This is a genomic window from Parafilimonas sp. (assembly GCF_051953455.1).
In the GTDB taxonomy this organism is placed as follows: Bacteria; Bacteroidota; Bacteroidia; order Chitinophagales; family Chitinophagaceae; genus Parafilimonas.
In genome coordinates this window covers 115,343-173,013 of the sequence record NZ_JBQCIT010000008.1, presented here as the reverse complement: position 1 = coordinate 173,013, position 57,671 = coordinate 115,343, and the positions used below count along the sequence as shown (strand labels likewise).

The window sequence follows — 57,671 nt, the reverse complement described above, 5'->3', positions numbered from 1 at the left end:
CTTCACGAAACATTTGATCCTGGTTATTGCCGGTTCTTGATTTTTCATTTTGCATCGCATGGTCAACTTCAGGTTGCTGTTCGCCGGGGCTTACAAAATCAACGGTACGTTTTTCTAAATCGAGTTTCTCTTTTTCAGAGGCCGCAATCGAATCAATATATTTTTGATAACCCGCATTGCTCAATGCCATCCAATACATCATATACCTTGCATCATAAATTTGATAGAAAGGTTGCAACTCTATCTTAACCGGATTAACCACTTTTACATCCTTCACCTTAAAATGAAGCGGTTCATTTTTTACGGGAATTAAATTATGGGTGAGAGATGATATATTATCAGCAACAAAAATTGGCGCTTTATCTACCGGTAATTTTTTCCCGCCGGGAATATGCCCCCAGCGGCTGTCGTCTGCTACCAGTCCTTTCATATCTTCTGTTCCTGTTTTTGCACCGAGCAAAATGGGCCCGTGCATAACAGCAATGTATTGCGGAACATCCGGTAAATGCGAGATGGTATTATGCATCGGCAAAGTAATTTCTATCACATCACCTTTCTTCCATTCGCGGTTGATAGACACATAAGAAGAAGGATGATTTTGAATGGAGATATCTCTACCATTCACTTTAATTTTTAGTGCGCCATCAGCCACCCACCACGGATAACGAATCATCAAATTGAATAATAAATTCCCTTCGGTGATAAGCAACTTCGTTTTTTCTTCGTAAGGAAATTTGGTTTGCTGCGTGAAGTGAATTCCTTTTTCTTTCCAGTTTAATTCAGACGCGACAAACAGGTTTACAAACAATGAATCGCCGGAATGCGTATATATAAATTCATTGTATTTTCCATGATTTTCCATGCCTGTGCCCACACAGCACCACATGGCTTCATTGGGTGCAGAATACACTTTATAGCTTCTTGGGCGAACCGGCGTAAAATAAACGTAACCGCCGGTTTCAGGATTTTGGGTAGAAAGAATATGATTGTAGATGGTGCGCTCATAATAATCTGCATATTTTGCCGAAGGATTTCTTCTGAATAAATCTTCAGTAAGCTTCAGCATATTGTTGGAATTACAACTTTCCGGCCCTTCAACATCATTAATAAAATCAATGCAGGAGGCAGCGCTTGGAAAAAATTCACGACGGCTGTTTCCCCCAAACGCTAATGTGCGATTCGTGGTAACCGTTTGCCAGAAAAAACTTCCTGCATCGGCATATTTTTTATCGCCGCTCAATTCGCCAATCCTTGCAAAGCCAATCGCCTTCGGCACTTGCGTGTTGGCATGTTTGTTATCAAGGTTATCAATGCCTTCAGACATTGGATTTAAAAGCATGTGATGCGAAAATCTTTCTGCAGCAATCAAATATTTTTTATCACCTGAAATGGCGTAAGCATCCGCCAGCACTTCATTCATGCCGCCTTGTTCCGTATCAAGCATCGATTGCATTTGGGCATCCGTTAAATTAGAAGTAATGTTAATCGCCCAATCGCAAAAAAGTAAAAACATGTTTTTTGCCTGTTCACTGCCGGCGTATATCCACGCATCGCGTAAACCTGCATACATTTTATGAACATTATACCACGGAACCCAGGCCGCGTGAAAGGCTTTGAAATCGCCATTTTGTACAGACTTCCAAACAGCGGCGCTATTGGGAACACCACCTACATAACCAATGCCCCAGCTTTTATTATTCTTTGCATTGGCATCCTGGCATTTTTGCAATTCAGCAATCATGTACAACATTCTTTTTTTGCATTCCGCATTGCCGGTAGCCGCATTAATGGCCATTGCCGTTAAATAATGGCCGCCAATATGCCCGTCTAATCCTTCCCAGTTGGTATAGCTTGAGTCTCTTGGTTTTAATCCCGCTTCTTTTAAATAAGGGGACAGCAAACGGTCAACATTATATTTTAAAAGTGTTTGAATATTGAGGTCGCGTGCATGTTTAAAAGGCCCATCCAATAATTTCACTTCACTTAAATCAAATTCGTTGGGATATAATTTTTCCTGGGCATAAACCGCATTAAAAGCAAGGCTGTTTATGCCCAGGGCTGCTGAAAAAATGAATACCTTATTTAGTTGAATCCGTTTTAAAAAACGTTTAATCATTGTCTTTCCTTTTAGGTTGTCCGTGTACCGGTCTTCATACACTTTTACGGCGTTTAATTCAAATAGTAAGCTATTCCTTCACCCTTGTCAACTTGGTTTCGCCTCTTTCATTTTTGGTAATGATCTGGTCATCACTTACCAGCTCACCGGTGAAATCAATACTGTTGCCGTTAAAACTAATGCTGTAAGAAAAGTTCTTTCCATCTACTTTTCCATTCTCTAATGACACTTCACCAAATTGTGATTTGATAATGCCCGTTAATGTATCTCCCTCCACTTTAAAAGTGTAATTAAATTCCATGGTGCCGTTTGGCGTTTCGCGGCTGCCTTTCCAGTTACCGTCAATGGTATTTTGTGCTTTGGTTATCATAAACCCAAGCAGGAGTAATGCTGTGAGTAAATACTTCATAATGATTGTTTTTATTATGTTTAAAAATTGAGAGGCTATTTTATTTTCACCGGTGAATGGTTATCATTTGCTTGTTTTAATTTCAAAAATGTTTACAGAATAAGGAGCCAGTTTCGGTGAAAATGACTTCTTGATTCCTTTGATCGTTTCAGTAACCGGAATAATTTTTTCGCGGTCCGTAATGGAATTCGTTTCCTCAGGATGATCGCCTTTTACCATTACCAAATTTGCTTCGGGAGCTACAGTTGAAATTCCATCAAGATTTATTTTTACCGCTTGTTTGTTTGCGGTTGTATTTACGATTTTCAAATAGATCGTTCCCGTTGCATCATTCATCGTGGCCGAATAAAATATAGTTGGAACCAATTTAGGCGCTTTGCCTTCCGCGCTGTCTTTTTTCGAAAGCGGGGCTTTTTGTGTTGGTATGTTCGTAGCCGTTGCCGGCACAATTTTATTTCCCAGATAATGACTGAATAATTTCTGTACATAATAGGATGGCGAGCCGTAACTGTTCAACGCATCATATCCTATTAAATCTGAATCCCATTGCCACGCCCTTTTTCCGTTTGCATCTGTGCTTACGTTTACCAATAAAGGTGCATAGCAAGACATGATTATCAAATCTGCATTGCGTTCCATGCCGGTCATCCAGGCGGCATCGCCAAGTGCCGCATTTAAATTAGTGGTTGGCTTGCCTTCCCTTGTGGCCCATTCGCCCACAAAAATTTTAGGCCCGTTGCGGTCGTAGGAATCATATTGTGAAGCATTTTCCCACATATCCCATGAGTTGCGGTAATAATGTTCGTCCACCACATCTGCGTCTTTTCCCTTCACGCTCATAGCAGGATATTGTGTTTTTGGGATAGTAGAAATGCAGGTGATATTAGGATATTTTGCTTCAATGGCTTCCCTGAATTGTTTAAACCTGCCATCGTAACTATTGCTCCTGTCAAACCAGTCTTCATTACCAATTTCAACATACTGCAGTTTGAACGGATCCGGATGCCCGTCCCTGGCGCGTTTGGCGCCCCAGTAAGTGGATGTATCGCCAATAACATATTCTATCTCATCGAGCGCATCATCCACATAAGGTTTTAAAAGCGGCCCGGCATCAATATGGTCACCGTCCAATGAATAACCGGCATAAACGCCTAAAACCGGCTCTGCGCCCATGTTTTCTGCCCATAATAAAAATTCAAGCAGCCCCATGCCATCAGAAGCGCGATAACCCCACGAACCATTATGGCCGGGCCTGTTGGCAATGGGGCCCAGCGTTTCTTTCCAGGGAAAAGCATCCGTAATCTTCGGTCCTTCCAAAAAATTCCCGCCGGGGAAACGCAGGAACTTTGGTTTCATATCTACCAGCATTTGCATCAGGTCTGGCCGGAAACCATTGGATTGATCCTTATAGGTTGGCGGAAATAATGAAACGAGGTTGAAATAATACACACCAACTCTATCCGTAGAAATCACAAAACGTGCTTCTTTCGTAGGCTTCACATCAGCGGCCGTTGTCAGGTTCACTTCGTATTGTTTCCAGTAAATACTTTTCTCAAGATTAATAGTGCCTTTTGCATAAACCGTTTTGCCGTCATTACTTTCAATAGAAACCGTTATTGGGCCCGGTGTGTTATTTTCAATTACAGGCAGCGGCGGCTTAGTTGGCTTTGGTTCCCAGGGCCAGCGTGGCGGTTCCCTGCGGTCGGTTCCTTTTATATAAAATGAGGCTTTATAGGTAGTAGAAGGTTTTACCGGAATACCCCAATAACCTTCATTGGCAACGCCCACTCTTCCATCCGCTTTTTCAACAGTGAGTCTCAAACAAGCCTGCAAAGCGCCATTGAGGGCATTTCTGCGTTCATCATTGGGCACATGTTCTTCAGCCGCTATCAGTTTTATAACTGCTTCTGATGAAGCATTTTCTTTTACAAGGCTCCAGCCTTCGGGTTCTGTTTTGCTGTCTTTAAAAACCCTGTTACGAATCAGCTCGGCATACAATCCGCCATCATAAGAATGGTTAATTTCTTCCGTCATCAACCCATATAACATCGGGCTGACATCTTTGTTTGCCTGCGCAATATTCAGATTAATTACAGGTGTTTGGGAAAAAGCAGGATTGATTATGAAGCCGGCTGCAATCAGCAACAGTAAAGGAAGTTTTTTCATTGTGACAAATCTTATGTTTAACATTTTGCTCATGATTGATATTTTTATTTGTTCATCCAGTTATTGTTTTGCATCCATTCAAATAATGGCTCCATCCACCCCGGGTGCCTGAATACAAAACCGTGATCGCCTTTTTGATAGATATGCATTTCCACGGGCACTTTGTTGTGCCTTAATTTTTCAAAATAAATAATGCTGTTGTCCACATCTACCACTTTATCATCAGCAGCCACCGTGATATAGGCAGGCGGTGCATTTTTATCTACCTGCAATTCATTAGAATAAAGATCAATGGTTTCTTTTGAAGGATTATTTCCCAACAATTGTGTGCGCGAGCCTTTGTGAGCAAGACTATCCTGCATGCTGATGACGGGATACACCAAAATCTGAAAATCAGGCCGCAGGCTGGCGTTGCTTTTATTTTCTATCAGCGCCTTATTAAAATGCGTTGCTTCCGTGGAAGCCACATGGCCGCCGGCAGAAAAACCCATAATGCCAACCTTATCCGGGTTGATGCCCCAGGCGGCTGCGCTGTCCCGCACCATTTTAATCGCCTGCTGCGCATCCTGTAATGGTGCAATGGTTTTATTTACCTGGAAAGAATCGTTGGGCAAACGGTATTGCAACACAAATGCCGCAACACCTTTTTCGGTAAATTCTTTGGCAACATTTATTCCTTCACCACCATAAACAATTACGCTGTAGCCGCCGCCGGGACAAATCACTATTGCCGTACCATTCGTCTTATCTTTTTCCGGCAAAAACATTTGCAATGTTGGTGTAATAACCCGCCGAATCAACCCTTCTGAAGGATTTTCAGGAATATTTTTTAGCACCGTTTTTTTTGAATCCGGAATATGGCCCGGATAAAGGTTCACGATCCGCTGCGCCTGGACAGCAAATGGAAATAAACAGAATCCAATAAAAAGAATTTTTAGCATTTTCATTTGCTTTTAATATTTGCTAGGTTTAATAATTCAATAAAAACAGGCATAAAACTGAAAATGATGATTTATTTTTTAAAAAGCAATTGTGCAAACTGCTCCAAATCCCTTCTCCATGTAAGCCATTCATGGGCAGTTCCCGGCGATTGGTAAAACACGTATTTAATTCCCTGCTTGTCTAACATATTCCTGAATGCCCCAACAGATCCGGGAAATGGATTGGGCTCCTTTGTTCCCAATCCAAGAAACAGCACTTTAAATTGCTTATTGACTGCGGCGCCATCATTAAATTTTCCATCCAAAAATGTAGCAGAATCAATCACATCCGTGCTGGGATAATTGGAAGTGCCACTGAAAGCCCCAAGCGCAGAAAACTTGTCCAAATTATTCATGATAATGCGCATGGTTTGATTGGCGCCCATTGAGAGGCCTGCAATCGCCCTGTGTTCGCGATTGGCCATGGTTCTGAATTTTCCATCAATCATCGGCACAATTTCGTTTATCATCACTTCTTCAAAAACAGGCTGGGGACGGGTCTTACTATCGGCAGGATTATCGGACAGTTTAGATGCGTATCCATTATCCATCACAATAATCATCGGCACGGCTTTGCCGGCGGCAATTAAATTGTCAAGGATCAGGTTAGCATGCCCCTGCCGCGACCAGCCGGTCTCATCTTCAAAACTTCCATGTTGCAAATACAAAACGGGGTAACGTGTTTTTGTATCTTTTTCATAGCCCGGAGGCGTATAAACAAAGCAACGCCTCCATGCATTAGTCAATTTTGAAAAATATAGATTTTCACTTACCAGCCCGTGTGGCACATCTTTCAGCGCAAAGAAATCCTGGTCCGGGGCTGGAACTTCAACTCCGCTTCCCCAGCGCCCGGCCCCATAGAAATAAAGCGTGCCGGGGTCTGGAACAGAAACGCCATCTATGTTCAGTTGATAATAATGAAAGCCTTCATCCTGCGGCAGCGATTCGCCTGTCCACACGCCTTTCTCATCTTTCACCATATCATATTTTTTCCCGCCAATATCAAGCTGCACTTTATTGGCATTAGGCGCAGCAATACTGGCACGAACCCGGCCATCGGCGCTTACCTGCGGATATTGCTTTCCAGGCGCGTTGGTAGCGGAAGGTTTAAAACCATCTGATTGTGCAAAACAGGAGATGCCTAATAAAAATATAACTGTAAAAAAGATGAAACGTTTGTAATTCATCATAAAAAAGTTTTAGTGAGTAGTACGGTTCCTATTTACTTGAACAACAGCGGTGCCAGCTCATGCAGGCTGCGTCTCCACGTCAGGAATTCGTGAGCGGTATTTTCAGACACATAAGAAACTGCATTATACCCCGCGCCTTTCAATGTTGTCACCGCATTCTTAACTGCTTCGGGCCTTTCTTTGCTGCCGCAACTTATAAAGATGAGCTTAGGCTTTGATTTGTCTTTCAATTCATCGGGTGTATAAATGCCCCCGCTCAGCAAAGCATAATAAGAAAATACATCAGGCTTATTCAGCGTGATGGTGTGTGTTTCCATGCCGCCCATTGAAAGCCCGGCCATAGCACGATGTTCTTTATCAGCAATCGTGCGAAAATGTGCATCAACATAAGGAATCAATTCATCAATGAGCACCGTTTGAAAAGGGTCAATTTTAAATTCTTTCATGTGGCCCCATTTTAATTCATTGGTCATTCCGTAAGTCATTACGATGATGAATGGTTTTGTTTTGCCTTCGGCAATCAGGTTATCCATGATAAGATTGGCGTGACCCTGGTTGCTCCATGCAGTTTCATCTTCGCCCCAGCCATGCTGCAGATACAAAACAGGATATTTTTCAGATTTGTTTTTTTCATATCCCGGCGGTGTATATACGAAAGCGCGCCTTGATGTATTGGTGCTTTTTGAAGGGAAAAGAATTTGCTGTACATGGCCGTGCGGAACATCTTTCAGTGCATAAAAATCCTGGTCGTGAGCAGGTATTTCAATACCGCTTTCCCAACGCGTAGAGCCATAAAAATTCAAGGTGCCCGGGTCATTGAAAGTGCCGCCATCTACTGTGAGATGATAATAATGAAAACCTTCATCCATCGGCCCTTCGGTGGTGCCGGTAAAAAATCCATCCGCTCCTTTTGTGAGCAATGTGCCGCCTCTTCCACCTAAGCCGAGGCTTACACGAACGCTATCCGCTTCGGGTGCTTTAATTTTAAATCTTGCATATCGCTGGGAATTTACCTGCGGATATTCCTGCCCCGGCTGGTTTAAAGTGGAAGGCTTAAAATCTTCCGTAACATCTTGCGCCATACAGGCGTGGCCGGCTACAACAGCCACCGACAAAAAGAGTGCTTGTTTTAATTTCATTTGGCAATTTTTTAAATGATTAATTTTTTTATAGTAATGATTGATTCATGTATGAACAGGCGCCTGCTGCGTAGGCTTAATTTATTGAAACAGCAACGGCGCAAAATGATACAGCGCATTCCTCCACACCGGCCAGGTATGCCCGCCGGGATATTCATAATAAGTATGTTTAATTTTCAGATCATCTAATTTGCCTAACATGATTTTGCCGTTCTTATAAGCAATGTCTTCCGGGCCGCCTTCTGAAATCCAGAATGTTTTCAGGTTGCTGTTTATTTTATCCGCATTTTCTTTCAAAAAAGCATATTGTGCCTCTGCGGTTTTATCCATCATCGGCACTATCCATCCGGAGCTGAATACACCGAGATAGGAAAACACGTCCGTGTTATTGATACCGGTATAAAGCGTATGCAAACCACCCATTGATAAACCTGCAAGCGCACGGCTGCCGGCATCAGTTTTAGCACGGTAATTTTTTTCAACAAAAGGAATAACGGATTGCTTCATTTCGCTTTCAAACATTTTCATTGAACCTTCTATACCGTTAGCATTAAAACCACCCATTCCAATATTAGCATCAGGCATTACAATCATCATAGGTTTAGCTTTGCCTTCAGCAATAAGGTTATCTAAAATGAGGCTGGTTTTTCCCTGTGCGGTCCAGCCGCGTTCATCTTCCCCGCCGCCATGCAGTATGTATAAAACAGGATATTTATCAGATGTATTCTCATCATATCCCGGCGGCGTATAAATATACATTTGGCGCCAGGAGCGGGTAACCGGGGAAAAGTAATCTTTGATACGAATATCGCCGTGCGGTACATCTTTTAAAGCATAATAATCGCCATTGGCAAAAGGAATTTCAATGCCGCTTGCCATGCGCCCCATACCATAAAATGTTTCACTGGCGGGATCGGCAACGGCAAGGCCATCAACGATCAAAGAATAATAATGAAAGCCTTCACCGATGGAATCGGTGGTTACCTGCCAGTATCCACCGGTATCTTTCAGCATATCATATTTCTTACCCAAATCAATTTGTACTGTTTTTGCATCCGGCGCTTTTATGCGGAAAATCACGCGGCTATCGGGTAATATCTGTGGATATTTTGCATTGTATACATTGGTTTCGGCGGGCGTTCCCAAGACTGTGTACTGCGAAAATGTAGACGGGTCCACAGGTTTAAACAACAACTGCGAAAACATATACAAACTATTCTTCCACACCTTAAAATCGTGCGCGCCCGGCTCTATGTAATATATGTGCGGCACATTGTTTTTAACCAGGTAATCGTGTGTGCGTTTACTGAACATTATTAAGCCATCTGCATCGCCGCAGGAAATCCAAAGCAACTGCAGCATTTGTTTTGCTTTTTCCGGATCGGGCACCAATTGTTCAGGTGTTTTGGTATTTGGCGCCGAAGAAAACCCGCCCACCCAGGCAAATTTATCGAGGTTGCCCAGGCCAAAATTGAGCGACTGGCCGCCCCCCATTGACAAACCGGCTATAGCACGGTGTTCACGATCTGTATAAACCGGGAATTTCTTTTCGATGTACGGAATAAGGTCATTTAACAGATCCTGTTCGAATGTAGCAAAAGCCTGCACTTTATCGGGCGCCATAATATTGCCGGTTGCGCGGTCGTCTTTCATGGCACGGCCATTGGGCATCACAACAATCATGGGAACTAGTTTTCCTTCGGCATATAAGTTATCCAGTATTACCTGCGGGCTGCCGCCGTTGAGCCATTCTTTTTCATCACCGCCAATGCCATGCAGCAAATACAACACAGGGTATTTGTTTCCGCCCTGGCGGACAGGCTTTTTTGAATAGCCCGGCGGTTTATAAATTAACGCCCTTCGCGCATTGCCAACCGTTTTTGAGTTATAGGTGATGGTATCAATTTTTCCATGCGGGATATTTGCCTGCATCGAATCAAAACCCCGTGGCGCATGTTTGGTGACAGGCTGTGCATTTGTTTGCGGATAAATAAATGCCGCAAAAGCAATAAGCAAAATGTATTTTATCATGTTTGTCTGTTTGATGGTATGATCAGGTATTTGTTATATTATTTTTAAAGCCTTTAATTTTCCGTCTTCATTTTATAACCCAATAAAGGCAGCATAACAGCGGCATAGCGTTTTCCAAATTCCCTGTAACCGGCAGCATTAAAATGCAGGTTGTCTTTTGCCACACCGCAGCCTTTTGATGAAACCACATGCGCTGTGGGAATAGTTTGCGGGAGTTTATCAATAATAGTATTCATTTTGGCGCAAATACCATTTTGTTCTTCGTGCACCACTTCGCCTGCCAGTAAAGGCACTGCGGTGGCTTTAAGATTAAGATCTTTTAAAAGATTTTTGTACACAACGTTTACCTGTGCAGGCCAGGTAGTATCGCCGGTATTAGATTCACCCTGGTGCAGCAGGATGCCTTTTATCACCCCATCTTTTTGTGCAAGCTTTGCCATTTCCACCAGCCTGTCGTAAGGGCTGCCATCATATTCTTTTATCATCGGCTTCATCCAAACGGGTGCGGTATCGGCATAACCTTTATAATTGTCTTTATTGAAGAGCACGATCTTGCAGCCGCCAACGGCTACATTTATCACACCTACAGTAACATCTTTTGGAAGATTTTCCAATAAGGTTCTGCCAAAATAATCGGCAGGTGTTAAACCCGTATGGCAGCGGCACAGCGGCGGAACAGCCGTATACCACTGCCCTTTTACACGGCCCAATGCAGAGCAATCAACAGCTTCCATCACTTTAAACCGGGTGTCAACATTGATTGTATCCTGCGGTTCAAACCTGGCATTGCCTTCCATGTTCGATTGTCCAAAGCAGAGAAAGATGTAGAACTTTTTATTCTGTGAAAAAGAACACAGTGTTATGCAAAAACAGGCGAGCAATAAAGCAACCTTTTTCAATTGTATATTCATAAGACAAATTGTGTTGGTTAATTAGCTTGTTAATGAGTTTGAGGTTTTATGACCTGGTATTTTCCGCTTAAATGCATCAGGCTGAATAAATACAATAAGCCATCATAATAAGGATCAAAATAACCATCCGCATAAGGCGCCAGTTTATTGTTCCAAAGCGCATGTACAAAATCAAATTTTTTATTGCTGTTATAAATTATTTCAGTAGAAGCCACCGTGGAAACCAGGCCCAGCGAATGACGCAGTTTTTTAAAGCCGCCTGCCTGTAAAATAGAGTCAGGCTTTGAACCATCGGGATTAAACTGGTCTTCGAATGTGTCAATGCCTTTTGAGCGGAAAAAGGTTTGCAGGCGTTTTGCATAATCCTGTTGCCACTCTTTATCTGTTCCAAACCAGTAATAATCCATGGCAATATTCATGGGTACGCGCCAGGAATCATAACGAAATCCTGCAGGCATCCAACGGGCAACATGTGCTTCACCGCTGAATTCAGCATAGTCATAATTTAAGCCGGTAACGGGGTGGCAGGCCCTGTGCAAAAATGCCCGGGAAGTATCGGCGCAATCTTTATAAAACTGTTCGTGGCCGTCTTTGGCATACATTGCCCAAACCTCAAAGAATGCCGGCAAATGATAAGAAGGATCCGTCCATTTATAATTGTTGTATTCGGGTGTAAAGGTTATTTGCTTGTGCTCGGTATTGATAATATTGTAAATGCCGCCCGTTCCATCTTTCTTCCACATAGCATCCAAGATATGCCTTGCTTCGCCGTAATAATCAATACCGGTTTTATTGCCCCATTTATTGGAGGCAAATAAAAGCGCTGTTACATAATATAACTCACCATCAGAAGCCGTGCCCGGTGAATTTTGCTTCATCGTTTGAGGATTGAAGCTCCAGGCGAAATAACCTTCCCGTGGCCCTTCTTTATGCTGCAGGTATTTTTTACTAAAGCGCCAGATACGATCAAACACATCTTTTTTATTGAGTTGAACGGCAACCATCATTCCATATGACATGCCTTCAGTACGAACATCTTTATTCTTTATGTCTGATACATAGCCCAGCGAATCTTCCACCTCAAAATATATTTTGTTGGGGCCTTCAAATAAATCTTCATAAGCTTTATTAACTTTTGCATCAATATCTGCCTGGCTATACCCTGCCTGCCTGAAAATATTTGGGTAAACACCGGTATAAAAAGCGCCTTTCTCAGTGTTTGATTTTTGAGCAAATAAAAAATTCGTAAACAAAACAAAGACGCATAGCATATAGAAGCCAGCTTTTAGGTTGTTTCTGAATTTTTTCAAGTAGTTTACCTGTATCATGAATACGTATATTAACCTGTTTATTAAAAATTGTCAGTATTACAATTATTCAACTTTTTAAAACTTATCCTCTACATGTTCTTTATGATTTACATGTAATGACCTCTTGCTATTTTTATTTATGGAATTATTTCCTGTTTATTTTTTAATCTTACTAATCCAGATCCAGACAATTCACTTCACAATCAGCGTATATATTTTTCCTGCCTGCGTTGGTATATCATACACAAAAGTCTGCTTCAAATCGGGTGGTGTTATAACCGCTTTATCCGAAATAATTGGTGGCGGTGTTTTTTCAATGCTATAAAACGGATTCGCATTGTCTCCCGATGCGTTTTTCAATATACCGCTCTCCTGCTTCATTTCGTTCGGCATCCTTAAGCGAAGGTTTCCACCCAACCTTGATTTAATAACGGCTTTCACCACTTTCCCATCTTTCCATTCCATGCTTATCAGTTCAAAACCACCTCTTGCACGAAGGCCGCTGATGCTGCCTGCTGATTGCCATACATCGGGTAATGCCGGTAATAATTGCAAATCGCCGTCTTCGCTTTGCATCAGCATTTCTGTAATACCGGAAGTACAACCGAAATTGCCGTCAATCTGGAATGGCGGGTGCGCATCGAATAAATTATTATAAGTGCCACCACCACCTTCGTTCGTGCCTACAGGTGTCAGCTGGTTTTGAATGAGTTTATATGCATGATTTCCATCAAGCATTTTGGCCCACCAGTTTACTTTCCAGCCCATGCTCCAGCCGGTAGAAACATCACCCCGCTGCAAAAGTGTATTCTTTGCTGCGCTATATAATTCGGGCGTACGGTAAGGCGAGATTTGATTGGAAGGAAATAACCCATACAAATGGGAAATATGGCGGTGTTTATCATTTGGATCGTCTACATCATCCAGCCATTCCTGCAACTGGCTGTATTGGCCAATATGCATAGGCGCCAGGCGGCTGCGTTTGTGTTGTAACGTATCGGCAAAAGCCTGATCCCTGTTCAGAATTTTTGCAGCTTCTATAGCATTGGAAAAAACATCGAAAACTATCTGGTTCGTCATGGTTACGCCGGCGTCAATGGAAGAACCATCATGAGCGGCGGGTGCATTTTCAGGCGATTCATCGGGACAAACAACCAGCCAGTGATATTTGGGATGTTCTATTAAATAATCTGCATAGAACATGGCCGCGCCTTTCAAAGCAGGGTAAACAGATTCAAGGTATTTTTTATCGCCGTTATATAAATAATGCTCCCATAAATGCTGGCTGAGCCATCCGCCGCCATTTGGCCATAACCCCCAGAAAGCGCCGTCAACACCGCCGTTTATCCGCCAGATATCCGTATTGTGATGCGCCATCCAGCCGCGGGTACTATACATATTCCTGGCAGTTTTTTGGCCGGTAACGGCAAGTTCTTTCACCATTTTTATCAATGGCTCATGCATTTCCGGCAGGTTGGTTTTTTCTGCCGGCCAGTAATTCATTTCTGTATTGATATTAATGGTGTATTTGCTGTCCCAGGGCGGATACATTTTATTGTTCCAAATACCCTGCAATGTAGCCGGCTGTCCACCCGGCTGCGATGAAGAGATCAATAAATAACGTCCGTATTGATAATAGAGCGTTACAAACTGTGGGTCATTTACCGAATTAAAATTCTTTAATCTTTCATCAGTGGGAAGCTTTGCAGCATCCGTAACACCAAGATCAAGCTTAACGCGCTTAAAGAATTTTTGATAGGCTGAAATATGCGCTTTCAGCATATCATCATATTCTTTTGGAAAAGCTTTATCAAGATAAGATGATGCCCTTGCATTTTCATCACCACCCAGATCGTTATAGTTATTAAAGTTGGTAGCGATGGAAATATAAATAGTGGCTGCATTAGCATTGCTTACAATCAATGAGGTATCCGTTGCTGAAAGCGTTCCGCCTTCTAATTTTATGCGCGTAATACCTTTAAATTTCACCATACCTTTTACACCTTCATGATCGATGGTGGTACCGGCAATGGTTAGTTCTTTTGCGGCTGTTATTTTAGTTTGTGCTGCTGGTTGCGGAGTTGAATAAAATGCGTTGAACAAAAGGCTGCCTGGCTTACTGGCCGTTAATCTTACTACAACCACACGGTCAGGGAAAGAAGCAATCACTTGCCTTGTATAAATAACATCGCCCACTTTATAAGAAGTTTTGGCGACTGCTTTTTCAAGATCAAGTTCACGGTAATAATCCGAATATTTTTCGTGACCATTGAAGCTGAGATGCAACTCGCCTACCGGTTCAAACATTTGGCCATGCGATTTTTTGCTGATGATAACCCTGTCTGCCAGTTTCTCTGCCTGTTTTTGCTTTCCTTCAAAAACAAGCTTTCTTATTTCTGCCAGGGAATCCAAAGCCAGCGGGTTATCGTTGCGGTTAGGGCTGCCGCTCCAAACAGTGCCTTCGTTCAACTGGATGGTTTCTGTATCCACATTCCCATAAACCATGGCCGCCTGAAATCCATTGCCTACGGGCAGTGCATTTTCCCAAACGTTCCCGGATGGCTGGTTATACCAGAGTTTTAAATCTGAATTTGATTGTGAATAGCAAGCTATAGTTACAAAATATAAAAAAGAAAATAAGATTTGCTTCATGGCTGTATGTTGCTTAATGATTGTTTACTTCCATGCGGAAGCCTCATTCTGTGCGTGCAATCGGTTACGAAAATAAGACTCTGTACCCCATCATCAAAATCAAATACGACAACTTTTATGAATTTGTAGATGAAATTTCATTTTTATCCTTTATAAAGAACTACCCGGAATAAAGGGCAATCAAAATGCATCTTCAGACAATGATTATTATAGAAGACAAACTTTTTCAAAGAGAAAGCACATTAAAGCAAATGCTGCAGTTGTAAGCGGCATTATATTTTTAAGTTTAATGAGAACGGCCATCACCCCTGTCGTTATGCATCATCACATCAAGATTATTAACCGGCCTTTCCAGTTCAAAAGGTATGGGCATTTCGCTGAACTGCTGAAAATACAACAGGCAGGCATCTTTCCATAAAACAGCATTTACACATTGGATACGCAGCTTGCGCTGCACTTCGAGAAAGCGGGTGCTGTCAACATAAACGCCGGCCTTGTCCCACACCTTTTGAAATGAACGAACCTGGTTAACACCTTCGTCATACCTGTAGCATAATTCATCCCATAAATTGCGGCCGCTTTTTACTTTATAATCCCAGGCAAGATGATGAAACCATAATAAATATTTTTCAGGACAGGTATTTATATCATTCAATTGGGAAGCCAGCGGTTCATGATACTGGCTTACCGCATCGCTGCCCGTTTTGGTGCGGTCGAATCCAATACCATCGCTGCCTGCCTTGTGATAGTATGGCGGCGTCCAGTCTGCCCGCATGCCTTTTGGCGCCCACCAGGGCCCGGGGCCATAATGGCCGTTTGCCGACATGATATGGTGCAGGCCGAGTGGCGTCATAAAATTTACCGCAGCCTCACGGCTGTCGAGCATCATTTGTTTTACCGGCGTGAGAAAGTTGGCAGACCAGTCTGCGTCATAATTAGCCTCACCCAATTTAGAAGATTGAGCGCCATAAAAAGTAAGCTTCAGCCATTCATCCGCAATTTGCTCACTTTTCAGGTTTACATTCCATGCCAGCCGCCCAAAAGCATACCAGTTAGCCTGGTTAAACTGGTGGCCGCACCAATTGGTATCTAACCCCACATTGGCCACGCCCGCCATAGCGGTATATTTTTGAGGATAAATACTGCCATCTGTGCAGCGTGCTACCGTGCTGCCTTCACCCTGCCGGTAAGTATCGCTTTGTAAAACTTCTTCCCACATTGTTGATAAAAACACCAGGTATTTATCGTGGCCGAGATATTCCATGGTTACCTGCAATTCGGGCATCACGGATGTTTGCTTCATGGCCCCGAACAAAGGGCTGAAAGGCTCCCTCGGCTGAAAATCTACAGGGCCATTTTTAACTTGTATGATCACATTATCCCTAAACTGCCCGTCGAGCGGCATAAACTCATTATAAGCCTGCTTTGCACGGTCTTTATCATTTGGGCTATACACAAACGCCCGCCACATTACGATACCGCCGTATGGTTTCAAAGCATCGGCAAGCAAATTGGCGCCATCGGCGTGAGTGCGGCCAAAATCCTGCGGGCCCGGCTGGCCTTCGCTGCTGGCCTTCACGAGGAAACCACCAAAATCGGGCACGTAGCTGTAAATTTCTTTCACCTTATCATTCCACCATTTAATTACATCTTTATCCAGGGGATCTGACGTTTTTAATTTTCCCAATATTGAAGGAGAAGAAAAGTTAACAGAGAGATAGATTTGAATGCCGTAAGGCCGTAATATATCAGCAATAGATTTTACGCGGCTAAGGTATTCAGGCGTTATAATTTTAGGCGAAGCATTTACATTGTTAAGCACTGAGGCATTAATACCGATAGACGCATTTGCCCGTGCGTATTCCTGCCAAAACTTTTTATCCTTTTCTGTAACGGTTAATGAATCCGGGCCATTACACCAGAAAATAGAATTGCCTGCATAACCCCGCTCTACGGAGCCATTTGGATTATCCCAGTGATTTAAAATGCGGATTTGATAAGACGGATTTTCAGCTTCACCGGTAATGGCCTCTCCGGTTTGCTGGCGGCGCAGCAATTCGTATACACCATACAAAACACCTTTTTCTGTTTCAGCAATCACTTCATTTTTGCTTAACCTGAAACCATCATCTTTTAATGCCTTATCTTTTTTTAGGGTAAGTATTACCGAAGCATTCGGTTCACCCTGCCAGCCATTCTGTAATTCCTGTTTGGCAATAGCCAACGTGGGAGAATTTTTTGAACAAACAACCGTTACAGGCCTGGCTTTTTTATCGCGCAGCCAGAGTTGGTGGCCGTCTTCCTGCGCCAGGCCGGCTATCACCATAAATAGAAAAAGAATATTAAAAACTATTTTCACCTTCGTAATTTATGTTATTAAATCTATTTGGTAAGCCCTGCCTTTATCTGTGTAAATGAATGTGGCGGAAATGTATAGGTGAGTTTGTTTCCGTTAAACTTTGCTTCTTTTGTTACAGGAGCATATTGCGCTTGTTTGGCAAAATCAAACGGAGCTTTCAGATCATCACTGTTTACGATGCTTGCTTCAGCCTTACCGGAAAAATTACCTGAAGTGCTTATAACATCTGCAGTAATGGCTTTATCCTGGTGCCGGTTTATCACATTTACGACGATGGTGTTTGTTTCTTTTGAATACACAGCCGTTACATCAAGATAAGGTATGTCTTTATATTGTGCGGTGCTAAAAGTATCACAGGAAACATAGGTATCTACAGAGGTTCCGGTACAGTTATTTGAAAACGCCTTGAAAGTATAAAACACAGGCGATTTAAAGGTTCCGTTTTTAGTATCGTTTGACAAGAGAGAAGTAAGCATGGTAAAGTTGGCCATTTTTACCACATCTGCGTGACGGATAAAAGAATTCAGGCATTGCGCAATAGGCAGCACTGCCATAAAGTTCCTGGCAAAGGCGCCCCATTCATCCACGGACAGATGAATAGGATGTTTAAACCCGTTTTGTACGCTGGCAGTTGCAATTTGACCGGCCACTATTTTTATCTTTTCATCAAAATCCATCGCTCCATCGCCCATGTAAGCATAATAATTATCCGGAGAGCCGCCTTCCCAATAACGGTGAATGGACAAATAATCTATTTTATCGCCAATGCCGTTCAGCACTTTACGGTTCCAGTCAATCCACTTGCCGGTTGGTTCATAATAAGATGATCCTGAACCTACGAGTTTTATAGACGGATCCACTGCCTTCATCGCTTTGGCAGCTTCTCTTGCTGTTTCAACATAGTCTTCAGCGTTTTTGTGGCCCAGTTCCCATGGCAGGCCATCCACTTCATTGCCTAAATCCCAAATTTTTACATTGTAAGGTGCTGCATGGCCATTTTTCGCCCGCAAGTCTGAATAATAAGTGCCGCCCTTATAGTTACAATATTCCACCCAGTAAGCCGCATCGAGTATAGAACCAAGGCCAAGATTAACCGCTACAACGTTTTCACTGCCTATAGATTTATTAAGCTTCATCCATTCATCGGTACCCACATGGTTATTATCTTTTCCGCCCCAGGCCAGGTTAATGCGGGTAGGGCGCTGATCTTTGAGGCCGATACCATCCTTCCAGTCGTAACCCATTAAAAAATTACCTCCCGGCCAACGCATATTGGTAATTTTTAATTCCTTCATGGCATCTATATAATCTTTTCTGAAACCATCCTCATTTGCCTTCGGCGATGCGGGGTCATACAGCGTGCCGTAAAGCGTGTTGAAATCAACAGAATCGGGCAATCCCATTCTTGCGCCATTAAAATGAATGGGCTCCATAAATACGCCGTAAATATTGGGATCAATTTCTCCAATAGTTCTGTCAACATCAATTTTTATTGTAGCGTTCTGCGCAAAAGCAGTTGAGCCAAGCAACAAAGCAAGCAGTAAAACAAAGGTGTTCTTTTTCATATAGAAGTTTTTGTGATGCGTCAAAAAATAAACAGGCCTGACCAGGTTTGCCGTTTGCAGGTGTTTTTAAAAAAAAGGGGAAGAGTGTAAAAACACCCCTCCTTTTTTCTGTATCTCGATTGCTAAAAGAGCCTTATTCATACCCTGGATTTTGGTAAGAATCTTTTTCTGCATCCGTCATTTCCATGGCATCAAGCTGCCCCTGCGGAATCGGGCGCAGGTAATGATATGGTTCAATAGTGCGTGTTACAGTTTGCGGTGTATGATCACTGATATTAACCCCACCTATCCGGTAAGTAGAAGAAAGTTCCGTCCATTTTTGAGTGCGCACCAGGTCGTACCAGCGGTATCCTTCACCATAATACTCACGGGAACGTTCTGCAAGAATAAAGTTTATATCAATTGTGGCGGGTGTAGCGGCTACCATTTCAGCGCTGTGATCTTCCACCTTTGCTTCATTTTCCCCATTGTCAAATTTCCATTTGCCGGCACGGGCACGAATAATATTTATCAAATCCCTTGCACTTTTGCCGGCTGTTGTTGCGGCGCCTTTTACAGCAGCTTCAGCAGCTATAAAATATAATTCAGAGAATTTGGCAATATTAAAAGGACGGGTAGTGCCGGCATTTGGCTGGCCAACGCCGCCATTATTATCCGTACGATATGTTCCCAATTTCCACAGGCCCGGATATCTTAACCTGCTTATGCCCTCAGGAGAAATAACAAAATCTGACCTGCCAGGCAACGCACCCGCACCAACATTGTTTTTAGTGGCCCAGTCATCATAATTAATTGGTGTGGAGGGTTCACCATCCAGGAAGGTGATGATGGCATCACCAGGTGAAACAGGAAGATTATTGGCATTATAATAAACAGGTGTGGCATCGCCGGCTAAATTCCAGTTGGCACGGTAAGAAGTAACAAAAGTGCCATCGTAACGGGAATCATTCGTTTTGTCGGCAAACGTATTTTCTATTACACCAATGGTTGGCGCCATACGTGTCCATGGACGGCCTAAATCCTGTGTGGCTGCGCGCACAACAGAGCTGGCAGTATTGCTCCAGGATGCATCTGTACCGCTATGAATAAGTGTATAGTTCCAGGTAAGCATCCATACAGCAAAATTATCAGGAGCGCCGCCGCTGCCATAAGTAAGGCTGCCACCATTATATTGTTCGCTTGTTTCTGTGTGATCGGCGTATAAAACGATCTCACTGTTACGGTCGTTTGACCCCAGGTTCAAATCGTAATACGTTGGCTGCAAACTGAAAGGCCCCGGATTTTGAATACCTGCTGTTGCCACATCGTAAGCCTGCTGAAAATACCAGTGTGCATCATGGCCATCGGGATCTGTTCTTGCAGTTTCAGGATAAGTAGGAATATTGTTTGGATTTTCCAGCCACCAGGCATAAGTAAGGTAGGCTTTGGAAAGATAAAGCCGCGCTGCAGTTTTTGTTACGCCGCCTGTTACGCGGCCCACATCAGGCAGATCATTTACAGCCTGCAGTAAATCAGGAAAGATGGCTTTTGTATATACTTCCGGCACTGTGTTGCGGACAGAAAACCTTACCGGGTTGGTATTGAATGTAAGCTCACCGGCACCCAAATCCAAAGGCACGCCACCATAGGTTTGCACAAGCAGGAAATAGTCGAAAGCCCTGAAAAACCTGGCTTCTGCAATTAATGCATCGGAAAGGCCAACGGCTGAAGCGTTTTCTATAATACCGCTTGCCGTATTAATGTCGGAAAAAGATTCTCCCCAGGGAATGCTGGTGGGAAAGCTTGTGGAAGTAACCTGGCCCACGCCAGACATATCCATATCTTTAAAATTACCATCGGCACTTTGCGCATAGGTCACTTCATCTGTACCGGTTAAGCAGGCATTATAATAATAAGCCTGGCCATAGATATTTCTAAGGTGCGCATATAAAGAGGTAATACCTCCCTGAACACCTTTTTCTGTAGAAAAATAATCAGGCGTAAAAGAACTGCGTGGCTGTTCGTCCAGGATTTTAGAACATCCTGATGAAAGCAATATGGCGGATGTCAGCGCTGATCCTATGATAGATTTTATATGTGTACGTTTCATGTTGTAATGATTTTAAAATGACAGGTTAACACCGAGAATGTAATTGCGTGTTGATGGCGTATTGGTACCAATCGTAAGTATGCGCCTCATATTATAAGAAAGCGGAACTGCCGCATTTTCGTTGCCGTAAGAGTTTGTTTCCGGGTCCATACCAGATTCTTTATAATATGGAGAGAACATTACAAACGGGTTTTGAACGGTGAAATATGCCCTCAATTTTAAGTCTCTACTTTTAATCACGCTCCTGCTGAAATCATAGCCAAGCGATATCGTGCGGATCTTCAGGAATGAAGCATCGAAATAACCAAGTGTACTTCCGTATTTCGGGTTATCGCCGCTTAAAGGCCCCGCGGGGTTTGGATATTTGGCATCTGTATTTTCAGGTGTCCAGTAATCAACTTTTACGTTATTGTTCCTTGAAGTTAAATTGTTAAGATAACCGCCTGACCCGTACAGGGAGCTTAAAAGAATTCCACCGTGCTGGTAAATGCCCACGATATTTAAATCAAACCCTTTATAAGCCAGCCTTGTATTAAAGCCGCCCAAAAATTTAGGGTCAACATCCATCACCTGCCTGTCATCGGCGCCAATTGCCCTTGCCGGCGTGCCATCTTCATTATAATCGCCTGTGTACAATACTTTAATCATACCAACAGCACCACCGGGCTCCAGTACATTGAGGTAAGGGTCTTTTTCCTGCCATAAACCCAATTTCTTATAATCAAAAATTGCATTGATATTATGGCCCACAAACCAACCGTTACCTTCATCCCTGGTGCCACCGGAAGCAAGCGCCACCAGTTTATTACGGTTAGCATAAATGTTGAAACCGGCATCCCAGGTTAAGCCATCGCGGCCACCATCGAGTATGGTACCATTAATGGAGAATTCAATACCCTTATTTTGGGTGCGCCCTACATTTGCTGCATAAACAGGAACTCCGGCAGTGTTAGGTAAACGAACATCCAATATAAGATCTTTTGTATTTGTAGTATAATACTCAATGGTACCAGACAAACGGTTTTTGAAAAGTGAAAAATCAATACCGTAATTCCAGGTCTCAGAGTATTCCCAGCCAAGGCTTGGACCAGGTAGCCTGTTCACGTAATATCCTGTCGCGTAAGTATCATCACCAAAATTATAAGGCCTTGTGCTTAATGAACCAAGAGTTGCATAAGGTGCAATTGACTGGTTAGAAGTTTGGCCATAACCAGCGCGCAGTTTCAATGCATTTAACCAGGTTACATTACTCATGAATGATTCATTGGCCACATTCCAGCCCACAGATACGGCAGGATAAGTGTGCCACTGGTGGCCTTTTGCCAGCCTTGATGAGGCATCTGAACGCAAGGTTGCAGAAATCATATAACGGTTATCATAAGCATACATCACACGGCCCATCCACGACATCAGGCCCCATAAATTATAACTCTGGCCATTGGGGTCAACCGTAATTTCACCATCAGCGCGGCCAAGGTTATAAAATTGGAATTCCTGGCTTTGAATATCTTTTGCCGACATAGAAGAGGAATTATATTTCTGTTGCTCTGCAGAATATAAAGCCGTAATACTTACATTATGTTTTTGGGCGAAAGTTTTATCGTAAGAGAGAATATTTTCAATCGTCCAGTGATACGTTTGCGAATTGCTGATACCAGCAGTTGATTCAGTTGCCGGGTTAGAATTATTTACACCTTCCCCTGTATAATTTCCATTATTACCCTGAATAAAGTCCAAACCAAGATTTACCCTGTATTTTAAACCATCAACCCAGGGAATTTTCACTTCTCCATATACAGAGTTGTAGGTTGCAAAATTTCTTGTTTCATTTATCCATAATCCATTATCGCTTAAACTATCAACCACACCTTTTGTTAATACAAACCCATCGCCCAACGATTGGTGCACGACCCTTTTTAAAGACCCATCAGCATTATATGGATCTGCTATAGGCGATGCGGACAATGTACCGAACGTGCCTAACTGGTTGCCTTCGCTGATGTTATAATTATTATTGGTAGTAAATCCAACCCGGAAATATTTTCCTATCTGCTGATCGATTGAAGTGCGCAATGAATACCGGGTGTATTGCTGCGTAGGAATAAGACTCTGATTTTGATAATATCCAAAGCCAACATTATAGCTTCCGGTTTCACTACCGCCGGAAACGCTTACATCATGGCTGTTTACGGTTCCGGTTCTGTAAAATAAGTCCTGCCAATCTGTATTAACATCATCTTTTTCATCAGCGCCGTTTGTGTATATGCCGGCAGCTTTACGTAGCGCCACAAATTCAGGCCCATTCATCATAGGGTATCTTGCAAACAAAGTTTGATCGCCATAATAAGCATTATAAGCAACCCTTGCCTTTCCTCCTCTCTGCCCTTTATTGGTTGTAATTAAAATAACACCATTGGCGCCGCGGGAACCATAAATAGCGGTAGCCGATGCATCTTTCAATACATCAATACTCTTGATATCGTCGGGGTTTAAATCTCCTATAGAACCAGGGAAGGGAATTCCATCCAGCACTATCAGCGGGTTGTTATCTGCAGTAAGGGAGCGTGTGCCACGAATGCGTATTTGCATGGTTGCGCCCGGCCTTGTTGAAGTTTGCGACATTTGCACGCCGGCCAAACGGCCCTGTAAAGCCTGCGAAACGTTAGCTGCAGGTATTTCCCGCATCTTATCGCCGCCGATAGAAGCAACAGAACCGGTAACAGCTTCTTTTCTTTGCGTACCATAACCAATTACTACCACTTCCTGCATATTGGTTGTACCGGAAGAAAGCGTAATTGTAATATCAGTTTGGTTATTTACGGGTATTTCCTGGTCAAGATATCCAACTGAAGACACCACAAGGGTTGCATTACCGGGAACGTTTAACTGAAAATTGCCGTTTTCATCCGCAGCGGTGCCGGTTGTTTTACCTTTAACCATTACCGAAGCATTAGATACCGGCTGGCCTGTTTCATTAACTACACGACCCTTCACCTGGGTGTTTTGGGCCTGAACAGTCAGAAAGAAAAAACTGAAGATGGCTAACATAGCAATTGTCAGAAACATCTTCATCCGCAGTTTGCAATGGGCGCTTACCATTTTTTGCGGAATAATTAAAGCTTGCATAGATGTTTGGTTTTAGAATTTATAAGCAAATCGAATAATTTAATAAACAGAGGTACAAGCAATGATTTATTGAAATTCAGGCGCATCCATCAGAATAATATTGGTTGAAAAAGTGCAACCGAAATATTAAAGTAATCTGGTTTTATAATACTATACCTTTCGTAAAAATTCCTGCCTGCATTCCTAAACTTCAAATAAAATGGGGAATCTCCAAACAAACAATCTCATTTATAAATTATAATTAATTGGCAAACAATCATTGGCATATTCCCTTGCTTCTCCTTTTCAGTAAATAAATTGTCACTAAGACAATTATCCGCTAAAGTAAAAGAAGTTTCTTAAAAAATGCAACCGATTACAAAAAAAAATTCTTTTTCTTGAGAAATACGAGATACTGAACAACGCTTACTTTTCTTAAAAGCAGCGCATTTGAAGATGATTTTTTAAATGATATGCTTGCTGTATCATTATCAGTTTAGCGTGTTATATAAACCCGCTTGCATTAAAACAGCCTGTTTACAAGGTTATACCCTATTTATGCTTTATTACTTCACAACCCAAGTTCAAGCACCGTTTTAGGTGAAGGCAAATGAATGCCTTGCAGTCCTGCAGATATTGCAGCTTCAACATTTGCGAGGGAATCATCAATAAAAACAGTTTCTGCAGCAGTAAGGTTTTCTTTTGCAATCACCGTTTCAAAAATTTCTTTCGAAGGTTTGCGCAAGCCAAGGTTATGCGAGTAATACGCCGTTATAAAAAGCTCATCAAAATTTTTGTCTTCCACCTGGTTGCGATAGGCTTTGGTAAACGCTTCATAATGAATCTGGTTAGTATTGGAGAGGAGATAAATATTATAGTGCTCTTTTATTTTTTTTAACCAGTTAATGCGTTCGGGCGGGAAGTCGAGCAGCAAAGCATTCCAGGCATCTCTTATTTGTTCATTTGTTAGCGAAGGCTGTTTGGCAAGGCTGCGGAACTCTCCATAAAAATCATCCGGTGAAATAGCACCAATTTCAAGTTTTTCAAATAATGGGCTTACAGACTGGAGCGTATAATATTCGTTAAAATTGCCAATGCCCAATTCAGCAAAGGCGAGCGCTGTTTGCTTAAAATCGATATTGAGGATTACGCCCCCCAGGTCGAAAATGATATTTTCCGGTTTTTGCATGGTGGCAAAAATATAGCCTGGAAAATGAACTTTGCAGTTTAAATGATTTGATTATTTTTGCGCTCCTTTTGGCAGCAATGCCCCGGGCCTATAGCTCAGCTGGTTAGAGCACCTGACTCATAATCAGGGGGTCCCTGGTTCAAGCCCAGGTGGGCCCACTATGAAAATGAAAGCGCTACAAAAACCGTAGCGCTTTCTTGTTTTTAAGACGCACTCAAAACAAATTTATAACTACAGGCGTGTTGGCATCTTTGTTGAATTAATCTTCTAAATGGATATTGATGAAAAAGCCACCCCTGTTTGTAGGCATGATCCTGGTTCTGACAATCTGCATATCATGCAAGAAATTAATTCAAGCCGTTTTTCCCGGTAAAGATATTGCGCTGGAAACATTGAAAATATCGGTGCCGCCAACACCGTTTGCAGATTCCTCCAACGAAATTGCACTGGGAAGTTTTGATACGTACGTTAATACAGACAGCATTGTGCGCTCTGAAACCGGCGGCGTTTTTGGTATTAACAGCATTGCTTCCATTAAAGTAAAAGAAACAACTATAAAAGCAACAAACGCAGATGAATTAAACAATGTTTCGGCCTTTAAATCATTTCGGATCGCTATTTCATCTGATGCAAAACCGCAACCAACCAATATTGTAAACATAGATATTCCGTCATCGGCCACCGATAGCTATCGTGCATCCATCTCCAACAGCCCTGATATTACCGGATATTTAAAAGGAACAAATATTACTTATACAATTTATGGCAGTTTGCGACAGGCAACCACCAAAACTTTAAAGTTGTCCTGCAATATTGTGGTTAGGGCAGATTAATGAAAAAATCAGTTTGGGTTGATTTGTTTTGAAAATTGCATTTAATGTGTTCATAAACAGTTGCCCGGTTTTCAAATTATAAATACCGGCATCTTTACCACGCTTACATGCTTTATAATTGATGCATAAAAAAATCCCGCCGTACGGGATTTTAAAAACCTCTTCATTAAATAAAATATTTATACCGCATCGCTCAAAGAAGAAAAAGTAAAGTCTCTTATCTTCATCGGCGGCATTAAATAACTGCGGAATGATTCTACACTAATGGTTCTTTCAGCCCTGCCCAATGCTTCCAGATTATTCAGCATAATGATAGGGCTTTCGTTAAACCTGAAATTCTTAATGGGATATTTTATTTCACCATTCTCAATATAAAAAGTCCCGTCGCGGGTAAGACCTGTATGCAATAAAGTTTGGGGGTCAACAGAACGGATATACCAGAACCGCGTTACCAGCACACCTTTCTCTGTGCTTTTGATAAGGTCTTCAATAGAAGCATCGCCGCCGGCTATAATGAAGTTTGGCCCCATGGGCACGGGCTTAACGCCTTTTTGTTCTGCCCAATAGCGCGAATACATTAAATTCTTTACAACACCATTTTCTACCCAGGTTGTTTTTTCCAGGGACTGGCCTTCCCGGTTCCAGGTTGAGCCGGGCAGCTCTGTATTAAACGGGTCCGAGTAAATTGTTACACGTTCGTCCAAAAGCTTTTCGCCAATGCGGTTGCCACCGCCGGGTTTGGTCATGCAACTGCGGCCTTCATCAGCGCTGCGGGCATCTAATGCAAAGAATAAACGTTCAAGCAGGTAAGCGGCTGCCAGCGGTTCTAAAATAACCGTGTATTTTCCAGGTTCAATCGCTTTGGCGCCCACGGAACCATTAGCTTTAGCAGCAGCGATTTTTGTGGCTGTATAAGTATCGAGCTTATCCACATCATTAAATCCCCTTGCTGCATAACCGGAGCCTGTGCCTTCGGGGTTGCGCAGCGTAACGCTAAAGTCAACATCGGTTGATTTATCATAAGCAAACAAACCTTTTGAATTCATAACGGCACCAAAAGCAGTGCTGTTTTCAATATAACCCGCTGCCTGCAGGTTGGCTGCTTTTGAAACTTCAATGCTTTTGGCCACCGCTTCCGCACGTTTACCGGGTGTTATCGCTGCTGTTGAAGGAATATATTCAATGCTTTCTTTAAAAGTTTGCGGGCCGAGTAAGGGCATATATTCAGGATTATCGGGTGCAAACTGCGCCAGTTCTTCTGCGCGGCGCACTACTTTTTCAAGTGAAGCATCATCAAATTCATTAATAGATGCAGTGCCCGACTTTTTACCAAAAGTGGATGTTACAGCAAGGCTCAGTGTGCTTTCATCGCCTGCTGTTGAAACGGCGTTCAATGCATAGCGAATATTACCGCCTTCACTGCCGCCTAAACCTGCAGAGCATTCGTCTGCCTTGGAAAAACCAATTACTTTTTGCAATATTGTTTTTGCCTCGTCTTGTGTAAGTATTGCCATATTAAAATGTTTTGCCCCCGGCCCCTGAAGGGGAGTTGAACGTTATTAAAAATTCATTTCGTGCGGGGGTATACATAAATTTTGTTTGTTGAATTCCTGATTCCATTTCTTACATTTCAACTTATCAACTAATCAACTTCAATTCCCGCTATATCTTTCTCGCTGTATTGATAACATTAATACCGTTGAACCTTGAGGTGGAACTGCCGTGCGATACAGCATTTGACTGTGAAGGCTGGCCCTTTCCATCGTTGAAAGCGCCGCCAAGCCTGTAATCGCTTTTATCTGCAACGGCAACGCATGAATTCCAGAACTCCTGCGTGTTGGCCTGGTAGGCAACATCTTTCAGCATACCCGTAATTTTTCCATCCTGTATTTCATAAAAAGTCTGGCCGCCAAACTGGAAGTTATACCGCTGCTGGTCGATGGAGAAAGAACCATCACCAATAATATAAATACCTTTCTTTACATCTTTAATAATATCATCAACACTTAATGTATCAGCATTAGGCTTAAGCGAAACATTCGGCATGCGCTGAAACTGTACATCGGCCCAGCTTTGCGCATAGCAGCAGCCTTGTGATGCTTTTAATCCAAGTATATGCGCCTGGTCGCGAATGGCCTGGTAGTTTACGAGAATGCCATTTTTAATTAAATCCCATTCGCCGCATTTCACACCTTCATCATCATATCCCACGGCGCCAAGCGAGCCAGGCTGTAATTTATCGGCCACAATATTTACATGCTTGCTGCCGAACTGGAAATTGCCCGATTTCCATTTATCCAATGTAAGAAAACTGGTGCCGGCATAATTGGCTTCATAACCCAGTACACGGTCGAGCTCTGTGGGATGCGCTACCGATTCATGAATGGTTAACCAGAGGTGTGAAGGATCAAGCACAAGATCATATTTACCAGGTTCAACTGATTTGGCCTGTAGTTTTTGCTGTACATCAGCCGTGGCATTCTTTACATCTTCCAGGATATCATAACGGTTTTTATACCGCGTAACAACGCCTGTTACTTTGCTGTCGGGCGTTGGCATTAAATATTCATAACCCATACCAACCGGGGAACTGAAGGAACGCCTTGTTTCAAATTTGCCGGATGCCTTATCAATTTTCGTTACGTTGAAAAAGGGATAAAGGCGATGCACATCCTGGTCAATGTAAGAGCCATCGGTTGAGGCAAAATATTTTTGTTCATTCACGGCGAGGATAGCCGAGTTAATAAAGTTGGCCCCGTTCTGCATAGCAATGGAATTTACATTCAGCAGCAGGTCAACCTTATCTTTTACCGGCACTTCAAACGCATTTTTTTCAATAGGCGTTTTCCAGCTCACTTCACCATAACCCTGTTGCGGTGCAAGCTGCACCGGGGCAGTGATAATCTTTGCATTGGCTTTTGCAACCGTCACTGCACGTTGCGCCACTTTTGCAATATTCTCTTTTGTTACACTGTCTGAGCAGGCAAAGCCCCAGCTTCCATTGGCAATTACACGAATACCTACGCCATACGATTCTGTGTTGGCAATATTCTGCACCCTGTTTTCGCGTGTAATAATAAACTGGTTTAAGTAGCGGCCAATGCGCACATCGGCATAGGATGCGCCACTGGATTTAGCAGCTGTTAAAGCAACATCTGCCAATTGCTTTTTTGTAGCCGCGTCAATGCCATCATTAATGGCCTGCAGCGGTTCGATAGGATTGCCGCGCATAAAGCCGGGCATCATTAAAGCGCCCATACTTAGCCCTGATAATTGTAAGAAGTCTTTTCGTTTCAAGATGATATTGATTTATGGTTAACCCTCATCCCAGCCCTTCACCACTGCGTGGAGAAGGGTGCCCAAGTGCATAATTTGATTATTTAATTCATACAGCAGGTGCATGAATATTTAAGTTGATGCATTAATTCAATCAGCTTTAATATGTTTGTCGATAATAGCGCAGTTGACCAAAAGATCAAGGCGCCTGAACGGATGTGTTACATATTATCCGGGGCCTGATCTTTTTATCACTTTTCCATGATGGGAAAAGTAAAGAATAACTCACGACAATTTTTTCTCAATCCAGAGTAAGATACAACAGCACATAAATACAACAAAAAAATAAAATGCAGGGATAATCTTTTTATTCAACTGACCATTCAATACTTCTTTATGCGATGATGCTTTACTCAATGCTGCATACGTGTATGTATCCTCCATATTTTGCAATGCGGTAATATTCTTCCAGGCACTTTTGTCAAACACATAGAACCAGGATGTATCGCCTCCTGATACAACAGCCTGCCATCCTTTTGTTTTGGGCCAATACATTCCTTTCCATTCAAAAGGCAAATAGGGCTGCGCAGCAAAAGCAACAAAGGTATTATTGATTGATGCCTGCAATGATTGTTGACGTACGGTTTCAACCGTTAATGCTGCGGGTTTATCAACTGCCGGAAATGCAGGAGATATATGCCACTGCCTGCTTACACTTTGCTTCCTTGCTGCATTGGCAATTAATGATGACCACAATAACTGATAACTTTTTTTATCACCGGACAACATCCAGTAATAACTATTTTTAAACGCGGAAAAAACGATGTTGCCGTTACCAAACACGCTGCGGCAGGCCAATATATTCCGTTTAGCATCAGTTATTAAAGCACGTGCACCATCATTTATTTTAATAAAAGCGGCATTTTCAACCGGCAATGAACTTATGGTATCATTACCTGTCAATTGCATCAAAAGTGTTTGTTTATTATGATTGGAAGAAGACACAACCGAGCAGTTATTCCTATAAAATAATGCAGGCTTTTCTGTGCTGTCTGTTTTAATGATGAGCCCCAGGCCTTTATCATTTACCTGGTTGTTTATATTAAACAGCTCCTGCCTGCTTAATGATGAAAGCGCTGCACCATCTGCAATCAATACATCGAATTGCTGCAATATACGAGGCGTTATTTGTGCTAAAGAGAATTGAGCAGTATCAAGAAAAGAATAATTGTACTTGCTTTTACTGATGGTTGTTCTTGCTGCCGCAACATAATTATTTTCAGACAGCCAGTTCTGCAAAAACTTATTTTCAAAATCAGGGTATGCAGCGAGCAATAATACCTTTAATGGCCGTGGCGATATAACTTCAAACGGCAACTGTTCATGCTCAAGCGTGTCTTTATTATTGGTTGCCACAATTTCATATACCGCCCTGCCGATAAATTTTGGTATCGTTTTTAATTCAAATGTTTGAGATTGATTTTGCCCGATAATAACCGAATCAAATGCGGCGCCAAAACTGCTTAAGGTTAACTTCACCGGCTTGCCGGCAGCGTTATTATATCTTCCTTGTATAATAAGTTGATCACCACTATTAACCTGTTTGTTATAATCAATTGCGGTTATGCCGTTGTCAATAACCGAAGGATGAAAAACAATATTGGAAGCCGGCATTGTTTGCCATTCATCTTCTGAAAGCCCGTAACCAAATACATGCAGCTTTGAAATGGCATCAGCCTGTTGTTCATATTGATCTTTTGTATAAACAACTGCATTTTTATTCTGCTTTAAAAAAAAATCAACGCTGTCTTTAATATAGCCATGCGTCAATAAAACAGCTTCATTACCGTCAATATTTTTTGTTGCATTATAATGAACAGGAATGGCAAGAAAAATAAGACTTACAGCAGCCAATACAGAAGCCACAATCCGCCAAACCAAATACGCTTTATTTGACCTACTTATTTCTTTAAAAACAAGAAAAACTGCAAGCAACAAGCAGGCGATAATGATGCTATATTCAAAAGCTGTCATGGCCTGTCTTTGTTAAGGTTGAGAAAATATTGCTGCGAAAGACTATTGCCATTAAGTGTTGCAGCCGGTGATGGTTTGGGGGAAGGCTGTGCAAGCATTTGCTGCAAGCCATGTTGTGCAGCATTTATATCTTTTAAACTGATATGTTGTTGCTGTTGAATTTGATTGAGTATGCTTTGATACGATTGCAATGCCTGCAAATATTTTCCCGGTGCAGCGGCAGCCTGTTGCTGCATTATCCGGCTGGCGGAAAACAGTAAAGCCAGCTCATCATTGTTTACAGTATTATTGGTTTTTAAATGTTCAAGAATGCTTAAAGCTTTTTGCGCATCGGTTATATGCATACCTTTTTGTTGTGTATTATTTTGTGTTGATGGAGAAATGACCTTATCCAGTTCGCCGGTTAATCTTGTTTCTGATTTTAAAGGCGGGGTTTTAATATTTGTTTTGGCCACATACACGCGGGATTGCTGCTGCAGGTCTTTCAATAACCGGAGGGCTTTATATTCAAATGGCAGTGCTTTTGCCGGTTTGAAAGTACGCAACTGAAGTTCTGCATTCCACATCTCCGTTAATACTGCTTTCAATTGCTTTTTTGTTTCGGCGTCAAAGAAAGTAGCATCTTCTGCAATATCATGTTTATGGGCAAACTGGTCGATAACAGCCTCTGCATTGCCAAAGTCGTTGCTATTATCTGTTAATTCCTGGTGTTCATCATGATCGTCATGTTCACCAATATTTGCTTCAAACTCCTCCCCCAGGAATTTTCCATAACGCAAACGCAGCAACTTTTGATCAATGCCCAGGTCATTGCTTTTGCTGTTAAACGCATCCGGCATAAGTGCGGGTTTATCTTTCAGTAATTGTTCGGTTTCAATTATAATCTGCCGCTGGCTTCTGAAATATTCAGGCTTAAGATTAATACCGTTAATCACGCCATCAAAACTCATAAGTTCTGCCGTGTCGGCAATGGAAATAATATATGTATCAGATTGCGTTTGCTGCTTATTGTTATCAATGGCCTGAATATATAAATACAATTCATCGCCGGGTTTCATACCAAGCGATGGTAAGTCTATCGTTTTCTTTAATGAATAGTTTTTGTTATGATCTGAAAAGCTGTTCGCAAATTTTATCGCATGCTCACTAAACTTCACTGCCTCGCCGCTACCGCTTGCAACCGTTGCCATGATAGATACATCATTAATGCCATAATCATCTGTTGCGGTTAATGAAACTGATGTACGTTGCGGTTCGCCAAAGTCAATAACAGTAGAAGGTTTTGGCGATTGAACTGTAATGGACAGCGGCTGGTCTTTTATCATTTCCAGCTTATACAGGTCTGACAAACTGCTGTCAAGCTGAACCTGGTAAAAGCCCTGTTGTTGTACTGATTTTTCACCGGACCAAATGGTATGCCCGCTATTAAGAGGACGCAGTTGCAATAGTGTTGTATCGCTAAATTTTAAGCTGATGTGCTGCACCGGTTTATTTGTTTCCAACTGCCATGATATAACTGCTCCTTCTGCTGCGGTTATATTAAAATCGTGCTGTGTTTGCAATTGTATATTGGTGTAAGCCGGTGATTTTATTTTTATGGTGAAAGAACCAATGGCAGGCAAAACTTTTTGTGGCTGAGACAAAGCAGTTCTTTGCAAATTATTTTCCTGTGATTGAAATGATGAAGGTGTAAGTAATAAATAAATAAGGATGGAAGTAATAAGCGATAACAATAAAACTATCGTTGCTGCTTTTAATTTCCTGTTTACGGGATGCGCCGTTGCCGTATACACTATATTACTTTTCAATTTGTTTAGCTGCATTTGTTCAAGCAGGTTAAGCGATGCGGCAGGTTTTAATAAAAGCCCGCTGCTTTCTTCAAATTGCGGAATATGCCTGTTTAAATAAATAATAACATCACGCTGTTTTATACGCCATGACCGCAACACAGCCATCATCAGTATAAATACAGCAAACCATGCTGGTATTATCCAAATAAATGAATACTGAAAGAACTGGTGCAAACAAGTAACAAATATTACAGCGAGGGCAAGTGCTATTAATGCAAGCGATAAAAGGTTAAGCGCTTTCCATTTTTTTTGCAGGAATGATATGACGGACACTTCCCTCATGCAGCAGCACCTGTTTTTGTTCTGAATGAAATAGTTCTTTCTGTGCAAAAAAGCAGGAATATAATCCACCAAAAAACATTTGAGACATCTTCTTTAGCTGGAATAATCTTCTTACTTGCATCTGCCTGAAATGCAGGTTGTATTTGCTTTTCATCCATTTCTCTTTTATCAGGATATAATTTATTTATGGCCGCAATTTGATCCTCAGCCAATAAATGCAACAACATGGAGGGAAAGGCATCGCTCCAAACAAGATCATTCCATTGTGGATTGAAGCGCGAATAGAAATTATATACATTGATATTATTATTCGCTTCATTCGTTAGCAAAGGATTGCCGAAACCATCTTTCCATATTTGCCTGGCTGGTTTACTTTTTAAAGAATCAACCATAATCATTTTATCAATGGCAATTGGCTTCTCCATTTCATACCCTCCACTGATAACTGAAGATTCATCAACCTCTTTTCCCTTCACATACCTGAAGATATTTTCGGCATTTATATTATCGGGAATTGCCTCATCGCTCAGCCAGAACATCCAGTTTGTTTTTTGGGGAAGATTGGCGATGCTATTCAATATTGTAATTTCTATATTTTGTTTTGTGAATCCTTTTATCGCATCAAGCGCAGCTTTAATATAGTTTGCATCCTGTTTATATTCACCCGGATAAATACTAATGTGCAACGCCGCTGTATCAACAACAACTGGCGGCTGGTTGTTATAAGCAATTAACGATTGTCCATTGTTTGATGATACAAAATATTCATCATTTTCTATTTTATCCGGTGGCACATCGTTATAGCTAAATATATTGCCCGAAGCGCTGCTGTTGCTCAGCATTACATGAATATCCCTGTCATTTCCCAACCACGCTTTCACTAATTGCTTCGTTGCGGTATCTGCAGTATAGGCAAACCATTTTACGTTAATATTTACCTGCGGCCTTTCACCTTTAAAATCCTTCAACCTGTTTGAAGTAAACGCATAAACAGGAAAAGATGCAGGTAACATATTATCGGCTTTTTTTATCAGCTTCCAATAAAATATGTCACGGACAGCAGTATCTTTTGAATTAAGCGCATCCCTTAAACTGGTTCGTTCAAAATCATCATCAAACTGATGCAATTCAAAACCTTTGTTCAACAACGAATCAATGGTAGTTTTAAAATGATTATAAACATCGCCTGTATTTTGTTTGTCTATTAAAATCCATCCCTGCCTGTTATTAAAACTTTGCTGCTTTACAGGCTTAGCCAATAACATTGCAAGCAGGATGATCAATAAGCAACGAAGTACCAAAAGCAGCCACTCGTTAATGCGAAGTGTTCTTGTATATTTCTTTGTACTTTTTTCAAGAAGCGCAATACTGCCAACAGGAAAAGCCCTGCCTTCTTTGATATTCCAGAAGTGAATAGCAATGGGAATAATGATTCCGCCGCTTGCGTAAAGCCATATCGGTTGTAAAAAATTCAACAATAGTTAAACAAAATTTTTTTGCCTTTGCGTTAAAAAATCCCGTAGCGATTTATCCAATGGTTCAGCCATGCTTACCAGCCTGTAATAAATATGCTTATCCAGCAGGTTCATGCGCACGCCGGATAAATATTGCTGCAGCTTTTCTTCATACAACTTTCTTGTTTCTCGTGTATTGATGCTGATCTTTTCACCCGTTTCCAAATCCTGTACAGCCGTATAATTACCGTAATTCAATGCAAGTTCATTCTCACCCATGAGATGAAACACAATTATATCATGCTTCAGCGAAGACAAGACCTCCAGTAATTTTGTTATCTCCTTATCCTGCTCATACATATCGGTAATAAAAACAAGTAATTCCCTTTTATGTTCACCGGTAAATATGTGTTTATAATGAATGGCGTCCGTAAATTTTCCTGAAGGCTGTATGTTTTGTAACTGGTAAAAAAACCTGGAAAGATGCTGCGCATCTTTTCTCGCTGCCAATGAAAATAACCCGCCTTCCTTAAACACATACAAGCCAATGGCATCGCCTTGTAATTGTGCGAGATATGCCAGTGCAGCCGCCATATATTTTGCATAATCAATTTTGCTTATGCCGTTATCTTCATGCAGCATGGAGCGGCTTGCATCAATTAAAAAACGAACTGAAATACTTGTCTCCATTTCCGATTCGCGTATATAATAACGGTCGCTGCGGGCATACATTTTCCAGTCGAGCCATCGTAAATCATCGCCGGGCTGATAGCTTCTGTATTGACTGAACTCAAGCCCTGCACCTTTTACATTACTTTTATTAATACCACTCATAAAACCATCCACTGCTTTTTTTGCAGCGAGTGAAAGGTCTTTGATAGCCATTAATGTTTTGGGATGTAAAAGATTGTTCACTTGTATTTTTTTCTTTAAATAGAAGATAATTTTCATTTATGCCTGGTTACTTTCTTTGCCTTAATGCAAAAAAAGTAACCCCCGCCTGACAGATGTCAATCGGGCAGGAAAGAAAAATCAAGAAGAAATCATATTCAGCACATTTTTTCCTGTGCCTTTATTTAGCTTTGTGCTTATGACTTTTCGGCTGTTGGTCTTGATATTTACTTCAACCAATGTATAGTCTTTGAAGGTTTAAAATTAAAATTTGGCTACTGACGTTCACGTTTCACTTTAATCATCCCAACGCTGTTTTGCTGCGTGCTATTTCTTTCAACAATATTTCCGTTACATTATCTGAATTGATCTGTTCCGCTTCAGCTTTAAAGTTCATTAATATGCGATGGCGTAAAACGGGCGCTGCCATTGCCTGGATATCTTCCATAACAACCGCATAACGGCCTTTTAATAAAGCGCGTGATTTAGCCGTTAATATCAACGCCTGCCCTGCACGCGGGCCGGCGCCCCATCGCACCCATTCCTTCACATAATTTACCGTTGTATCACCAGGACGCGTTGCCCTTATCAGGGATGCAACATATTGCACCAGGTCTTCGCTTATATGCACATCACGCACAAGTGTTTGTAATTGTTGTATTTCATCAGCGCTTAATACAGCCTGCACATTGCTTACACGATTGCCGGTTGTATTGCTTAAAATATCAGTTTCTTCTTTTGCGGAAGGATAACCTATTTTGATGTATAATAAAAACCTGTCGAGCTGCGCTTCAGGCAAAGGATAGGTGCCTGCCTGTTCAATGGGGTTCTGCGTAGCAAGAATAAAGAAAGGCTTATCTAATTTATAGGTTTGGCCGCCATAGGTTATTTCAAATTCCTGCATGGCTTCCAGCAGGGCGGATTGCGTTTTGGGCGGCGTACGGTTTATTTCATCCGCCAGTACAATGTTGGCAAACAACGGGCCTTTATTGAATTTAAAAAAACGCTTGCCGGTGGTATGGTCTTCTTCCAAAATTTCTGTACCAAGAATATCTGTGGGCATTAAATCCGGGGTGAATTGTATTCTTCTGAATGATAAATGCAGTGCCTGCGCAATTGTACGCACCATCAATGTTTTTGCAAGGCCGGGCACACCTTCCAAGAGGCAATGACCGCCTGCAAAAAGTGTAACTAATATTTCATCAATTACATTCTCCTGGCCCACTATTACTTTTTGAATTTCCTGCTTTAGCTGCGCTGTTTTGGCCGTTAATTCCCGCACCGTATTTTCTGTTATTTCCTGCATGTGTATTTTGAATGGGTTCAATTTATTGCATAATAAAAATAAAATGAACATAAACATTGCATATCTCAAAAAATTACATGACTGGTTTTAAAGATGATAACCCAATATGCACTTTCCTGCTTCTTCAATCTCACAAAATCATGATCCAAACAACCAAACAAATAAAAAAATATGCAAGCATATTTTTTGTTTGTATAATTGGGGCAATGCATAACGCAACATTCACTTTCGTAAGGCTTCGTTATCGTTCAGGCGACTGGGATACAGACCAGCGCATGCCCGCCAATATACTCAACTCTTTACTCGAATACACTACTATTCCCATTAACATGACGGAAAGGGTAATTGACCTTTCAAACGATGAAATCTTTCAATATCCTTTTTGTTATATAAGCGGTCATAAACTGGTGCAGTTTGATAAGAAAGAAGCTTCCAATTTTAAGCAGTATATTGAAAACGGCGGTTTTGTTTTTGCGGATGATTGCAACCATGATATTGATGGATTGTTTGCAAAATCGTTTGAAGCACAGACAGCAAGCCTGTTTGGAAAAGATGCTTTGAAAAAAATTCCCAATACACACGAGATATATCATTCCTTTTTCGAGTTTGAAAAGGGGCCGCCTGCTACTTCTTTTGAACTAAATGGATGGGGCGACGACCTGGTACATGATTACCTGAAAGCCATTGAAATAAATGGCCGTATTGGTTTACTATACAGCAACAAAGATTATGGCTGCGAGTGGGATTATGATTACCGCAACAAGCGTTTTCTATCTGAAGACAATACAAAATTTGGCGTAAACATTATTATGTATGCAATGAATGCATGATATACCGCCAGTTACCGGCATAACCAGGTTTAGTGGCCATATAAGTTTTAAACGCTGCCGCCTGCTTTTAATTGAATAACACAAACCGGCGCTGAAAATATGGAACGATATATGCTTATTCAATGGATTAATTCAACATAACCATGAAGCAAAAAAAATATTTAATTGCAGCGGGTGCTGCACTGGCAACGGCCGGCATTGCTTATTTTATATTGCAGGCTAAAAAAACAATCCCTGCCGGCGTGAATGCTATAACAGATTTTGATAAAGAAAAATATATGGGCAGGTGGTATGAAATTGCAAGGCTCGATTTTTATTGGGAAAAAGGCCTGCAAAATGTAACGGCCGACTATTCTTTAAACACTAATGGGTCTATAAAAGTAATAAACAGCGGCTATGATGTTAAAAACAACAAATGGAAGACCTCTGAAGGCAAGGCAAAGTTTGTGGATGATGAAACTACAGGCCAGCTAAAAGTTTCTTTTTTTGGTCCCTTTTATTCCGGGTATAATATTATTGCCATCGATAAGGAATATAAATATGCGCTGGTGGCAGGGCATAATTTAAATTATTTATGGCTGCTTTCAAGAGAAAAGACAATGCCTGAAAATATTACGAGCGAATATTTATTCATTGCACAAACTGCCGGCGTCCCCATTGAAGACCTGGTATGGACAAGACAAAACTGACCAATAACTGCCAGCGGGAACGCAGGTACAATTCATAACCCTGAAATACCAATTCATCATAAATTTATTTTCTAATTGAATAGTATTTATTTCTTTTACCCTTTAATCAAAAACATCTAAAAACCATTAAAACAACCAAGATGAAAAAACTGTTAACACTTGCAGCCATTGCATTGTTTGCTTTTTCAGGTAACCTTAAAGCGCAAAAAATTAAAGTATTGGAAGGAAGCATTGATGCCGTTAAAGCAGAATCAAGCATCAACTTAGAATATACTTACGATAACATGAGCGTAGGCAAATTTGACAAGGAAGAAGATTATATAGCCAAGAAAAAAGAAGACTACAATAACAAAGAAGCCGGCAGGGGCGATACCTGGGCCAAAGCCTGGGTGGATGACAGGAAAAGCCGTTTTGAACCAAAATTTGAAGAGCTTTTTACTGAGTACAGTGATAAATCGAACAGCAAGAAAGCTAAATACACTTTAATCTTTAAAACCATCTTTACCGAACCGGGATATAATGTTGGTGTAATGCGTAAAAATGCCCAGATAAATGCCATTGCATTAATTGTGGAAACAGCAAACCCCGCCAATGTAATTGCAAAAATTTCTGTTGATAAAGCTTTGGGCAGAACTTTTGGCGGTTATGATTTTGATACCGGCGGAAGGATTGCAGAAGCCTATGCCGATGCTGGCAAAGCCCTGGGTAAATATTTAAAATAACGTGCTGTGCTCTTAAATTATGTAAAGGATGGTCGAATCGTCATTTCGACGAAAGGGGAAACCTCTATTTTATTATGAAATTTATAACTGTGCAGAGATGTCTCGTTACCTCGACATGACGAATTAAGAAAGTTATTTAATTGATGCTCTCTAAAATTTTAATAGCACAACAGGTTTAAAATAATAAAACCTATATATTAATTGCAAAGCCACTTATATAAGTGGCTTTGTTGTATACACAGGTTCCGTTTTGTCGCGCTAATACTTTCATTTACCTATTTTTTTATATAATTAACCGACTGGTTGTTTTTCTTTTTTATGACAACAGATAGCTTGCACTTCTAAAATTTAGAACTATGGATACACTGGTTTTTGTTCGCGTATTATGGTGCTGTATTGCTTTTGGCTGGCTGCTGGTTTCATTAGGTGCAAAAAGAAAATATTAGGTTATAGCCAACTGCCAGGTTAAGCTATCTTCGCATGGCATCTTATTCGCAGGCAACAGCCTGCATTTACGCCACACAGCATGCACGAACTTCAGGAACATATCAATCGCTTTATTACTATCAGCAGTGAAGAACTTAATGAAGTGCTGCAATATTTCATCCCTTTACAATTTAAAAAGAAACAAAACCTTTTAACCGAAGGCAACATTTGCAAAAACAATTACTTTACGGTTAAGGGCTGCCTTCGCCTGTTTTTTATTAACGAAAAAGGCATCGAACAAACCACGCAGTTTGCCATAGAAAACTGGTGGCTGGCCGATTATACTTCTTTTGAAAAACAGCAGCCATCATTATATAATATACAGGCCGTTGAAAAAAGCAATGTGCTGGCCTTAAGTTATACCAATCAGGAAAAATTACTGCAGCAGCATCCTGTTATGGAAAGGTATTTCCGGCTTATACATCAACGCGCCCATGCAGCAGCACAGTTCAGGATAAAAAGTTTATATAGTCTTTCAAGGGAGGAACTGTACAAACTGTTCAGCAGCGCTTATCCTGAATTCGTGCAACGCATTCCGCAATATTTATTAGCATCTTTTCTTGGCTTTTCACCCGAATATTTAAGCGAGATACGGCGCAAAACAATTTCTTAAACCAGTTTAAGCAACCACCACTCCGGTCTTTAATAGCTTTGCTCTATTAAAATAAAAAATATCATGGAACAAAGAGTAAACATTGCTACAATTTTTCCCGAGGCATACAAAGGCATGTATGCATTAGTTACAGCCTTGAACAAAACTGCATTAACACCTATACAAAAAGAGTTGATTAAAATACGGGCATCCCAAATAAACCATTGCGCATTTTGTTTGAATATGCATACAAAAGATGCATTGAAATATGGCGAAACGCAGCAGCGTATTTTCTTGCTGGATGCATGGCGTGAAACAGATTTATTTACCCCTGAAGAAAAAGCAATGCTGGCATTAACGGAAGAAGTAACGCTCATAAGCCAGCATGGTGTTTCAGATGCTGTTTATAAAGAAGCGCAGCAATATTTTAGCGATGAACAAATAGCACATATCATAATGGCAGTTGTACTGATCAATGCCTGGAACCGCATTAGCGTAAGCACCTTAGTGCCAATCGCAGATTAAAGAATTTATCGGTTTAAACAATACAAACGGCACCGGAATTATTGCGGTGCCGTTTAATTTTACTTATAAGACTAACTTATTAAAGCCTGTTTACAATTTACATTTTTTCTTTCTTCATTCTCGTCTATATTCGCCGCCCTTAAAAGTTTTGTGATGAAAGAATTCAGGCAACAGATAGCAGTTTCATTAAACGTAAAGCCCGGGCAAGTTGAGGCCGTATTAACCTTATTTGAAGAAGGCGCAACCATACCATTTATTGCACGGTACAGGAAAGATAAAACCGGCGGATTGGATGAAGTGCAGATTCAAAAAATCCAGGACGAAGCCAAAGCTTTAAAAGAATTTACCGAACGCAGAACATTCATAGAAAAAACCATTACCGAGCAGGGCAAAATGACGGATACCCTGCAGGATAAACTTAATAAAGCCACAACACTGGCCGAACTGGAAGATATTTATCTTCCCTATAAACCTAAGCGTAAAACAAAAGCACAAACGGCAAGGGAGAATGGGCTTGAGCCACTGTCCCTGCTACTACTTGAACAAACAGAAACCAACCTTGCCGCGGTAGCTGCAAAATATATTAATGATAATGTAAAAGATGCCGATGCAGCCTTGCAGGGCGCAAGGGATATTATTGCCGAAACCATTAATGAAGATGATAAGGTGCGTGCTAAAATGCGCAAACTGTTTGAAGATACGGCAACGCTGCAAAGCAAGGTTTTGGAAGATAAGAAAGCAGAAGCGGCGAAGTATAAAGACTATTTCGATTTCAGCGAGCCAATTCATAAAGTGCCATCACATAGAATACTGGCAGTGTTGCGTGGTTTCCTCGAAGGTTTTTTACGCATGAGCATTGCGCCCGGTGAAGAAGAAGCTTTGTATTTAATAGAAGATTTGTATATCAAGAATAGTTTAAACAGTTCTGTTGAGCAGGTAAAAAAAGCCATCAAAGATGCATACCGCCGTCTGCTGCAGCCAAGCCTTGAATCAGAGTTTCGCACGGGATTAAAAACCAGGGCGGATGAAGAGGCCATTAATGTGTTTGCAGAAAACCTGCGCCAGTTATTGTTAAGTGCACCGCTTGGCAGCAAAAGAATATTAGCAATTGATCCCGGTTACCGCACCGGTTGTAAAGTGGTTTGCCTGGATGAAAAAGGAACATTATTGCACAACGATCTTATTTATGTGCATGAGCCTAACCGTTTAAATGACAGCAGCTATAAAATAAGATCGCTCGTTGAAAAATATAAGATACAGGTTTTTGCTATTGGCGATGGTACCGCCGGCCGCGAAACGGAACAATTCATTAAACAGCTCAATTTAAACCTGCCGGTATTTTTAGTGAATGAAGACGGGGCATCTGTTTATTCTGCCAGCGAAACAGCGCGGGAAGAATTCCCGGATTATGATGTAACCGTTCGTGGCGCGGTAAGTATTGGAAGACGATTAATGGACCCATTGGCAGAGCTGGTAAAGATTGATCCCAAAAGTATTGGCGTTGGCCAATACCAGCACGATGTAAACCAGTTTCGTTTGAAAGAAAAACTGGATGCCACAGTTGTAAGTTGTGTAAATGCGGTTGGTGTAAACCTTAATACAGCGTCCAAACATTTGCTGGGTTATGTAAGCGGCATTGGCAGTTCGCTTGCAGAAAATATTATTCAATACAGGAATGAAACCGGCGGCTTTAATAACCGTAACGAATTATTAAAAGTGCCGCGGCTTGGCAACAAAGCATTTGAACAATGTGCAGGTTTTTTAAAAGTGCAAAACAGCAGCAACCCGCTTGATGCAAGCACCGTACATCCTGAAGCGTATAAGATTGTTGAACATATTGCATCAGATTTAAAAGTGGATGTGCGGTCGCTTATAGGCAATGAAGCCTTGCTTAAAGGTATTCAGCCTAAAAAATATGCTACGGAAGAAATTGGCGAGCTTACCATTCAGGATATTTTAAAAGAACTCAACAAACCCGGCCTTGACCCGCGCAGCGAACTCGAACAATTTGAATTTGCACAAATCTATAAAATTGAAGAAGTGCATCCCGGTATGGTAGTGCCCGGCGTTGTAACCAATCTTACGCGTTTCGGCGCTTTTGTTGACATTGGTGTAAAGCAGGATGGCCTTGTGCATGTGAGCGAAATAGCGCATAAATATATCAGCGATCCTGCTGAGGTTTTAAAGCTCAACGATAAGGTAATGGTAAAAGTGCTGGAAGTGGATATTCCCCGCAGCCGCATTGCGCTCTCCATCAAACAAACGCAGGAAGCGCCGGCAAGGCCGCAGCACCCACATCAAAACACCAACCGTTCACAACATAACCGCAGGAAGGAAGATCTTTCTTCAATGAATGTAAACGATGCATTGGCTGCATTAAAGAAGAAGTTTGGAAAATAGGAATTTGGAATAAAGAATATACAAAACCTACTGCTTTAGCTTTGAATGAATAAGCGAAATCTTCTTAAAAATGTTTCTTAATCCTGGTTTAAAGATTATCGCAAATTGGCCTTATTTTAAAAAATTGTTCAGGTAGCTTAAAATTGTTGCTGTCTGCATCACCAGGCTCACATGGCCTTGTGCAGGAACAATAGCCAATTGTGATTTTGGCATTGGCTGCATATCAGCAGTAATGCCGCCACCTAATAACTTATAGGTTTTCATCAATTCAATTTTATCCAGGCCATCATTATCACCGGATATGATTAACACAGGGGCAGTAATTTTCGCAATATTAGAATCACCCAGGTCAAACGGCGTCTTTGCAAAGGCAATCATCTGCTCTATGAAATTTGCCCACTTTGTAGTATCAGGCGCCACCGCATCGTATGCGGTTTTCATAGGGGTATTCAAAAAGAATTCAGGCTTCCATGTTTTAAATGCATCGTTTACTTCAGGCAGCCAGCCGCTGCTTTTATAAGTAGAAGAAATAATTACCAACTTTCTTAACCGCTCAGGATGTTGTATAGCAAAAGCATAAGCTACAGAGCCGCCCATGCTATATCCTACAATATCTGCACTGTCAATTTTCAGGTAATCCATTACGCCTGCCACATCACTTGCCAAAGCAGCATGCGATAATGTTCTGTCTGAGTACTGGGTATGCCCGTGCCCCTGCAATTCAATGGCAATTACTTTCCGGGTTTTTGATAGTTCAGGAATCAGTTCACTCCAGTTCCCGTTAATGGTCATGAAAGCGCCATGCAATAAAACCATAGGCCGGCCTTCGCCATATACTTCGTAGTAAACTTTAATGCCGTTAACAGGTGCGTAGCCGCTGCTGGCAGGTTGGATTTGTTGCCCGTTTGACCGAAACGCTGTAAACACAATTGCAATCAGCAATATTGATTTAAGCAGGTTATTGGTTTTGTATAACTTTTTCATAATGTTTGTTTGAATTTAATTGATAAAGCAAAACTAAAATTCACTTCAGGAGCTGGCGTGGTGTAACAGCGACAACTTAGGGTATGAATTGCGTCAAAGCAGGCCTGTTATGTACGCATCCCGGTTACTCAACTTATATAATTCTTAAATACAAGCGCCATAAAAATGATAAGATTAAACAGGCTGCTATGCTTCAACAGCAACAATCATTGCGCAAAAAAAATTATTTTAATCATTCCTGCAGTTACAGGCTTGTTCATTCACCTTTATATATTCCTGCAAAAAACTATGTATTGAAAGTTTGCCAACAGCGATCATTACGATTCTGTGCTTACCGGCATCCTGGGTTTTACTTACCCGGTTTATTTGCTGATGATAACTTTAATAACATTTGCCTTTATACAAAGTGCATGGGTTTTCTTCTGCTCCTGGTTCTGCCTTTTACCGCATGGAGTTATGTTCAGCTAAAAAAACAATTAGACAGATTGTAACACATATTTTTCATCTTTATTAAACTGAACAGCTTACCAAAAATAAATTGAACAGCTTCAACTGTTTATAAATACTTTTAAGGCCGAAAATTATAAGCTCATGAAATACTTTCTTAAAAATTGCACAGGCATTTTATTAATTATGTTTTTATTCAACCTGCATGTGCATGCACAAAGCTGGGTTTCCTTATTCGATGGTAAATCTTTAAACGGCTGGAAAGTGGGCGATAATGCTTCAACATTCAGCGTTGACAGCGGCAGGATTAAAGTGAATGGTAAAACAGCCCATTTATTTTATGAAGGGCCTGTCAACAATCACAACTTTAAAAATTTTGAGTTTAAGGCAGATGTAATGACAAGAGCCCATTCCAATTCAGGCATTTATTTTCATACGCAGTTTCAGCAGGGTGGCTGGCCAGAGAAGGGCTATGAAGTGCAGGTAAATAATTCACACACAGACTGGCGCAGGACGGGAAGTTTATATGGTATTGATGATGTGAAAGAAGTAATAGCGCCCGATGATGTTTGGTTTACAGAATATATAAAAGTGCAGGGCAAGCATATTATTATAAAGATTAACGATAAAACGGTGGTGGATTATACCGAGCCTGATAATATTGAAAAGCCGGCAAACGGTATAGGCAGGTTCTTGTCAAACGGCACTTTTGCGCTGCAGGGCCACGATCCCGGAAGCACCGTCTATTTTAAAAATATTATGGTAAAGCCACTTGCCGATTAATGGCATATGCCATTTGTCTTTATAACTTTATAATTGCATGGTTTGCAGGTTAAATATTCATTTTAAACCACAGCCATGCTTTTATTTTTCAGGGTTATTATTTGAAATATTAAAAATAAATTTGCTGCATGGCAAGAATAAGAACTGCAAAAGATGTATCGCGGAAAGAAGTGATATTAAAAGCGGCCGCTGCGCTTTTTCACGCAAAAGGATATAAGGCGGCCAGCATGCGCGACCTTGCCGAAATGGTGGGCGTTGAAGCAGCAAGTTTATATAATCATATACGCTCCAAAACAGAGCTGCTGCACGATATATGTTTTAATGTAGCCAATGTGTTTTGGGAGCATTTGAATAAAGTTGAAGTATCCGATGGCCGGCCCATTGAAAAACTTGAAACGCTGCTGCGCTTTCACATAAAACAAATGATTGAAAACTTCCAGGAAGTTTATATAAGCGACAGGGAATGGCGCTATCTCACAGACCCTTATCTTTCAAATTATCAAAACCAGCGCCGTACTTACCGCAAACGCTTTGCCGCCATTATTGAACAAGGTATTGAAAAAGGCGAGATCAATAAGATTGATGCCTCCACGGCTGTGCTTATTGTTTTGCATGCCGTAAGCGGCATTGAAAGCTGGCACCGCAGTAAAATAAAAGTAAGCGGCGAAGAACTGGAAGAAAACATGATTACCATTTTAATTGATGGTTTAAAGAAATAACAGGCATGCATGTCAACACACTTTGAGAAACTGCTTGTAAAAGAAGTGCGGCGCGAAACAGAAGACTGTGTTTCAGTTTTACTGGAAGTACCTCAAAACCTGCAGGAAAAATTTGCTTATCAGCCAGGCCAGCATATAACACTGCGCACCTTTATTAACAATGAAGAAATAAGAAGGTCTTATTCGCTCTGCAGTTCGCCTTTGCATAAAGAATGGCGCATCGCTGTGAAAAAAGTTGATGGCGGCATCTTTTCTGAGTTTGCCAACAACATTCTAAAGCCCGGTGATACCATTGAGTTAATGCCGCCAATGGGGCATTTTATTTTACCGGAAACAAATGATGCGAAACACTTTGTATGCTTTGCTGCAGGCAGTGGCATAACACCTGTTCTATCCATTATTAAAACAGGGCTGGCACAGCAACCGCACAGCCATTTTACTTTGATCTATGGCAACCGCACAAGGCAATCCATTATTTTTAAAGAAGAAATAGAAGCGCTGAAAAACAAGTTCATGAGCCGGTTTCAGCTTGTGCATATTTTAAGCCGTGAACATACAGAAGCGCCATTAAATGAAGGCAGGATTGATATTTCAAAATGTGAACAGATATTCAACAGTGTGGCTTCCTTAAAAGCAGATGCCTTTTTTATTTGCGGGCCGGCAGCAATGATATTTTCTTTAAAAGACTGGCTGCTGTCAAAAGGCGTTGCTGAAAATAAAATCTATTTTGAGCTGTTCAATACTGCTCCTTTTAATGCAACAAAAAAAACACAACCGGAAAAACTTAAAGAAGATGTAGCGCAGGTCACGCTGCAGCTTGATGGCATAAGCTTCAGCCTCAGCCTGCCCTATAATGGCATGAGCATTTTAGACGCCGCCTTACAGCAGGGCGCCGATGCACCTTATTCCTGCAAGAGCGGTGTTTGCACCACCTGCAAGGCAAAGCTGGTAAAGGGCGAAGTTGAAATGGATGTAAACTATGGCCTCATGGCCGAAGAAGTTGAACAGGGTTTTATTCTCACCTGCCAAAGCCACCCCCGCACAAAAGAGGTGATGATTGATTTTGATGTGAAGTAATATATGCGAGTTGTCAGTGGTGAAAGATGAATAACCCTCTTAAACATTCAGTATTCACTCACAGTTGAGAACACACCACTCACCAGAAAGTAGTTTAAAAGCTCGCGCTCAATAGTTTCCATGTTTAAAATATCAACCCATTAAATTCGCGTAAAATTCATAGCTTGATTAAATCTATTATTCCGTTTTATATTATTTGTGTTGGCTTATATATTTTATTCAGCCGCAAACCCGATTTCCAGGATGGCGAAATAACAACAGGCAGCATTCATTACATAACCGACAGTACTAATAAATCAGTTCCAAAAGCTGTTTTCAGCATTGGCAAAGATGAATACGCGGTTAATGCCGGTTATGTTTTTCGCAATTTAAAAGAAGGCCAAACGGTGCAGGTAATTTATGAAACTTCCGATCCTTCCAAAGCAGCCCTGTATAGCTGGTGGGGCTACTGGCTGCAATGGGATGAATTGCTTGGTTCTATATTAATCCCCGTTGTTTTTTTATTTATAGCCAAAGAAATTACAGCACGCCCAACCCCCGAAGCGTTGTTAGAAGAAATGGACATGCGTAAGCCGCGGAAAAGAAAGAATGATGATGATATTTGAGCGTGGATTTGAAAAAATGTAAGATTGCTGAGATTAAACATTTAAAGTGTTCAATTGCGAAACCGTTACAAAAAGAATATGAATACTTCTTCATGTAACAAACTTTATAACTGGCACTCATCATTCCACCACTTTCACCCATCTGCCTTTTTCGCCGCCGCTTATCGTATGATCATACATAGCTTCGCAATAAATGCCCGGCCAGTAATATTTACCAAGATAGGCCGCATTTAACTGCACATAATACACCTTTGTTTCGTAAGGTTTCAGATCGAAATAATAATAAACACGGTCGTCGCGGATATCCATATAATCGCTGGGTGATGATTGAAAACTTCCTTCGCTGTTATACAATCTTGTATTTAATATTTCCCAGCCGCCCGGAAAAATTTCGCTTAACGCAAGATTACTGTAAGCATCTCTTTTGCCCGGATTCGTAACCACAACCTTCGCAACAAAATCAGTTCCCTGCTTTACAGAATCAATATTAACGGCAGTATTGTTCATGCTTACAAAACTTACATTCACTTTTAAGATATCCGGGTTATTGGTCACTGAAATATTTTCACCGTTGATTGGTTTTCCTTCATTAATAATTCTTACAAACAAAACATTACTGCCTTTGTTTTGCAATTGGATATTGGCTTTTCCACGCTGCCATTGCAATGCATTTTGTGCAATAACAGATGATGAATTGATATTGATATTTTGATTGCCTGATTTACCGTTTGCTATTATTTTTTGTCCTGATGTGTTACTGCCCGCAAATCCGGCAATAGCAATTAAGCTGTAAGCGGTTGTTTGCGTGCTGTACCAGTTATCCTGCGATAATTTTGAAGCAACTGTTTTCACCAATTGATTAGCTTCTGCATTGCGTTTCATCAATACGAGTGTTTCCAGCACCATGGCCTGGTCGCGCAAATCGCTGCCATACGTATAACCGGGATTTTTTCTTTCAGGGAATGAAGTAGGTAAACCGCTTATTAATTGCAATGCCACCTTTGTTTGCCCCACTAACTGGTAAGCGGCTGCTAATCTCCACTTCCCTTCAGGCGTTAAGAATTTCCATTCTTTTAAACGGTTCATGGCGCCAAGTTCGGGCGAGCCTGCTAATGCTAATAAGTATAAACGATATGATTGCATCAGATCAGTTCCATACCATGGCGCCGATGTTACATTCCAGGCAAGCGCTTTGCTGCGTTCATATTGCTTCCATTGCTGCAGCATGCTTTGCGAAATATTATAGCCTTTCGATTGTGCAATCAATAAAAAATGGCCTGCATAATTACTGCCCCATTCATCGCTGCTGCTGCCGTTTGGCCAGTAACTAAATCCTCCATCACTCTGCTGAAAATTATTATAACGCTGCAGAACCAATTTTATATTCCGGTCAACTTCTGCTTTTTGTTTATCGCTCAAATCCATTAACTGGTTTAATACCAGTTGAGGAAACACAGCCGAGGTTGTTTGTTCGATGCAGCCATGCGGATACGTGATTAAATAGGTTAACCTTTTTTGCAAATCCATTGCAGGAATGCTTGATATTTCCAGCGTGGCTTTACTGCTTTGTGCATCGCCAATCATTGCCACAGTTGAATTCCAGTTTTGTCCCGGCTGTAATGTTGTTTCCGTAACCTGTGTTGTATAAGGGTTAGGATTTCTTACATCAATCTCTGTTTGATAAACCGCCTGTTCGCCACTGCTTGCTGCAACAATTTTAATATCGCCAATGCCTGTTGTATTATTCACCTTCGCAGTAAAATAAGTTTGCTGCTCTCCCGGCTTATCAAAGCTAATGGTTTGATTACCGGTTGCCGTTATGTACGGGTTTGACTGGATGCTTAATGAAACGTTTTTAATATTGCTATTGGTTGCAAAAACCGTAACAGGAATTTTCACTTCTTCGCCGGGGCCAAGAACCCTTGGCAGCGTTGGCAATATCATCAATGGTTTCTTTACAGTAACATCTTTATCAGCATAACCATAGGCATCATCGCCCGCCGCAATTACCATGGCACGCACACTGCCCATATAAGCCGGCAAAATAAAACTGTGCGTTTTGCTTCCGCTTTTTAAGGTGAATGGCCCCATAAATTCAACAACAGGTTTAAAGCGGTTGGCACGTCTTGTATTGCTGGCAATTTCTGCTTCCACATCCCCGCCAATGGTAAGTATGCGCTGAATTTGCGAGCCAAAAGCACCAATCACATCATCATATAAATCCCAGCTTTTCACGCCCAATGCTTCACGCGCATAAAACGCATCATGCGGATTGGGTGTTTTAAAATGGGTGAGATCAAGCAAACCGTTATCCACCAATGCAATTATATAGGTCATCTTTTTATTGGATATTTCAGAAACGGTGATGGTATTCTTTACCTCAGGACGAATAACATCAGCCATTTTAATAACAGGCTTTAAAACCGTATTCTTATCATCAATCATAACGGGCAGAACGCCATACATTCTTATCGGCAGATCGTTTACCGTTTGTGCATGCGGCTGAATCAGGCTCACATTCACATATACATTCGGGCTGTATGCTGCTTCCGCTTTAAAAGAAAATTTTGTTTGCCCCTGTTCTGTATTCACCCAATATGTTTTCAGCACTTTGCTGCCGCTTTCAATGCTTATCAATGCACGGCCGCCTTTGCCGGAAGGAATAGTTAAGTTCACATCATCGCCCACATTATATTTTTCTTTATCTGAAGTGAAAGAAAGCATAGCCGCCGCAGAAGGATCGCTGCCGCCGGCGCGGGTTTGCCAGCTATAATCATCCACAAAAAATGTGCTGCCGGTTATATGGCCGCTGCGCATATCTTTTATTAAAATCAGGTACCTTCCCCAATTATCTTCATCCATTTTTATATTGTAAAAACCTTTGCCGTTCGTTAGCTGTACTGTATCTTTTTTTATAAACTTATTATATTCATTTTGTGTAAAATTGGAGAGGTCATCATTTTCATCCCACCACCAGCGCCATTGAATTTTATACAATTGAACCTGTACAGATGAACTGCCCTGTAAAAATTTTCCTTTTGTATCAACATCAACAATATTGAAACGATGGCTTTGGCCCGATTGCAAGAAGCCCCAGGTTTTATCACCTTCAGGCACCTGCACGCCAACATAAGATGAATATGGATTGAAAGGCATGGAGAAATTATCGATGCTGAAACTGCCTCCGGGCTCAAATACTTTAACAACGAGATTCGTCAATAATTGTCCCGGCGCATCTTCGCCTGCTGCAAATGTTGGATTAACAGCCGCTGTTCCGTCAGCACTTAATGTGCCATCATAAATAGTTTTGGATTGTGATGTAAAATTTGATGTTGGATTATCAAATACATAACTATCCAGCTTTGGAAATTTTGTTTTCTTTTTATACAACTGCGCATCAACCCTTGCTTTTAAATTTTGCGCCGTTGCTCCAAACAACCATTTTGCAGTAAGTGTTCCGTTAACAGTAGTATTTTTTCCAAGCGCATCAACATTACCAAAATCAAGATTTATTTTTAAACGGTTTGGCATCACCGCTTCAATCTTCAGCTTTTTTTCAAATGCAGCGCCGCCGGCTTTTACACGGCATATCCAGTTGCCCGTTGGCGCATCGGCATCGGTTGCCGTTCTGAAAACATTGAACCCATCAGCAGCATTGGTTTGCACAATGCGTTTGTATAACTGACCCCGCGGCGAAATCATCTCCATCTCCAAAGGATAATCATCCGGCAGGGGATTATTTTTATCATTGATGATACAACTCAAAAACAAACTATCGCCAGGCCGCCAAACACCGCGTTCACCAAAGATGTAACCTTTAATTCCATTCTTCACTTCATCACCGCCAACATCAAAACGGCTTAACGGCAAACTACTGCCATCATCTAATTTTAAATATCCTGACTGGCTGCCTTGTTTGGCAATCAATAAAAAGGGTTTACGTTTTAATTCAATCATTGCAAGCCCATCACCATCGCTGGTTGCTTTTGCAATTATTTGTTGCTGGTAATCGAGCACCTGCAGTTCAACATTTTTCATAGGTTCTGTTGAGATGAGATCATTCACTGCAACAAACAAACTTTTATTGGTTGAATACTTTGCCGTTAAACCAATATTACTTGCTAAAATATTCCTTGTTGCAAATTTTTCTTTGCTGTAATAAGAACTGAAGCAGGGGTTATTTCTTTGGCGCCAGTTATAACCATAAGGATAATAATTATCGTAACGGTTCCAGAAATCTTCATTATCATCCAGCGCGTATTCATTGCTTGCATTATAATAGCCCCATTCATCACCTTCATCTTTATGCAGGCTGTCGCAGGTATATAAAGCGTAACCGGGGCGAAAGCCAATTGTAACGCGGTAGATAGCGCCGGGCTCTGCGCGAATGAATTTATCAAGATCAAGGGAAAACGCATTTTTATGATGAAGGTTGAGTGATTTATCATCATCCAGTCTTACGGTTGCTTCTTTTATTGGATTACCAACGCGGCGCAAGTCCTGTTCACCATTCATATCGTTTACCTGAAGAAACTGGGCAATATTGTTTTCATAAACTTTGATAATGGAAACATCAACGGCTTTTAAATTAATGGCTTCAAAGGGCAGCACCAGTTTACCGGTGCTGTTGGGCAAAATATTCCCCTTTCCTTTAATAGTTACATGCGGCAGGCGGTTTTCAAAAAATACATTGGATGAATAATTTTTCTGCAATTTATCGCCGCTAATATTTTCAATGCCCGGCAAAACGTTTATAGTATGATCACCATCCAGGTCATCGTTGGCATATACTTTTACTTCGCTGCCTGAAATGGTGAAAGCCGGGTTTTCAACATTGCTGATTGTTATCAAACCATTCAAATCCTGGCCGGCAGAAATGGGGTCGCTAAACTGTGCCAATGCGTATTGTTCATCTTCCTGCGAAGCACGCACATCGAGTAATTTAAAGTCGCCCAATGCAGGCACTTCAATTTCCTTTTCGCCCTGTTGCTTACTGTTAATGGCTTCGCCTTTCCATTGCAGCAATAGGTTTTGTGCATTGTTTGTACGTGGAATATTACTGAGCGTAAACTGGTGTTCCTTTACAGATTCATTATGCTGCCAGGTAACAGGTATTGCTTTACCTGCAATGGAAGCCGTTAATAATTTTTCAATATTGGCAGAAGTTTCCACATCCGCCGTTAAAATTTTCCCCGATAAATTCATCGAAGTTTTATTGTTACTGCGAAGCCCATATTCATTTACTTCAAATGATGGCTTTACCACCTGCACATTAAATTTAAAATCATCAAACTTTGAAGGTGCTTTGATTACATTACCCAGTTTAAAATTCACTTCATATAACTGATCGGGCGTAAGGTCATTGCCGGGTTTAAATTCTATGGTGCGGGCATCAATCCAGTAAGCTTTACCATCAACCGAGGGAGAAAAAGAAAAAAGATTTTCTTTTACCTCTTCATTCAAAGTATGTGTTGTTGATACATCAGCAGCCAGTTGTATCCTGACTGTATTTTTCTTTGAAATAACACCAGAAGTATAAGCATCAATATACTGGCTAAATGCGGGATCAACGTCTATAAGTTTTGGTGTGGTTTTGCAGGCAGAAAGAATAACGGTTATCCATAAAACTATATAACCAATATTTGGTGCTGAAATTGCTTTATTCATACTGCAGGTTTAAGAAATGTATTTATTCTAATGATCGTTATACTCCATCTAAATTAAAAGAAGCGGTGTAATTACAAAAAGAAAATGTTTGTTAACTGTTCCAGAAATGCCGGCAACTGATAACTGATGTATAATTCTGTAAATCAGCTTCGCCGTTGAAATACTGATAATGCCGCATCTCCATAAGCCTTTCTACCTTTCTGCCTAAAAATCTATCTTTCAAAAAACTATAAAATGAGAACAATTATTTCAGTTTTGTTGCTGTTAGTAATGCCGGCTATAAGCTTTGCCCAGAAAACTGTAAATGCAGCATCGGTAATTGAAAGTATCAACAATAATCAGCCTGTATTAATAAAAGATGCAGAAATTACAGGCACGCTTGATTTTACAAACCTTAATAATAAGAAGCTTGAAAGAACCAATTCAAACGATAAAACATATATCAGCACAATTAATGTCCCGGTTACTTTCAGCAACTGTAAATTCACGGGCAAAGTGATAGGTTATTATAATCCTGATAATGGTAAATCTTTTATAAACAACAGCACTGTATATAATGCCAACTTTAATGCAGGCGTAAATTTTGAGAACTGCAGTTTCCAGGATGATGTTTCTTTTAAATATTCTGTATTCAATAACAAAACATCTTTTGCGGGCAGCCGCTTTAATGAAGAAGCGGAATTTAAATATACCAGCTTTAAAAACGGGCCTGTTTTTAAATCCGTAATATTTAAGGAAGAGGCTATTTTTAAATATGTTGATTTTCCGGCAAATTTTGATTTCAGCAATACTGTGTTTGAAGGCGATGCAGATTTTAAGTACGCACAGTTTAAACATGCAGGCAGTTTTGCCGGTGCATCATTTAAAGACGATGCAAATTTTAAATATGCGGCATTTGTGAGTGCTGTTAATTTAAAAGGCGCAAGTTTTTCGGGCTCAAACGATTTTAAATATACAACGCTTGACAACCATCAAACAAACATGCATGAGCTTGTAAACAAGTAATCTTTACCAGCATATTTATAAAATAAAAGGGTAAGCTTTTGCTTACCCTTTTATTCAATAATAATATAACCTTAATTATTTCCTGCTTTAGACTGCTGCTCTTTAATGGAAGCTTCATCGCCTACCATTACAATCGCCATTTTATCTGTTGGCAGATATTTCTTTGTCAGCTCACTAACCTGTTGTGGCGTAACCGCATAAATATTTTTAACGCGGTTGGTTAAATAGTTGTCATCCAATCCATATAAATCAAGAAAATTCAATTGGCTTATAATGCCGGTTGGCGTGGAATTTTGCAACACAAATATGCCGGCGGTATAACGCTGAATGCCGCCAAGCTCGTCGGCAGAAGGGGCTTCCGTTTGCAGGCGAACAACTTCCTTTTTTATTTCATCAATAGCATCAATAGTATGTTCGCTGGTTATATCTGCCGCCTCATACCAAACTGCACCGGAAGGATGAGATGATACGGAGCTGGACGGTGAATAAGTATAGCCTTTATTCTCCCTGATATTACTTGTAATTCTTGAAGCAAATGAACCGCCAAGCAAAGAATTCATTATCGTCAATGGCAGGTAATCGGGATTTTTTGGATTGATTACCGGCAAACCGATAATCACCGTTGTTTGAGGTGCACCCTTACGGTCGATAATAATGCTTGAATTGGCTGATGTATTCGGTGTTATTGAAGGATAAGCAGCTCCAGGACCGGCCTTCCATTTGCTGAAGCTTGCCGATGCAGCTTTTGTTGTAGCGGCTTCATCAAATTTTCCGGCAACGTATAACACAGAGCGTTTTGCGCCGAGGTTATCGTTATAAAATTTTTTAACGTCATCAATGGTATAACTGTCCAGCATAGCTTCTGTTGGATACAATATTCCATAAGGCGTATCGCCCCACATTACATTAAAGAATTTTTCCTGCGCAATAGACTGCGGCACACTTTTATTTAATGCTAGCTGGCGTTTTAAATCGGCTTTTAAACGATCCATTTCACTTGCAGGCAGCAAGGGATTAATAGCAACATCAGCAACCAGCTTTACCAGGTCGGGTGCATACTCAGACAAGGCAGAGCCATAAATCGTGAACTGATCAGAGCCAACACTCACACCAACCTGGCCACCCATACCGGCAGCTTTTTTAGCAAGTGCTGTAGCGCTAAGCGATGTTGTGCCTTCATTCATTAACTTTCCCAATAAATCTGAAAGCCAAACCTGGTTGGCAGCTTCCTGCACATTGCCCGTTTTAATAATAAGGCTTACATATACTTTTGGCAAAGAGCCGTATTCAACCATTGTAGTGCGCATGCCGTTAGGTAATGTATTTTGTTTTTTAGATGGCAATACAAAATCTTTTGGCGTTCCTCCTTCCGGCGGTGTTTGCTTTTGCGCTTTTGCTGTAAATGCAACGCTGCATAAAAGCGTTGCGGATAACATATATAATGCAATTTTTTTCATCTCTTATTTTTTTAAGCTAATGATGGCTTCATGTTTATTTACCGGCTTTCGGATCAACAATTAAAATAGTCCTGTTGGTTGAACGCAGGTATTCCTGTGCGGTTTTCTTTATTAATTCAGGCGTAACCTTTTTAAATTCTTCTTCCAGCGAATTGATGCGGTTTGGATTATCATCAAACAATGCAAACGATGCCAGCAGGTCAACTTTTCCAATACCAAACTGCCCGCCCAAAGCATCATATAAATCAGAACGCATTTTAACCAATGCAAGGTTGAGGTCGGCCTGCGTAACTTTTGAAACATCATTAACCGCCTTATCAAACTGCGCAACAATTGAATCCGCATTCACTGTTGAATCATAAATACAATCAGCCATCCAAACCATCGGGCCGTTATAGTTATACATGTTTCCGAGATAATTTATCCCGCCGCTTATGCTTGAAGTATAACCTTTGTCCTGCACAAGGTATTGATACAGCTTACTGTCTTTGCCCTGTAATAATATTTGATCAATCAATCCCATTGCATAATATTCCGGCGTATTTCTATCGGGCATTTTATAAGCAACCGCAATAGCGGGCTTATTGGCAAGCTTGTCTTCCTTTACAAATCGTTGTTCCTGTTCCTGCTTTGGTTCGGTAATATCAGGTTTGGGGGGTAATGTGGCTGATGGTATAGCCGCAAAATACTGGTCTATCCATTTCTTTGCTTCAGCAGGTTCAAAATCGCCCACCACAACTATTACAGCATTGTTGGGTGCATAATATGTTTTAAAAAAGCTTTGAACATCATCAAGGTTAGCCGAATCAAGGTCTTTCAGATCGCCATAGAAATTATGTGCGTTATACCAGTTCTTATTCGCATACTGCGGCATATCTAACCACGGAAAACCGCCGTACGGCTGGTTAAGCACATTTACCTTCACTTCATTCTTTACAACACCCTGCTGATTGGTTAAGTTATCCTGTGTAATAGCAAGGCCTTTCATGCGGTCGGCTTCTGCCCATAAACCGGTTTCAAGTTTATGCGCAGGCAGCACTTCAAAATAATTGGTAAAATCAAAACGGGTGGAGCCGTTTAATATGCCGCCGTTTTGCTGCACCAGTTTTATAAATTCCATCTTGCCAAGGTTCTGTGAACCCTGGAACATCATGTGCTCAAACAAATGCGCAAAACCGGTTCGGTCTTTTGGTTCTATGCGAAAACCAATGTTGTAATAAACGCCTATGTCAACAATTGGCGCTGTTTTATCCGGCGATAAAACAACCTTTAAACCGTTTTTAAGTTTATAATATTCAACCGGCACTTTTAACTGTTGCGCCATTAACCGGGTACACCATGCTGATAGCAACAGCACTATCAGCAAAGGTTTGAAATAGTAATCTTTTTTCATGAAATGAATTTTACAAAGCGCCCAATATAAGCGTTTATACGAATCCGGAAAGCAAATATGGATATTCGGTAAAAGTTTTTGATGTGCAGCAGTGGCTGATAACTTTATCTTTATGGCATGACAAGTTTATCGCAAATATTTGAACATAAAATT

At 41.1% G+C, this 57,671-nt stretch carries 39 protein-coding genes and 1 tRNA gene (2 of these 40 running past the window's edge); 14 read left to right on the top strand and 26 right to left on the bottom strand.

Annotation, left to right across the window (positions count from 1 at the left end; translation table 11 throughout):
- From ACTHN6_RS02810 to ACTHN6_RS02740, 15 genes are all read right to left on the bottom strand, one after another.
- A protein-coding gene (locus tag ACTHN6_RS02810) for a beta-L-arabinofuranosidase domain-containing protein (RefSeq protein ID WP_440434192.1) crosses the window boundary here: on the bottom strand, positions 1-2,116 show its 5' portion. 302 nt of this gene lie to the left of the window's left edge; only the first 2,116 of its 2,418 coding nucleotides appear in the window; it begins with the start codon at positions 2,114-2,116; its stop codon lies off the left edge, out of view.
- A gap of 70 nt (positions 2,117-2,186) precedes the next feature.
- Positions 2,187-2,525 carry a hypothetical protein gene (locus ACTHN6_RS02805; RefSeq protein WP_440434191.1) on the bottom strand — a complete coding sequence of 113 codons (339 nt, stop codon included), beginning with the start codon at positions 2,523-2,525 and terminating at the stop codon, positions 2,187-2,189.
- 63 nt (positions 2,526-2,588) lie between these two features.
- A complete protein-coding gene (locus ACTHN6_RS02800) occupies positions 2,589-4,691 on the bottom strand; it encodes an alpha-L-arabinofuranosidase C-terminal domain-containing protein (protein WP_440434190.1) in 2,103 nt (700 codons plus the stop codon).
- Between the two features lie 44 nt (positions 4,692-4,735).
- The gene (locus tag ACTHN6_RS02795; RefSeq protein ID WP_440434189.1) at positions 4,736-5,638 is read right to left on the bottom strand and encodes an alpha/beta hydrolase; all 903 of its coding nucleotides are present in this window, start codon (positions 5,636-5,638) and stop codon (positions 4,736-4,738) included.
- A gap of 65 nt (positions 5,639-5,703) precedes the next feature.
- A complete protein-coding gene (locus tag ACTHN6_RS02790) occupies positions 5,704-6,861 on the bottom strand; it encodes an alpha/beta hydrolase-fold protein (protein ID WP_440434188.1) in 1,158 nt (385 codons plus the stop codon).
- 32 nt (positions 6,862-6,893) lie between these two features.
- Positions 6,894-8,000 carry an alpha/beta hydrolase-fold protein gene (locus tag ACTHN6_RS02785; RefSeq protein ID WP_440434187.1) on the bottom strand — a complete coding sequence of 369 codons (1,107 nt, stop codon included), beginning with the start codon at positions 7,998-8,000 and terminating at the stop codon, positions 6,894-6,896.
- A gap of 81 nt (positions 8,001-8,081) precedes the next feature.
- Positions 8,082-10,031 (bottom strand): alpha/beta hydrolase-fold protein, encoded by a 1,950-nt coding sequence (locus ACTHN6_RS02780; protein ID WP_440434186.1) that lies wholly within the window; start codon positions 10,029-10,031, stop codon positions 8,082-8,084.
- A gap of 53 nt (positions 10,032-10,084) precedes the next feature.
- Positions 10,085-10,942, bottom strand: coding sequence for a sialate O-acetylesterase (locus ACTHN6_RS02775; RefSeq protein WP_440434185.1), 858 nt, complete (start codon positions 10,940-10,942; stop codon positions 10,085-10,087).
- Between the two features lie 29 nt (positions 10,943-10,971).
- Positions 10,972-12,195, bottom strand: a complete 1,224-nt coding sequence (locus ACTHN6_RS02770) for a glycosyl hydrolase family 8 (protein ID WP_440434184.1) — start codon at positions 12,193-12,195, stop codon at positions 10,972-10,974.
- Between the two features lie 249 nt (positions 12,196-12,444).
- Positions 12,445-14,904, bottom strand: coding sequence for a glycoside hydrolase family 95 protein (locus ACTHN6_RS02765; RefSeq protein WP_440434183.1), 2,460 nt, complete (start codon positions 14,902-14,904; stop codon positions 12,445-12,447).
- Positions 14,905-15,190: 286 nt separating this feature from the next.
- Complete coding sequence (locus ACTHN6_RS02760; RefSeq protein ID WP_440434182.1) at positions 15,191-17,263, bottom strand: alpha-glucuronidase; 2,073 nt, start codon at positions 17,261-17,263, stop codon at positions 15,191-15,193.
- A gap of 23 nt (positions 17,264-17,286) precedes the next feature.
- Positions 17,287-18,828 carry an alpha-L-arabinofuranosidase C-terminal domain-containing protein gene (locus ACTHN6_RS02755; protein WP_440434181.1) on the bottom strand — a complete coding sequence of 514 codons (1,542 nt, stop codon included), beginning with the start codon at positions 18,826-18,828 and terminating at the stop codon, positions 17,287-17,289.
- Positions 18,829-18,961: 133 nt separating this feature from the next.
- Complete coding sequence (locus ACTHN6_RS02750) at positions 18,962-20,917, bottom strand: RagB/SusD family nutrient uptake outer membrane protein (protein ID WP_440434180.1); 1,956 nt, start codon at positions 20,915-20,917, stop codon at positions 18,962-18,964.
- A 12-nt stretch (positions 20,918-20,929) separates the two neighbouring features.
- Positions 20,930-24,043 (bottom strand): SusC/RagA family TonB-linked outer membrane protein, encoded by a 3,114-nt coding sequence (locus ACTHN6_RS02745; protein ID WP_440434179.1) that lies wholly within the window; start codon positions 24,041-24,043, stop codon positions 20,930-20,932.
- Between the two features lie 550 nt (positions 24,044-24,593).
- The gene (locus ACTHN6_RS02740) at positions 24,594-25,211 is read right to left on the bottom strand and encodes an HAD family hydrolase (protein WP_440434178.1); all 618 of its coding nucleotides are present in this window, start codon (positions 25,209-25,211) and stop codon (positions 24,594-24,596) included.
- 84 nt (positions 25,212-25,295) lie between these two features.
- Between ACTHN6_RS02740 and ACTHN6_RS02735 the strand changes: the two genes are divergently transcribed.
- Both ACTHN6_RS02735 and ACTHN6_RS02730 read left to right on the top strand, forming a co-directional pair.
- Positions 25,296-25,369: transfer RNA gene (locus ACTHN6_RS02735), tRNA-Ile, on the top strand.
- Between the two features lie 123 nt (positions 25,370-25,492).
- Positions 25,493-26,044: a hypothetical protein gene (locus ACTHN6_RS02730; RefSeq protein WP_440434177.1), complete on the top strand. Its 552-nt coding sequence runs from the start codon at positions 25,493-25,495 to the stop codon at positions 26,042-26,044.
- Positions 26,045-26,223: 179 nt separating this feature from the next.
- On the opposite strand, the gene ACTHN6_RS02725 is transcribed toward ACTHN6_RS02730, so the two are convergent.
- The 7 genes from ACTHN6_RS02725 to ACTHN6_RS02695 form a co-directional block, all read right to left on the bottom strand.
- The gene (locus ACTHN6_RS02725; RefSeq protein WP_440434176.1) at positions 26,224-27,558 is read right to left on the bottom strand and encodes a TldD/PmbA family protein; all 1,335 of its coding nucleotides are present in this window, start codon (positions 27,556-27,558) and stop codon (positions 26,224-26,226) included.
- Positions 27,559-27,706: 148 nt separating this feature from the next.
- The gene (locus ACTHN6_RS02720) at positions 27,707-29,341 is read right to left on the bottom strand and encodes a TldD/PmbA family protein (protein WP_440434175.1); all 1,635 of its coding nucleotides are present in this window, start codon (positions 29,339-29,341) and stop codon (positions 27,707-27,709) included.
- Positions 29,342-29,605: 264 nt separating this feature from the next.
- The gene (locus tag ACTHN6_RS02715) at positions 29,606-31,354 is read right to left on the bottom strand and encodes a hypothetical protein (RefSeq protein WP_440434174.1); all 1,749 of its coding nucleotides are present in this window, start codon (positions 31,352-31,354) and stop codon (positions 29,606-29,608) included.
- Positions 31,351-33,486 (bottom strand): hypothetical protein, encoded by a 2,136-nt coding sequence (locus tag ACTHN6_RS02710; RefSeq protein ID WP_440434173.1) that lies wholly within the window; start codon positions 33,484-33,486, stop codon positions 31,351-31,353. The genes ACTHN6_RS02715 and ACTHN6_RS02710 overlap by 4 nt, the downstream gene beginning before the upstream one ends.
- Positions 33,483-34,961, bottom strand: a complete 1,479-nt coding sequence (locus ACTHN6_RS02705) for a BatA domain-containing protein (protein ID WP_440434172.1) — start codon at positions 34,959-34,961, stop codon at positions 33,483-33,485. Before ACTHN6_RS02705 ends, ACTHN6_RS02710 begins: the two co-directional genes overlap by 4 nt.
- Positions 34,962-34,967: 6 nt before the next feature.
- A complete protein-coding gene (locus tag ACTHN6_RS02700) occupies positions 34,968-35,891 on the bottom strand; it encodes a DUF58 domain-containing protein (protein ID WP_440434171.1) in 924 nt (307 codons plus the stop codon).
- Positions 35,892-36,132: 241 nt separating this feature from the next.
- Complete coding sequence (locus ACTHN6_RS02695) at positions 36,133-37,137, bottom strand: AAA family ATPase (RefSeq protein WP_440434170.1); 1,005 nt, start codon at positions 37,135-37,137, stop codon at positions 36,133-36,135.
- A 206-nt stretch (positions 37,138-37,343) separates the two neighbouring features.
- Here ACTHN6_RS02695 and ACTHN6_RS02690 point away from each other — a divergent pair, with 206 nt between their 5' ends.
- The 6 genes from ACTHN6_RS02690 (at position 37,344) to ACTHN6_RS02665 (ending at position 43,381) form a co-directional block, all read left to right on the top strand.
- Complete coding sequence (locus ACTHN6_RS02690; RefSeq protein ID WP_440434169.1) at positions 37,344-37,967, top strand: DUF4159 domain-containing protein; 624 nt, start codon at positions 37,344-37,346, stop codon at positions 37,965-37,967.
- 143 nt (positions 37,968-38,110) lie between these two features.
- On the top strand, positions 38,111-38,656 hold the full coding sequence (locus tag ACTHN6_RS02685) for a lipocalin family protein (RefSeq protein WP_440434168.1): 546 nt from the start codon (positions 38,111-38,113) through the stop codon (positions 38,654-38,656).
- A gap of 140 nt (positions 38,657-38,796) precedes the next feature.
- A complete protein-coding gene (locus tag ACTHN6_RS02680) occupies positions 38,797-39,378 on the top strand; it encodes a hypothetical protein (RefSeq protein WP_440434167.1) in 582 nt (193 codons plus the stop codon).
- A gap of 526 nt (positions 39,379-39,904) precedes the next feature.
- Positions 39,905-40,477: a Crp/Fnr family transcriptional regulator gene (locus ACTHN6_RS02675; protein WP_440434166.1), complete on the top strand. Its 573-nt coding sequence runs from the start codon at positions 39,905-39,907 to the stop codon at positions 40,475-40,477.
- A 63-nt stretch (positions 40,478-40,540) separates the two neighbouring features.
- Positions 40,541-40,981, top strand: a complete 441-nt coding sequence (locus ACTHN6_RS02670) for a carboxymuconolactone decarboxylase family protein (protein ID WP_440434165.1) — start codon at positions 40,541-40,543, stop codon at positions 40,979-40,981.
- A 153-nt stretch (positions 40,982-41,134) separates the two neighbouring features.
- Positions 41,135-43,381, top strand: a complete 2,247-nt coding sequence (locus ACTHN6_RS02665; protein ID WP_440434164.1) for a Tex family protein — start codon at positions 41,135-41,137, stop codon at positions 43,379-43,381.
- Positions 43,382-43,492: 111 nt separating this feature from the next.
- Here ACTHN6_RS02665 and ACTHN6_RS02660 read toward each other — a convergent pair whose 3' ends face one another.
- Complete coding sequence (locus tag ACTHN6_RS02660) at positions 43,493-44,365, bottom strand: alpha/beta fold hydrolase (protein WP_440434163.1); 873 nt, start codon at positions 44,363-44,365, stop codon at positions 43,493-43,495.
- A gap of 591 nt (positions 44,366-44,956) precedes the next feature.
- Between ACTHN6_RS02660 and ACTHN6_RS02655 the strand changes: the two genes are divergently transcribed.
- The 4 genes from ACTHN6_RS02655 (at position 44,957) to ACTHN6_RS02640 (ending at position 47,996) form a co-directional block, all read left to right on the top strand.
- Complete coding sequence (locus tag ACTHN6_RS02655) at positions 44,957-45,595, top strand: 3-keto-disaccharide hydrolase (protein ID WP_440434162.1); 639 nt, start codon at positions 44,957-44,959, stop codon at positions 45,593-45,595.
- A 128-nt stretch (positions 45,596-45,723) separates the two neighbouring features.
- Positions 45,724-46,314, top strand: coding sequence for a TetR/AcrR family transcriptional regulator (locus tag ACTHN6_RS02650; RefSeq protein ID WP_440434161.1), 591 nt, complete (start codon positions 45,724-45,726; stop codon positions 46,312-46,314).
- A gap of 9 nt (positions 46,315-46,323) precedes the next feature.
- Positions 46,324-47,391, top strand: coding sequence for a 1,2-phenylacetyl-CoA epoxidase subunit PaaE (gene paaE / locus ACTHN6_RS02645; RefSeq protein WP_440434160.1), 1,068 nt, complete (start codon positions 46,324-46,326; stop codon positions 47,389-47,391).
- Positions 47,392-47,555: 164 nt separating this feature from the next.
- Positions 47,556-47,996, top strand: coding sequence for a hypothetical protein (locus ACTHN6_RS02640; RefSeq protein ID WP_440434159.1), 441 nt, complete (start codon positions 47,556-47,558; stop codon positions 47,994-47,996).
- 120 nt (positions 47,997-48,116) lie between these two features.
- Here the strand turns inward: ACTHN6_RS02640 and ACTHN6_RS02635 are convergent, their stop codons facing one another.
- Complete coding sequence (locus ACTHN6_RS02635) at positions 48,117-53,663, bottom strand: alpha-2-macroglobulin family protein (protein WP_440434158.1); 5,547 nt, start codon at positions 53,661-53,663, stop codon at positions 48,117-48,119.
- A 234-nt stretch (positions 53,664-53,897) separates the two neighbouring features.
- Between ACTHN6_RS02635 and ACTHN6_RS02630 the strand changes: the two genes are divergently transcribed.
- Entirely contained in the window at positions 53,898-54,668 is a 771-nt protein-coding gene (locus tag ACTHN6_RS02630) for a pentapeptide repeat-containing protein (RefSeq protein ID WP_440434157.1), read from the top strand.
- A 71-nt stretch (positions 54,669-54,739) separates the two neighbouring features.
- Here the strand turns inward: ACTHN6_RS02630 and ACTHN6_RS02625 are convergent, their stop codons facing one another.
- Positions 54,740-56,125: a M16 family metallopeptidase gene (locus tag ACTHN6_RS02625; RefSeq protein WP_440434156.1), complete on the bottom strand. Its 1,386-nt coding sequence runs from the start codon at positions 56,123-56,125 to the stop codon at positions 54,740-54,742.
- Between the two features lie 34 nt (positions 56,126-56,159).
- Positions 56,160-57,518 carry a M16 family metallopeptidase gene (locus ACTHN6_RS02620; protein ID WP_440434155.1) on the bottom strand — a complete coding sequence of 453 codons (1,359 nt, stop codon included), beginning with the start codon at positions 57,516-57,518 and terminating at the stop codon, positions 56,160-56,162.
- Between the two features lie 117 nt (positions 57,519-57,635).
- Here ACTHN6_RS02620 and ACTHN6_RS02615 point away from each other — a divergent pair, with 117 nt between their 5' ends.
- A protein-coding gene (locus ACTHN6_RS02615) for a bifunctional 4-hydroxy-2-oxoglutarate aldolase/2-dehydro-3-deoxy-phosphogluconate aldolase (protein WP_440434154.1) crosses the window boundary here: on the top strand, positions 57,636-57,671 show its 5' end (the start). It continues 588 nt past the right edge of the window; only the first 36 of its 624 coding nucleotides appear in the window; it begins with the start codon at positions 57,636-57,638; its stop codon lies off the right edge, out of view.

Bases quoted from the DNA above. Each gene is read 5' to 3' on its own strand.
- ACTHN6_RS02805 (WP_440434191.1), bottom strand. From the start codon at position 2,525: ATGAAGTATTTACTCACAGCATTACTCCTGCTTGGGTTTATGATAACC.
- ACTHN6_RS02800 (WP_440434190.1), bottom strand. From the start codon at position 4,691: ATGAAAAAACTTCCTTTACTGTTGCTGATTGCAGCCGGCTTCATAATC.
- ACTHN6_RS02795 (WP_440434189.1), bottom strand. From the start codon at position 5,638: ATGAAAATGCTAAAAATTCTTTTTATTGGATTCTGTTTATTTCCATTT.
- ACTHN6_RS02790 (WP_440434188.1), bottom strand. From the start codon at position 6,861: ATGATGAATTACAAACGTTTCATCTTTTTTACAGTTATATTTTTATTA.
- ACTHN6_RS02785 (WP_440434187.1), bottom strand. From the start codon at position 8,000: ATGAAATTAAAACAAGCACTCTTTTTGTCGGTGGCTGTTGTAGCCGGC.
- ACTHN6_RS02780 (WP_440434186.1), bottom strand. From the start codon at position 10,031: ATGATAAAATACATTTTGCTTATTGCTTTTGCGGCATTTATTTATCCG.
- ACTHN6_RS02775 (WP_440434185.1), bottom strand. From the start codon at position 10,942: ATGAATATACAATTGAAAAAGGTTGCTTTATTGCTCGCCTGTTTTTGC.
- ACTHN6_RS02765 (WP_440434183.1), bottom strand. From the start codon at position 14,904: ATGAAGCAAATCTTATTTTCTTTTTTATATTTTGTAACTATAGCTTGC.
- ACTHN6_RS02755 (WP_440434181.1), bottom strand. From the start codon at position 18,828: ATGAAAAAGAACACCTTTGTTTTACTGCTTGCTTTGTTGCTTGGCTCA.
- ACTHN6_RS02750 (WP_440434180.1), bottom strand. From the start codon at position 20,917: ATGAAACGTACACATATAAAATCTATCATAGGATCAGCGCTGACATCC.
- ACTHN6_RS02745 (WP_440434179.1), bottom strand. From the start codon at position 24,043: ATGCAAGCTTTAATTATTCCGCAAAAAATGGTAAGCGCCCATTGCAAA.
- ACTHN6_RS02740 (WP_440434178.1), bottom strand. From the start codon at position 25,211: ATGCAAAAACCGGAAAATATCATTTTCGACCTGGGGGGCGTAATCCTC.
- ACTHN6_RS02730 (WP_440434177.1), top strand. From the start codon at position 25,493: ATGAAAAAGCCACCCCTGTTTGTAGGCATGATCCTGGTTCTGACAATC.
- ACTHN6_RS02725 (WP_440434176.1), bottom strand. From the start codon at position 27,558: ATGGCAATACTTACACAAGACGAGGCAAAAACAATATTGCAAAAAGTA.
- ACTHN6_RS02715 (WP_440434174.1), bottom strand. From the start codon at position 31,354: ATGACAGCTTTTGAATATAGCATCATTATCGCCTGCTTGTTGCTTGCA.
- ACTHN6_RS02710 (WP_440434173.1), bottom strand. From the start codon at position 33,486: ATGAGGGAAGTGTCCGTCATATCATTCCTGCAAAAAAAATGGAAAGCG.
- ACTHN6_RS02700 (WP_440434171.1), bottom strand. From the start codon at position 35,891: ATGAAAATTATCTTCTATTTAAAGAAAAAAATACAAGTGAACAATCTT.
- ACTHN6_RS02695 (WP_440434170.1), bottom strand. From the start codon at position 37,137: ATGCAGGAAATAACAGAAAATACGGTGCGGGAATTAACGGCCAAAACA.
- ACTHN6_RS02690 (WP_440434169.1), top strand. From the start codon at position 37,344: ATGCATAACGCAACATTCACTTTCGTAAGGCTTCGTTATCGTTCAGGC.
- ACTHN6_RS02685 (WP_440434168.1), top strand. From the start codon at position 38,111: ATGAAGCAAAAAAAATATTTAATTGCAGCGGGTGCTGCACTGGCAACG.
- ACTHN6_RS02680 (WP_440434167.1), top strand. From the start codon at position 38,797: ATGAAAAAACTGTTAACACTTGCAGCCATTGCATTGTTTGCTTTTTCA.
- ACTHN6_RS02675 (WP_440434166.1), top strand. From the start codon at position 39,905: ATGCACGAACTTCAGGAACATATCAATCGCTTTATTACTATCAGCAGT.
- ACTHN6_RS02670 (WP_440434165.1), top strand. From the start codon at position 40,541: ATGGAACAAAGAGTAAACATTGCTACAATTTTTCCCGAGGCATACAAA.
- ACTHN6_RS02665 (WP_440434164.1), top strand. From the start codon at position 41,135: ATGAAAGAATTCAGGCAACAGATAGCAGTTTCATTAAACGTAAAGCCC.
- ACTHN6_RS02660 (WP_440434163.1), bottom strand. From the start codon at position 44,365: ATGAAAAAGTTATACAAAACCAATAACCTGCTTAAATCAATATTGCTG.
- ACTHN6_RS02655 (WP_440434162.1), top strand. From the start codon at position 44,957: ATGAAATACTTTCTTAAAAATTGCACAGGCATTTTATTAATTATGTTT.
- ACTHN6_RS02650 (WP_440434161.1), top strand. From the start codon at position 45,724: ATGGCAAGAATAAGAACTGCAAAAGATGTATCGCGGAAAGAAGTGATA.
- paaE (WP_440434160.1), top strand. From the start codon at position 46,324: ATGTCAACACACTTTGAGAAACTGCTTGTAAAAGAAGTGCGGCGCGAA.
- ACTHN6_RS02635 (WP_440434158.1), bottom strand. From the start codon at position 53,663: ATGAATAAAGCAATTTCAGCACCAAATATTGGTTATATAGTTTTATGG.
- ACTHN6_RS02630 (WP_440434157.1), top strand. From the start codon at position 53,898: ATGAGAACAATTATTTCAGTTTTGTTGCTGTTAGTAATGCCGGCTATA.
- ACTHN6_RS02625 (WP_440434156.1), bottom strand. From the start codon at position 56,125: ATGAAAAAAATTGCATTATATATGTTATCCGCAACGCTTTTATGCAGC.
- ACTHN6_RS02620 (WP_440434155.1), bottom strand. From the start codon at position 57,518: ATGAAAAAAGATTACTATTTCAAACCTTTGCTGATAGTGCTGTTGCTA.